The sequence below is a fragment of the Sphingomonas mangrovi genome, assembly GCF_047975845.1.
Taxonomy (GTDB): Bacteria; Pseudomonadota; Alphaproteobacteria; order Sphingomonadales; family Sphingomonadaceae; genus Sphingomonas.
Genome location: NZ_JBIUCZ010000020.1, coordinates 1 through 56730, shown reverse-complemented (window position 1 = coordinate 56730; position 56730 = coordinate 1). Strand labels below are relative to the sequence as shown.

Sequence of the window (56730 nt, the reverse complement as noted above, 5' to 3'; positions counted from 1 at the left end):
TGCTGGGGCTGCTCGGAGGGAGCGCGGCGATCGGCGTCGCCTATCTGTTCGTGACCGACGGCGGCTGGCCGGCGCTCGCCGTCTACGCCGCGTTCGGCTGGCTGGCGGTGCGCAACCGGAAGCAGGGATTGCCCTCCCGGAACTGACCGGGAGGGCAACGCTCTTTATTCCGCCGCGACCATCTCTTCCGCAGGCGCGTCCGCCGGCGTGTCGGACAGCGGGTGGGGGAGGCGGGTGAGCATCTCCTTGGGCACCACCTGCCACAGCCGCTCCCGGGTGCGGTCCCAGTCCTCGAGCAGTTCGCCCGACCAGCGGCTGTCGGTCGCCTTGTGGTGCTCGGCGACGAGGTCGCGGACCACCGACTCCCAGTGCGCCGAGTCGATCCGCTGCCAGACGATGCTCTCGGGATTGGCGTGGCGGGGGAAGCGGTCCTCGGCGTCGTAGACGAACGCCATGCCGCCGGTCATGCCCGCGCCGAAGTTGGTGCCGGTGTCGCCCAGCACCACCGCGATGCCGCCGGTCATATATTCGCAGCCGTTGGCGCCGCAGCCTTCGACAACCACGGTCGCGCCCGAGTTGCGCACCGCGAAGCGCTCGCCCGCCTGCCCCGCTGCGAACAGCTGGCCGGAGGTGGCGCCATAGAGGACGGTGTTGCCGACGATGGTGTTGCGGTGGCTGACCAGCGGCGAGCTGACCATCGGCCGCACGACGATGCGGCCGCCCGACAGCCCCTTGCCGACATAGTCGTTGGCGTCGCCGAACACCTCCAGCGTGATGCCCTTGCACAGGAACGCGCCCAGCGACTGGCCGGCGGTGCCGCGCAGCCGGATGTGGACGTGTCCGTCGGCGAGCTTGGACATGCCGAAGGTGCGGGTGATCTCGCTCGACAGCCGCGTGCCGACCGCGCGGTGCGTGTTGCGCACCGAATAGGTCAGCTGCATCTTCTCGCCGCGCGAGAAGACCGCCGCCGCGTCCTTGATCATCTGCGCGTCGAGGCTGTCAGGCACCTCGTTGCGGAAGGTGTTGAGCGAGAAGCGCCGCTGGCTCTCGTCCGCATCGACCTTGGCGAGGACGGGATTGAGGTCGAGGTCGTCGAGATGCTCGGCGCCGCGGCTGACCTGGCGGAGCAGCTCGGTGCGGCCGATCACCTCGTCCAGGCTGCGGAAGCCCAGCCGCGCCAGGATCTCGCGCACTTCCTCGGCGATGAAGGTCATCAGGTTGATGACCTTCTCGGGCGTGCCGACGAACTTCTGCCGCAGCGCCGCGTCCTGGGTGCACACGCCCACCGGGCAGGTGTTCGAATGGCACTGGCGCACCATGATGCAGCCCATCGCCACCAGGCTCAGCGTGCCGATGCCGAACTCCTCGGCGCCCAGGATCGCGGCGATGACGATGTCGCGCCCGGTCTTGAGCCCGCCGTCGGTGCGCAGCGTGACGCGCCCGCGCAGGCCGTTGAGGGTCAGCGTCTGGTTGACCTCGCTGAGCCCCATTTCCCAAGGCGTGCCGGCGTATTTGATGCTGGTCTGCGGCGAGGCGCCGGTGCCGCCGACATGGCCGGAGACCAGGATCACGTCGGCATGCGCCTTGGCGACGCCGGCCGCGACCGTGCCGATGCCGGCCGACGACACCAGCTTCACGCAGACACGCGCGCGCGGGTTGATCTGCTTGCAGTCGTAGATGAGCTGCGCGAGATCCTCGATCGAATAGATGTCGTGGTGCGGCGGCGGCGAGATCAGCGTCACGCCCGGTGTCGCGTGGCGCAGCTTGGCGATGAACTCGGTCACCTTGAAGCCGGGCAGCTGGCCGCCCTCGCCGGGCTTGGCGCCCTGGGCGACCTTGATCTCGATCTCGTCGCAGGCGTTGAGATATTCCGCCGTCACGCCGAAGCGGCCCGACGCGATCTGCTTGATCGTCGAGTTGGCGTTGTCGCCGTTCTCGTAGGGCGTGTAGCGCGCCTTGTCCTCGCCGCCTTCGCCCGACACCGCCTTAGCGCCGATGCGGTTCATCGCGATCGCCAGCGTCTCGTGCGCTTCCGGCGACAGCGCGCCCAGCGACATGCCCGGGGTGACGAAGCGCTTGCGGATCTCGGTGATCGCCTCGACCCGCTCGATCGCCACCCCTTCGTCGGGATAGTTGAATTCGAGCAGGTCGCGCAGATAGACCGGCGGCAGGTCGCGCACGCCGCGGGCGAACTGCAGATAGGTCGAATAGCTGTCGCGCGACACCGCCGACTGCAGCAGGTGCATCAGCTGCGCCGAATAGGCGTGGGTCTCGCCGCCGTCGCGCTGGCGGTAGAAGCCGCCGATCGGCAGCGTGGTGATGCCGCGGTCGAACGCCGCCTGGTGCTTGAGCACCGCGCTGTAGTGGAGCGAGTGATATCCCTCGCCCGAGATCTTGGCGGGCATGCCGGGGAACAGGTCGTTGACCAGCGCGCGGCTGAGCCCGACCGCCTCGAAATTATAGCCGCCGCGATAGGAGGAGATTACCGCGATCCCCATCTTCGACAGGATCTTGAGCAGCCCCTCGTTCACCGCATGGCGGTGCTGGGCGAGGCACTGGTCGAGGGTCATCTCGCCGAACAGCCCGCGGCCCTGCCGGTCGGCGATCGCGGCTTCGGCCAGATAGGCGTTCACCGTCGTCGCGCCGACACCGATCAGCACCGCATAATAATGGGTGTCGAGGCACTCGCCGGTGCGCACGTTGACCGAGGCGTAGGAGCGCAGGCCCCGGCGCACGAGGTGGGTGTGGACCGCGGCCGCGGCGAGCACGCCGGGGATGGCGATCCGATCGGGCCCGACATGCTCGTCGGTCAGGAACAGCTCGCTGCGCCCCTCGCGCACCGCCTGCTCGGCCTCCTGCCGGATGCGCTGGATCGCGGCGCGCAGCACCTCATGGTCGTCGCCGGTCTCGAAGGTGCAGTCGATCTCCGCCGCCTGCGCGCCGAAATGCGTCTTGAGCCGCAGCCATTCCTCGCTGGTCAGCACCGGGCTTTCGAGCACCAGCACCGCATTGGCGGAGCCGTTGGTGTCGAGGATATTGGCGAGATTGCCGAAGCGGGTGCGCAGCGACATCACCTGCCGCTCGCGCAAGGGATCGATCGGCGGGTTGGTCACCTGGCTGAAGTTCTGGCGGAAGAACTGGCTGACGAGGCGCGGCTTGTCCGAGATGACGGCAAGCGGCGTGTCGTCGCCCATCGAGCCGATCGCTTCCTTGCCCCCCTCGACCATCGGCGAGAGGATCAGCTCCATGTCCTCCAGCGTCTGGCCGGCGGCGACCTGGCGCCGCGCGAGTTCGGCGCGGGCGTAGCGCGGCAGCTGCTGGCCGGCGACGGGCGCGAGATCGTCGACGGTCAGAAATTCCTGGATCATCGCCGGATAGTCGGCCTCGGCCGCGAGCTGGTCCTTGATCGTGCGATCGTCGAACACCCGGCCTTCGTCCAGGTCGACGGCGATCATCTGGCCCGGCCCGAGCCGCCCCTTGGCGAGCACCGTCGCCTCCGGCACCACGACCATGCCGGCTTCCGATCCGACGATCAGCAGGCCGTCGCTGGTCTGGGTGTAGCGCAGCGGGCGCAGCGCGTTGCGGTCCATGCCCGCGACCGCCCAGCGGCCGTCGGTCATCGCCAGCGCCGCCGGCCCGTCCCACGGCTCCATCACCGAGGCGAGATATTCGTACATGGCGAGGTGGCTGTCGGGCAGGTCCTCGTTCTCCTGCCATGCCTCGGGCACCAGCATCAGCTTGGCGGTCGGCGCATCGCGGCCGGAGCGGCAGATCGCCTCGAACACGGCGTCCAGCGCGGCGGTGTCGGAGGCGCCGGCCGGGATCACCGGCTTGATGTCCTCCGACCGTTCGCCGAACGCCAGGCTCGCCATCTTGATCTCGTGGCTGAGCATCCAGTTCTTGTTGCCGCGGATCGTGTTCACCTCGCCATTGTGGGCAAGGCAGCGGAACGGCTGCGCCAGCCACCATTGCGGGAAGGTGTTGGTCGAATAGCGCTGGTGGAAGATCGCGACGCGGCTCTCGAAGCGGTCGTCCTTCAGGTCCGGGTAGAAGTCCGACAGCGATTCCGCGAGGAATAGCCCCTTGTAGATGATCGAGCGGCACGACAGCGAGCAGATGTAGAAGCCGCTGATCTGCGCGGCGATCACGCGCTTCTCGATCCGGCGGCGAACGAGATAGAGGTTCTTTTCGAACTCGGCGGCGTCGACGGTGTCGGGCATCGGCCCGGCGATCATGATCTGCTCGATCTCCGGCCGCGTCGCCTGCGCCTTCATGCCGATCACCGACACGTCCACCGGCACCTGGCGCCAGCCGTAGATGGTGTAGCCCGCGTCGATGATCTCGCTCTCGACGATGGTGCGGCAGGTCTCCTGTGCGCCCAGATCGGTGCGCGGCAGGAAGATCATGCCCACCGCCAGCCGGTTCGGCCGCATGCGGTGGCCGGCGGCCGCCACCGCATCCTCGAAGAAGCGGGCGGGGAGGTCGATGTGGAGCCCGGCGCCGTCGCCGGTCTTGCCGTCGGCGTCGACCGCACCGCGGTGCCACACCGCGCGCAGGGCATCGATTGCCGACTGGACGACGCGGCGCGAGCTCGCGCCGTCGGTGGCGGCGACCAGGCCGACGCCGCACGCGTCGCTTTCGAACTCGGGCCGGTACATGCCCTCGCGGGCGAGGCGGAGGCGTTCGGCGTCCAGGGTGGCGGCGTCCAGGGTGGCGGAGTCGAGCGTGGGCATCAGTCGTCGCTTTCGGGCTTGGGCGGCGGGGGCAGGTGGGCGGTCGCGGCTTCCACCTTCTGGACGATCTTCGGCATCGCCTGCATCAGCAGCGGCGTGGCCTTGGACATCTCGCGGATCATGTCGGGATCGGCGAACAGCGACAGGAAATTGTCCGCGAACGCCTTGCCCGAGGGCGTCGTGAAGAAGGCGTTCATGTCGGCGAGCTGCGCGACGGTGAAGCGTCGCGCGAACGCGGCGGCGAGGCCGGCGCGCACCTGCGGCTCGACCTGGGCCATCACCGGCGCGAACTCCTCGCCCATCACCCGCGTCATGATCCGCATGCGCTCGTCGAACGCGGGATCCTGGGCACGGGCGGCATCGAGGATGCTGCCGGGCTCGGTCCCGCCGGCGTCCGCCGCGGAGATGCCGCCCATGCTGGCCAGCATCGCCTCCATCACGCGCGGATATTGCTCGCGCATCATCTTGGCGTAGACGCCCTGCGGGACGAGCAGCGCAACCGTCCGCTCGGCGGCGGCGAGCTGCGCAGGGTCGACTGCAGCCGGTGCAGCGGCGGGCGGCGCCGCGGTCTGCGCGGTCGCCACCGGCGCGGCGATCAGCGCCCCCGCCAGGTAGAGTGCGCGGATCATGCCGCCACTCTCGTGGCCTGGCGCTCGGGCACCGGCGCGCTGCCCGCCTTCGCGGCCTTCGCCTTGTCGCGGAGGTAGCGGTGGATATGCTCGGACACGTCGCGGCCGTCGCGGATCGCCCAGACGACGAGGCTCGCGCCCCGCACGATGTCGCCGGCGGCGAACACGCCGTCCAGGCTGGTCATCATCGACTTGCCGTCGACGCGGACCGTGCCCCAGCGGGTGACGCCGAGCTCGGGCGCCTCGAACAGCGTCGGCAGGTCCTCGGCATCGAAGCCCAGCGCCTTGATGACCAGATCGGCCTCCAGCACGAAGTCGCTGCCGGGATCGGCCTCGGGCGCGCGGCGGCCGCTGGCGTCGGGCGCGCCCAGCCGCATGCCGGTGGCGCGCACCGCGGTGACTTGCCCCTCACCCTCGAACGCGGCGGGGGTGGAGAGCCAGACGAACTCGGCGCCTTCCTCCTCGGCGTTGGCGACCTCGCGCTGCGAGCCCGGCATGTTGGCGCGGTCGCGGCGGTAGAGGCACTTCACCGACGTCGCGCCCTGGCGGAGCGCGGTGCGCACGCAGTCCATCGCCGTGTCGCCACCGCCGATCACCACCACCTTCTTGCCCTCGGCATTGAGCGCGCCGCCGTCGAAGGCGGGCACCGCGTCGCCGAAGCTCTTGCGGTTGGAGGCGGTGAGATAGTCGAGCGCGTCGATCACGCCCTCGGCCGCGACGCCCGGCGCCTTGATCGCGCGCGGCTTGTAGACCCCGGTCGCGACGAGCAGCGCGTCGTGGCGGGTGCGTAGCGCCTCCAGCGTCGCCTCGCGGCCGACCTCGAAGCCTTCGTGGAAGACGATGCCGGCGTCCTTCAGCCGTTCGACGCGGCGGGTGACGACGTGCTTCTCCAGCTTGAAGCCGGGAATGCCGTAGGTCAGTAGCCCGCCGGCGCGATCGTAGCGGTCGTAGACGTGCACCTCGTAACCGGCGGTGCGCAGCCAGTCGGCCGCCGACAATCCCGCGGGACCTGCGCCGATGATGCCGATCGACTGGCCGCGTTCGGGGCCGACCTGGACCGGCTCGACCCAGCCTTCCTCCCAGGCGGTGTCGGTGATGTACTTCTCGACCGCGCCGATCGTCACCGCGCCGTGGCCGGAGAATTCGATCACGCAATTGCCCTCGCACAGCCGGTCCTGCGGGCAGATGCGGCCGCAGATCTCCGGCATGGCCGAGGTCGCGTTGGACAGCTCGTACGCCTCGCGCAGCCGACCTTCGGCGGTGAGGCGCAGCCAGTCCGGGATGTGGTTGTGGAGCGGGCAGTGCACCGAGCAATAGGGCACACCGCATTGCGAACAGCGCCCGGCCTGGTCCTGCGCCTCGGGCGTTGCGTAGCGATCCGCGATCTCGCGAAAGTCCTCGGCCCGCAGCTCGGCATCGCGTTTTGGCGGGTAGGCCTGGGGTCGCGCAACGAACTTCAGCATCTGGTCAGCAGCCATGACATCCTCCGCCGGTGCGAAAAGCACAGCGGCGGCGGCAAGTCACGCAATAAAACTGCTTTATGTCAGGATTGCTGTCCTTGTTGTAGCGCGGCCGTTGCCGGGCAATCGGCTTGAGCTTGATTGTCTCAGATCAAGGGGCCGGTTCGGTCCTAAAGCTGCGAAAGCCAGACGATGGCGATGCCGCCCGCGACGATGCGATACCAGGCGAAGGGGGTGAAGCCGTGGCGCGTCACGATGCCCAGGAACCAGCGGATCACCAGCAGCGCGACAACGAATGACACGACGAAGCCGATCGCGATCGCCAGCCAGCCGTCGCTGCCGATCCCCTCGGCGTTCTTGTAGAGATCGTAGGCCGAGGCAGCGAGCATCGTCGGCACCGCAAGGAAGAAGCTGAATTCCGCGGCGGTCTTGCGATCGACGCCCAGACCCAGTGCGCCCATGATCGTGGCGCCCGAACGGCTGACGCCGGGGATCATCGCCAGGCACTGGAGCACGCCGATGCCGAGCGCCGTCTTCCAGCTCATCTGCTCGACCGTGGTGACGGTGGGGGCGCGGACCAGCCGCTCGATCACCAGGATCGCGATGCCGCCGACCACCAGCGCGACCGCGACGATCATCGGGCTTTCGAGCATCGCCTTGACCGCCTTGTAGACGATCAGGCCGATCACCGCCGAGGGCAGGAAGGCGAGCGCCACGTTGCGGGTGAAGGCGATCGCGCGCGGATCGCGGCGGCCAAGGCCTGCGAACACGTCCCAGAAGCGCCGCCAGTAGAGCACGATCACCGACAGGATCGCGCCCAGCTGGATCACGATCTCGAACGTGCCCGACGCCTCGCTCTTGAAGCCGAGCAGCGCGCCGGCGAGGATCAGGTGGCCGGTCGAGGAGACGGGCAGGAACTCGGTCACCCCCTCGACGATGCCGAGGAGGAGGATGGTCAGAAGGTCGCTCATGAAATTCCCGTCCGGACGCCCTCAGGCGGTGTGCGCGTGGCGCGAGAAGCGGCCGTTGCGGCGATACTGCACCAGCCAGCGGGGCGCGACGCTCTCGAACGGCGTCGGCGCGATGCCGAGCGCGGCGAGCCCCTCCGCATCCGACGACACGACGTTGTCGCGGCCGAGCATGCGCAGCTGGTCGCGGGTGATCGGCGTACCCGGCAGCGCCGCGAGCAGCCCGGCGGTGCCGGCGCCGAGCTCGACGGTGCGGATCTTGCGGTCGAGCAGCGTCGCGACCTGCTGGATCAGCTCGGCCATCGACAGCACGTCGGGGCCGCCCAGTTCGAAGGTGCGGCCGCCGAAGCGTTCGGGATCGTCGAGGGCCGCCACCGCGGCGGCGGCGACATCGCCGACATAGACCGGCTGGAAGCGGGTCTTGGGTGCGATCACCGGCACCACCGGCAACTTCTCGACCATCCGGGCGAAGCGGTTGGCGAACTGGTCCTCGCGGCCGAAGATCAGTGACGGGCGCAGGATCGTCGCCTGAGGGAAGTGGCGGCGCACCGCGGCCTCGCCCTCACCCTTGGCGCGGGCATAGGCGGTCTCGCCGTTCGCGTCCGCGCCGATCGCCGACACGTGGACCAGCGCCTCGACCCCGGCGGCCGCGGCCGCCTCGGCCACCGCCCCGGCGCCCTTGGCCTGCACGCCCTCGACGTCGCCGGTCAGCACGCCGGCCAGGTTCACCACCGCGTCGGCGCCCATCATCGCCCGCGCGATCGTGTCGGGGCGGCGGACGTCGGCGGCGATGAACTGGGTCTGCCCCAGCCCGCCCTGCGGCCGCAGGAAATAGGCCTGGCGCGGATCGCGCTGCGCGATGCGCACCCGCGCGCCCTGCCGCAGCAGCGCCTGCGCGACATAGCGGCCGACGAAGCCGCCGCCGCCGACCAGCGTGATCACCTTGTTCTTCATCGTGCCTGCCTCAGGTCCGCCCGAATTTCGCATGTCGCCGACCCATGCCGTGCCGCGCCGCGAAGGGCAAGGGAGGGGGCGCCGCGCGAAAAGCGCGCCATTTCGAAAAATCGCGCGGCGGGCTGTTGACACCCCCGCCGCGGCCCCGTAGAGGCGCCGGCCTACCCCGTGCCCAGATGGCGGAATTGGTAGACGCACCAGCTTCAGGTGCTGGCGATCGCAAGGTCGTGGAGGTTCGAGTCCTCTTCTGGGCACCATTTTCCTGTTCGAAGACAGGCAATGCGTCAGCTTCGTCGGAACGGCCGATGCGGCGTCTGCTGGGACGAATCCGGCCACGCGCGCAGCATCTCGCCACACGCTGGCAGTGGCTCGCCTGAACCATTCATCAGCTCGCCGGCGATGCGGCTCCTTACGCGGCGGGCGTTCCATCGCAGGCTGTGCGGTAGTCCACGACAATCGGATCGGCGTCTTCACCCTGCGTCGTGATGCCCAGCTTCGTGACGCCATCCGGGCCGACGAGGCTGAAGGCGCAATAGGCGTAGCCGGTACCCGAGCAGGCATCGGTATCCGGGAAGCGCGTGCGATAGGCGAGCGTGCGAGCGTCTTCGCCTGCGTCCACGCTGGACGGCTTGGCGGTCCAGCCAGCTTCGGCGAGGATCGTGCGGGCCTGGGAATAGCGCTGCCCGAAGACGGCCGGCACCTCGAAACGACCGCCGCAGACCGGATCGCTGCCCGCCACCGCGTCGAACGAGAGGTGGGTGTCGGACAGCGTGAACTGGCCGACCGGCATGGTGTCGTCGGATACCCGCAGATGGCCGCCCACGAGCTCCAGCGTGTTCATGCCGATGCCGTTCTTTCCTCGCCCGTACAGAAGGCCGATCAGTCGGTCGCCGCGGAAAAAGGCGATGTTCGGGTCTTTGGCGAAGCAATGGCCCGATGTGCCCGGATCATAGCCTCGCACGACAAGCACGGCGTCGAGGCCCTTGAAACGGACCTCCTCCGCGATCCGCCATCCGCGCTGCTCGGCCAGGCGGCCGCCGACGCTCTTCGCCTGTACCGTGTCGCCGCAATAGCCGTCCCGGACATCGGCATCGCCGCGGTAGGGTGTCGTCCTCGGCAGATCGTCGAGGTGCACCAGACGAGACCCTGGCACCGAGGATGTGAGCTCGTACCGAAACGGGTCTCGGGTGGGCGGGTCGGTGTGCGCCGCCACGTCGCTCGCTGTCGCGCTGCCCGCCGTCTCCGCGGTCGACGAGCCACTGCCGCTCCTTGCGTTCGTCGTAGACCGTACGAAGGCGATCGCCAGGGCAGCCGCGATCGCAACGATGACGATCCATGTGACGGCGCTCCGACGGGCGGTGGGGTGCTCGACGCTGGGAAACGAGTCCGGCGGCTCGGCGTTCGACATCGTTACCCCTGCCAAAGCGGATTATCGGAACGCGCAGGGCGGGCCGTGCGCCTCAAGGCTGGGCCGAGGTGCTGTGCGTCCGCTCTGCCGAAAAGCATCAATGCCGAATGTCGGAGAGTGCCGACAGGAACATGCTTCTCAGCCGGCGTCGCGCGATCTTCGATGCGTCGTAATCGGCGGGCTCCGTCGCAATGTCGGCGCAGGTCGCAAACGTGTTGGTCCGGCGGGCTGCCTCCTCGCATCGCTTCAACCAGGGAGCGTTCCGGGCGGCTGCCGTCCGGTACCGCGTGCGCGCTTCGTCGCACACCGTAGCGGCGTCGTCGGTGCAGGCTTGCGACAGCACGATATAGGACAGGAATTCGGTATCCCGATATCTGCCCGGCGAAGCGACGCGCAGTTCATCGATCACCTTGGCGTAGAAGTGGCAGCCTTCGGGATCGATCAGCAGCGCGTCGTTGTGCAGGAAGCAGGCGCGCGACAGGGCGCCCCATGCCTTGTCCAGGTCGCGGCTGACGCCGGTCCCCGTCCAGTACATCCAACCCAGATATTTGCAGGCGTACGGTCCCTGACCCGGATCGTCGCTGGCGCACACGCGCGTGAACACCGTCCGGGCGCGCGCATAGTCGCGCAACTGGCGATTGTGCAGGTAGAGTTTGCCCGCGCTGTAGCAGCCGCCCATGTTGAAGCCGGCCTCGCACGACATGGCGTAATGCTCGGCCGCGCCCCGCAGATCGCCTCCGCGCGCGGCGCTTACGCCCCTGCTCCAGCAGGTGTCGACGTTGGCTGTCTGCTCGCACGGGGGCGACTGCCGCGCCGGGGCGGGATATTCAATGGGGTAGTTGGGGAAGGTGTGCCCGTCGGAATCGCGCTCCCGCCCGATGTCCCGCATGTGCGCCAGCAGGCGGTCGGGAACACGCGTGATGCTGTCCGGCTGGCAGCGGAACTGGGCAAGCCGCGTGCCGGCACGGCTGACGGTCAGCAGGCCGTACGGCTGGAGTGCGGTGGGATCGCCGCCCGCGCCCGTGCGGAAGCCAGCCTCGACCCGATAGGCAGTGTCGCCGTTTGCGAAGGTCACGATCTCGTCGATCGTGACGCTGGGCCCGTTCTTTCGGCGATAGTCGAGATCGGCCAGCGGGCTGCTGAGCGTCAGTTCCGCCTTTTGACCGGGTGGCCCGTAGCGATAGAGCGCGCGGGTATCGACGATGGAGATCGAGACTTCCCGGTCCTTCCCCTCGATCCGGCAGTTCAGCACAGGTTCGGGGTCCGTCTTGGCAGATGCGGTGGCGGTAGTGGCGCAGATCAGCGTGGCCGTGGCAGCGAAAACGGAAGCGAGGTAGCGGGTCAGCGGGCCCGCGACCTTCATTATGCGCCTTGGGCTGTTCATCATGTCCCCCTCTCTCGCGACACAGCGATCAGGCCGGTCGTGATCCCCATCCGGAACCCAATAGGTATCGGGTATGCGGTATGTGGCTATCCCCAAGCTGACTCCACACCAACCGGTGGATGCGAAGCTCTCTCATCAATTGATCGTGGCTAGCGCCCTCGCACAACATCGATGAGATTCGGAAGATGTCAAACGCATACGCCGTTAAACATGCTCCAAGGGCGTTAATCCGGTAGCGGATTTGGGGCCGAATGGCGGCACCGTTCCAATAATTCTTGTACACATCAAGCACGCTCGGCCATAATCCGTCTTGCCTGAAGGAGTGGGCACGCGACGTGAATCTGCCGGCACGCATCAAGATGCTCGTCCTGATGGTCGGGATCGGCATTGCGCCGATCGCTTCCGTGGCGATCGCCGGACTTGTCGCGGACCTGAACGGCTGCGACCTTCATGAAGGCTACCCGCAACCCTGCATTGTTTTGGGGGCCGACATCGGCGCTCTGCTCTACACCATGACGGTCATGGGGTGGCTGATGCTGATCTCGCTGTTCTTCCTCGCCGGCGGGCTGCTGGGGCTGGTTTGGGAGGGCGTCCTGCTGTTGATGCGGGCCGTCTCGTCGAGGCTGCGACATTGAACCGCTTGCCGCGCCGATGAATTTCGCCGTCTCGTCGTATGCAGTGGCGGCGTTCGTGCCGCTGGCCGTCCGCCACTGCGTTGATCGCCGTGCTGCTGATCGGCATGTCGGTGTCGGGAAAGCTCCGCGGTGCCCGCCCCCAGGTCGACCATTCGGCTCGTGGAGACTGAAGGCGTGAGCAAGGCGATGCCTGGCGGCCAAGGTTGCGGCGCTAGCGGCGCACTGCCGGTGCCTCCCGCACTTTCCCGCGCCGCCCGGTGGAACCGAGCGTGGCGACGGTGGCGCTGGTCCGTCGTGGTGTGGCTGATCGCGCTTCCGTGGCTGATCGGCGGGGAGGCGGTCGCATTCGTGCCGTTCATCGCGGCCCTTGTCTTCGGCATGTTCTCGCTCGGGCCGATGCAGGCGATGCTCGCCGCTGCCTGGACGCGGTCACCGCTGCTTGGGCTCGCGAGATCTCTGGCGGCCGCAGCCCTGATCGCATCGATCTGGTATCTGCTGCTCGTCCCCCCAGGGCCGGTGCATATCGCGCACTTGCCGCTATGGGTGGCGAACCACCTCTTCTTCCTGGCCATCGCGTCGCTCACATGGCTCAAGCTGGCGGGGATCGCTGTGATCGAAGGGTTGAATCGTCTGTCGCGGCGCTCTGCCTGAGAATCGGAGGGGCCGACGGCCCGAAGCGGGCCGAAGGCGCAATCTCCTCCGCGGTTCGGCGGTACGCCGGCGTCAGCGGTCGCTTGCCCGATCCTGCCGGAGCAGCGCGATGGTTTGCTGGTAGGTCGCTTCCACCCGCCGCGACACCTCGGGGCCGAACCGGGCGACGCCGATCGCGACGAGGCCGCTGGCGAGGAAGCCCGGTACCATCTCGTACAGCACGGACGACGGGGCTTCGCCGCCGATGGCGAAGGGCGCGTAGAGCCAGATCAGCACGGTCGCCGCACCGACGACGATGCCGGCCAGGGCCGCTTCCGCCGTCATCCGCCGCCAGTGCAGGCTCAGCAGGATCACCGGCCCGAACGCCGCGCCGAACCCCGCCCAGGCGTTGCTCACCAGCGAGAGGATGCTGCTCGAGCGATCCATCGCCAGTCCCATCGAGACGAGCGCCACCGCCAGCGTGGCGAGGCGCCCGACCAGCACCAGCTCGCGCTGGCTGGCGTCGCGACGGAAGAAGGTCTTGTAGAAATCCTCGGTCAGCGAGCTGGAGGAAACCAGCAGCTGCGAGGAAATGGTGCTCATGATCGCCGCCAGGATCGCGGCGAGCAGGAAGCCGGCGACATAGGGGTGGAACAGCGTCTGCGACAGCGCGATGAAGATCGTCTCCGGATCCTCGAGCGGCAGGCCGGTGCGGGTCACATAGGCGAGGCCCGCGACCCCGCAGAGCACCGATCCGATCACCGTGACCAGCATCCACGACATGCCGATCCGCCGGGTGGTCGGCATGTCGCGCACCGAGCGCACCGCCATGAAGCGCACGATGATGTGCGGCTGGCCGAAATAGCCCAGCCCCCAGGCGAGGCTCGACACCAGCCCGAGCGCGGTCACCCCAGAAAACCAGGAGAGGTAGTCGGGGCTGGTCGCGCCCACCGTCGCCTGCGTCTCGGACCAGCCGCCCAGCGTCGCGATCGTCACGATCGGCACCAGCACCAGCGCCGCGAACATGATGCACCCCTGGACGAAGTCCGTGAGGCTCACGGCCAGGAAGCCTCCGAACAGCGTGTAGGCGAGCACCACGGCGGCCGTCAGCACCAGCCCGGCGGTATAATCCAGCCCGAACGACGCCTCGAACAGCTTGCCGCCGGCGACCAGCCCGGCGGAAGTGTAGAGGGTGAAGAAGATCACGATCACCAGCGACGCGAGCACCCGCAGTCGCCGGCTGCCGTCGTCGAATCGTTTCTCCAGATAATCCGGGATCGTCACCGCATCGCCGACCGCCTCGGTGTAGACGCGCAGCCGCGGCGCGACGAGCAGGTAGTTGGCCCAGGCGCCGGCGAGCAGCCCCACCGCGATCCACGCGGCGCTGTACCCCGCGAGGTAGATCGCGCCGGGCAGTCCCATCAGCATCCAGCCGCTCATGTCGGATGCGCCGGCCGACAGCGCCGCGACCGCGGGGGACAATTGCCGGCCGCCGAGCATGAACTCGGACACGTTGCTGGTCGACTTGCGCCAGGCATAGAGCCCGATGGCGAGCATCAGGACGAAATAGCCGCCCAGGGAGACGGCGGTTTCGAAGGTCATCGCAGTGCTTTCGATTGGAGATCGGAACGCGGGGGCTGTGCCGCCGCCGTTCAGGGCCGCGGCTCAGGGCCGCCGTTCAGGGACGCGTCTGGCCGTTCCCGCGCACCAGATATTTGAAGCTCGTCAGCTGCTCGAGCCCGACCGGCCCGCGCGCGTGCATCTTGCCGGTGGCGATGCCGATCTCCGCGCCCATGCCGAACTCGCCGCCGTCGGAGAACTGGGTGGAGGCGTTGTGCATCACCACCGCGCTGTCGATCGCCAGCAGGAAGCGGTCCGCGGCGTCGCCGTCCTCGGTCAGGATCGCGTCGGTGTGGCCGGAGGAATGCGCGGCGACGAAGGCGATCCCCTCGTCCAGCCCGTCGACGACCTTCACCGACGCCACGGCATCGAGATACTCGCGGTCCCAGTCGCTGTCGTCGGCGGGCAGCACGCGCGAGTCGAGCGTGCGGGCTTCCTCGTCGCCGCGCAGTTCGCAATCGGGCATCGCGTCGGCAAGCGCGGGAACGAGCGTCGCCGCGATCGCCCGGTCGACCACGATGCTCTCGGTCGCGCCGCAGATGCCGGTGCGCCGCAGCTTGGCGTTGCGGATCACCGCCACCGACTTCGCGACATCGGCCGCCGCATGGACGTAGCTGTGGCAGTTGCCGTCGAGGTGCAGCAGCGTGGGGACGCGCGCCTCGTTGCGCACCAGCTCGACCAGCCCGCGGCCACCGCGCGGAATTGCCAGGTCGACGTGATCGATCGCCCGCAGCAGCTCGCCGACCGCGGCGCGGTCGGTCGTCCCGACCGTCTGCACGCCATCCTCGGGAAGGCCCGCCTCGGCCAGGCCGGCGCGCATGCAGCCGACGATCGCCGCGACCGAGCGGCGGCTTTCCGATCCCCCGCGCAGGATGATCGCATTGCCGGACTTGATGCACAGCGCGCTCGCATCCGCGCCCACGTTGGGCCGCGATTCGAAGATCATCGCGATCACGCCGATCGGCACCGCGACGCGGCGGATGTCGAGGCCGTTGGGACGCTGGAAGTGCGCCAGTTCGCGCCCGACCGGATCGGGCAGCTCGGCGATCTCCTCCAGCGCCTGCGCCATCGCCGCGACGCGCGTCTCGTCGAGGCGGAGGCGGTCGAGGAAGGATGTCGGCTTGCGATCGGCGACATCGGCCACGTCCGCCGCGTTCGCCTCCAGCAGCGCGGGCGTCTCGGCCCGCAGCCGGTCGGCCGCTGCGCGCAGGGCGTGGTTGCGGCGATCGGTGCCGCTGGCGGCAAGGATGCGCGCGGCGACCTTGGCCGCGCGGCCGAGCGACGCGACATGCTCGGCGGCATCGAGGCCGCTCTCGGGCAGGCGGGTGTCGGGGGTCCGGGTCTGGGTGAGGGTCATGACGTCAACTTTCCGGCTCGAAAGCCTGATTTCTTTTCGAATGAATTTGGTTCAGCGCAGCTCGACGGCGCGCGCATAGGCCGCGTCGAGCGTCGCCTGGAGTAGCTGGTCCAGCGTGCCGTCGCCGTTCAGCGCGGCGAGGCCGGCGGCGGTGGTGCCGTTCTTGCTGGTGACGCTGGTGCGCAGCGCGTCGAGTTCCAGCGGCGATTGCTTCGCCATCTCGATCGTTCCGGCGAGCGTGCCCAGCACCAGCTGCTTGGCGGTCGCCGCGTCGAAGCCGATCGCTTGCGCGGCGGCGACATAGCTCCGCGCGATCTCGAACCCATAGCCGGGGCCGGAGCCCGCGACGGCGGTGAGGCGGTCGAGCTGATCCTCGTCCGCCACCCAGACCGCGGTGCCCACCGCCTCGGCCAGCTGCTGGACCGCCGCGCGCTGCTCCGGCGTGGCGGTCGGGTCGGCGCACAGGCCGCTGACCCCCGCGCCGATCGCCGCGGGAAGGTTCGGCATGATGCGGACGACGGGCACGCCGCCGGCCAGCGCGCGCAACCGCGCGAGCGAGCAGCCGGCAGCGATCGAGGCGACGAAGCCGCCCTGCGCCAGACGATCGGCGTAGAGCGGCAGCACCGCGTCGACCAGCTGCGGCTTCACCGCGACGATCACCAGATCGAACGCGCACGCGTCGGGCGCCGGCGGCTGCTGGACGAAGGTGACGGCCGGGAAGGGGGAGGCTGCTGCCGGATCGACGGCGGGATCGATGACGGTGAACTGGTGATCGGCATCCGGCCGGCCTGCGGCCGCCTGCCACTGCGACAACAGTGCCGCGCCCATCTTTCCGTACCCGACCAATGCGATCCGCAAACCGTTCCTCCATGCTCGTTTCGTCCGACCGTTTCGGGATCATGGCCAATCAACCGCGCGTTTGCGCAGGATCGGCGGTGTCGCATCAAAGATGATGGCGCCTAAAACGACGCGCTCGAGCGGCAGATTTGCCATGACCCGCCGAAGACGGTATGTGGCGCGATAATCCAATCCGCTGAAAATGTCAAAGTCGTCGGAGCGCCTGACGGCCGCGACCGTTTATTTATGTGCCTCAACTAACGATCCGGAGTGAACTTTGCGCGATAAAAAGAGAATTGTTGTAAAAATCGGTTCTAGTCTTCTGACAGACCAGGTTCGCCTGACGCCGCGCTGGGGCTTCATGCAATATGTCCTCGAAGACATCGCCCGCCTGCGCGAGGCGGGGCATGAGGTGGTGCTCTGCTCTTCCGGCGCGGTGGCGCTGGGGATGCGGATGGTCGGCGTCACGCCCGACAGTGCCGGGCTGCGCGACAAGCAGGCGGCGGCGGCGTGCGGCATGCCGCTCCTCCTCGACGCCTACAAGCACATCGGCCACCAGCACGAACTGCAGATCGCGCAGATCCTGGTGACGCTGGGCGACTTCGAGCACCATGCGCGCTTCCTCAACACCAAGAATACGGTGGACCGGCTGCTCGCGTCCGGCGTGCTGCCGATCATCAACGAGAACGACACGATCACGACCGAGCAGATCCGCGTCGGCGACAACGATCGTCTCGCCGCCAAGGTCGCGCAGATGATTCAAGCGCAGCATCTGGTGATCCTGACCGGCGTCGACGGGCTGTACGACCGCAACCCGTCCGAGCCGGGCGCCAAGCTGGTCGAGACGGTGCACGACGTCAGCCAGTATCTGACGGTGACGGAGGGCGTCAGCACGCTGGGCAGCGGCGGGATGCTCACCAAGCTGCAGGCCGCGAACATGGCGCAGAACGCCGGCTGCCACACGCTGATCGCGAACGGCGAGGGCGAGGCGCCGATTTCCGCCGCGCTGACGGGCCGCCGCCGCTGCACCACCTGCGTGGCGCATGCCGAGCCGCTGACGAGCTGGGCGACCTGGCTCACCAACCGCCTCCAGATGGCGGGCAGCATCGTCATCACCCAGGCCGCTGCCGAAGCGGTGGAGCGCGGCGAGCGCGGCATCGATCGCCACGACGTCCACTCGATCGCCGGCAGCTATGCCAAGGGCGACGTCATCCACGTCTACGACGAGAAGGGCGTCGAGCGCGCGCGCGGCATGACCGACTTCGGTTCGGAGGAAACGGCCATCCTGGTCCGCAACCAGGAGGTGCCGGTGAAGGCGCTGCTCGGCTATCAGTCGCGCGGCGTGCTGATCGAGAGCACCAACCTGATCGTCCTCGACGACCGCCACCTCCAGTGGGAGCGGCAGCCGGAACCGGCCTAGCCGCCGCCCGAACCCCCCTAGGTCGCGCATTCGGAAACGGGGGTGGCTTTAACCCGCCCCCGCTCCCCCTATCTAAGCGCGGCAAAGGGGGGCCTCATGCCAGAACCTATTCTCGCCGTGTCCGGCGTATCCAAGACCTACAAGGGCGGGTTCACCGCGCTCGACAGCGTCGATCTCACCATCAACAAGGGGGAGATCTTCGCGCTTCTCGGTCCCAACGGGGCCGGCAAGACCACGTTGATCAGCATCATCTGCGGCATCGTGACGCCGTCCACCGGCACCATCCGGGTCGCCGGCCACGATGCGCTCGCGGACTACAAGGCCGCGCGCCGGCGGATCGGGCTCGTGCCGCAGGAACTGTCGGTCGATATGTTCGAGACCGTGCTGGCGACCGTCACCTTCTCGCGGCGGCTGTTCGGGCGTTCCGGTCACAGCGCCTATGTCGAGCAGGTCCTGCGCGACCTGTCGCTGTGGGACAAGCGCGACGCCAAGATCATGGCGCTGTCCGGCGGCATGAAGCGCCGCGTGCTGATCGCCAAGGCGCTCGCGCACGAGCCCGAGATCCTGTTCCTCGACGAACCCACCGCCGGCGTCGACGTGGCGCTGCGCCGCGACATGTGGAAGCTGGTGCATCGCCTGCGCGAACGCGGGACGACCATCATCCTGACCACCCATTATATCGAGGAAGCCGAGGAGATGGCCGACCGGGTCGGCGTCATAAACAAGGGCGAGCTGCTGCTCGTCGACGAGAAGACCGCGCTGATGCACAAGCTGGGCAAGCGCGAGCTCGACCTGACGCTCGTCGACCCGCTCGACGCGGTGCCCGGCGGCCTCGACCGCTGGCAGCTCAGCCTGGTGAACGAGGGCAAGACCCTCCGCTACGTCTTCGATGCGACCGAGGAGGATACGGGCATCCCATCGCTGCTGCGCGCGCTCGCCGAGCGCCACATCGCCTTCAAGGACCTGGAGACCTCCAAGTCGAGCCTTGAGGACATCTTCGTCGATCTGGTGGGGGAACGGGCATGAACCTGCACGGCATCTGGGCGATCTATCGGTTCGAAATGGCCCGCTCGCTCCGCACCCTGTGGCAGAGTCTCGTCGGGCCGGTGCTGACCACCAGCCTCTATTTCATCGTCTTCGGCGGCGCGATCGGCAGCCGCATGCAGAGCGTCGACGGCGTCGGCTATGGCAGCTTCATCGTCCCCGGCCTTATCATGCTCTCGCTGCTGACGCAGAGCGTGGGCAATGCGTCGATCGGCATCTATTTCCCGAAATTCACCGGCACGATCTTCGAGCTGCTGTCGGCGCCGATCTCGGCGATGGAGATGGTGCTGGGCTATGTCGGTGCCGCGGCGACCAAGTCGGTCATCATTGGCGGGATCATCCTCGCGACCTCCGCCTTCTTCGTCCCCATCCGCGTGATGCATCCGGCGGCGATGGTCGCGTTTCTGCTGCTCACCTCGATCGCGTTCAGCCTGTTCGGCTTCATCCTCGGCATCTGGGCCAAGAGCTTCGAGCAGCTGAACTTCGTGCCGCTGCTGCTGATCACCCCGCTGACGTTCCTGGGCGGCAGCTTCTACTCGATCGACATGCTGCCGCAGCCGTGGCGGACGGTGAGCCTGTTCAACCCGGTCGTGTATCTGGTGAGCGGCTTCCGCTGGAGCTTCTTCGGCAAGGGCGACGTCGACATCGCGATCAGCCTGGGTGTGACGCTGGGCTTCCTGCTGGCATGCCTCGCCGTCATCGCATGGATCTTCAAGAGCGGCTGGCGGCTGAAGAACTGACTCCGCTCGAAGGGCCCGGCTTGGGGGGCAGCGCCTCCCAAAGCCCGCCGTCCTGGGTCGCGCATACCCGCCTTTTTGCGTCGGAGTGCTCGACAGGCGGGCGCGGATTTGCAGAATTCGGCGTGAATCCCTCGTACGAGCGCGGCTGCGGTCAGGAGCACGATGTCTGAGCTTTCCCTCTCGCGGCGCACGTTCATCGGCTCGGTCGGTGCGGGCGCCCTGGTGGTGCCGCACGCGCATGCGGCCGGCACGCCGCTCGCGGTGATGGCGCTGCTGGCGGATGGCCTCGACTCTCCGTCGGCGGTGCACGGGCAGCGGGTGCGGCTTTCCTGGCAGCTCGTCTCGGACCGCCGGGGAACCGAGCAGAAGGCGTATCGCATCGGCGTCGCGAGCAGCCGCGACAAGGCGCAGGCCGGCAGCTTCGATCTTTGGGACAGCGGTCGCGTCGAAAGCGCGCGTAGCGTCGACATCGCCTTTGGCGGTCCGCCGCTCGCGTCGCGTACGCGCTGCCACTGGACGGTGACGGTGTGGGACGACCAGGGCGCGCAGGCGACCAGCGCGGTAGCACGCTGGGAAATGGGTCTGCTCTCGCCCTCGGACTGGCAGGGCGACTGGATCGCTGCCGAAAGCGCAATCGTCCGCGACGACCGGCTCGCCGGCCTGCCGTGGATGACCGGCGCGCAGCCGCAGCCAGGGGCAGGGCGCAGCTTCCGGCTGGTGCTGGACCTGCCCGAACCCGCCGAGCTGGTCGTCCATAGCGCCGTCAACCGCAAGCCCGAGGCGATGCTCGACGGCGTCGCGCTGACCTATCCGGTCCAGCATTTCGCCGCGATGGGACCGCGGCCGACCTATCGTAGCACGCACCGGGTCGCGGCCGGGCGGCACGTCCTGTCGCTGTTCGTCGCCGCGGACCGGCCCGACGACGTCGATCCGCGTGCCGCGGTGATGGTCCGCGCGACGCTGTCGTCGGGGCGGATCCTGCGGTTCGCGGGCGATCGCCTGCGCACCGCCGCCGGCAAGCCTGCGGACTGGGCCGCGGCACGCGTCGACGAGCGCGCCTGGTCGCCGGCGGTGCCGATCGCCGGCAGCGGCGAGGCGCCGATGCCCGGCAACGGCGCCTTCCTGTTGCGGCGCGGGTTCGCGCTTCGGGAGGCGCCGCGCGCGGCGCGGCTCTACGTCACCGCGCTCGGCGCCTATCTGCCGTTCGTCAACGGCGAGAAGGTCGGCGACGCGCTGCTGGCGCCCGAGTGGACCGACTATCGCCGACACCTGCTGTATCGCGCCTATGACGTCACCGCGCTGCTCAAGCCCGGCGCCAACCTGCTGGGCGCGATGGTCGGCGACGGCTGGTACGGCAGCTTCACGGCGCCGACCGGGCGCTGGAGCTACGGCAAGCCGCCGCTTCGGTTGCGGGCGCAGCTCGAGATCGAGCATGCCGACGGCCGCCGCGAGACGATCGCGACCGACGACCGCTGGTCGGTTGCGCCGTCGATGATCACCGCGAGCGAGATCTACAACGGCGAGGACGTCGATGCCCGCCTCGATCGCCCCGGCTGGTCCGCTGCCGGCGCTGCGCTGGGGCCGGATTGGGAGCCCGCCCGCGCCATCGAGACCCCGCTGATCGCGATGCTCGGGGCGTCGGTGCAGCCGATCGGCGCGGCGCAGACGCTACGGCCCGTCAAGCTCACCGCCATCGCGCCGGGCAGCGCCGTCGTCGATTTCGGCCAGAACTTCGCCGGCTGGGTGCGGCTCCGCGCACGCGGCAAAGCCGGACAGCGGATCACGCTGCGCTTCGCCGAACTGCTCCTGCCCGACGGCCGGGTCGATCAGTCGAACCTGCGCGCAGCGCGGGCCGCCGACACCTGGATCCTGCGCGGCGAGGGTGTCGAGCGGTTCGAGCCGCATTTCACCTATCACGGCTTTCGCTACGTCCAGATCGACGGTCTGGGGGAGCCGCTGGCGCCCGGGGACGTCGAAGGCGTCGTCCTCCACTCGACCCTGCCGGAGACCGGGCAGCTGACCCTCGGCCAGCACGTTCCGCAGCGGCTCTGGCAGAACGCATTGTGGAGCCAGCGCTCGAACTTCTTCGGCATCCCCACCGATTGTCCGCAGCGCGACGAGCGGCTGGGCTGGACCGGCGACGCCCACGTCTTCTGGGACGCGGCCTGCTTCAACATGGACGCGGCGGCCTTCACCCGAAAGTTCCTGCGCGACATGCGCGACGCGCAGCGCGCCGGTGGCGACTTCCCGGACATCGCGCCCAACAGCGACATCGCCCATTTCACCCCGCCGGGATCGTCGCCGGGCTGGGCCGACGCCGGCATCTTCCTGCCGTGGACGAGCTGGCGGCGCTATGGCGATACCGCGGTGATCGACGAGCACTGGCAGGCGATGGCGCGCTATCTCGACTCGATCCATGCCGGAAATCCGGGCCTGCTGTGGCGCACCGGGCGCGGAAACGATTTCGGCGATTGGCTCGCGCTCGACGCGAAGCAGCCCGGCGATCCGACCACGCCCAAGGATCTGGTCGCCACCGCGATGTGGAAGGGCACTGCGGATGCGATGGCCGACATGGCCGCCGCGACCGGCCGGCGCGACGATGCCGACCGCTATCGCGCGCTGGCGGACGGGATCGGCCGCGCCTTCAACGCTGCCTTTGTCCGTCCCGACGGCAGCATCGGCAACGGCTCGCAGACCGGCTACATCCTCGCGCTGCACTTCGGCATCGTTCCGCCGGCGCTCCGCCAGGCGGCTGCCGACCGCCTCGTGGCCGACATCGTCCGCCGCGGAACGCTGCTTTCCACCGGGTTTCTCGGCACGCCCTACAGTCTCGATGTGCTTGCCGACGCCGGGCGGGCCACGCTCGTCTACGACCTGTTGCTGCGCACCGCCTTCCCGTCCTGGGGGTATATGATCGCCAAGAACGCGACCACGATCTGGGAGCGCTGGAACGGCGACGTCGGCGACGTCGCGATGAACTCGTTCAACCATTATGCGCTCGGCGCCGTGGCGGGGTTCATGTTCCGTCGTCTCGCGGGAATCGACCCGGTCGAGCCGGGCTTCGCCCGCTTCCGCTTCGATCCGGTCTACGATCCGCGGATGCCGCAGGGCGGCGGGCGCTACGACAGCCGCGTCGGCCGGATCGAGACGGCATGGCGCCAGACGCCCGAGGGAGACTTCACGCTCCGCCTGCAGGTGCCGGCGAATGCGCGCTGCACGCTCCGCCTGCCCGCACGGTCGCCGACGCAGGTCCGCGAGGGAGGACGCGCCCTCGCGAGCGTTCGCGGCATTGAGCGGCGTTCCGGGGACAAGGTCACGCTCGACGTGGGCGGCGGGCGCTATGACTTCACCGTATCGCGCGCCGACTATGGCTGACGCGGCGGCATAGATCCGCCGCGGTCGAACCCATCGGATAATGCGGAATAGCGCCGGCTAGGCGTCTGCCGCGCTGGGCCGGCAACGTCGCAGCTCGGCCGCGCTCTCGCCTACCCTTCCGAATCCTCCAGCAGCGTGACCGGGGCGCCGGTGCTGCCGCTGCTCAGGCTGTCGGGGGTGACGACTACGGTGGTCCCCGCCACCAGCAGCGGCGCGAGGCGGTCGCGGAACGCGGAGTCGACGGCGATGCGGTCTTTGTTGTCGGCGGGGGCAGCGGCGTCGGTCTTGCGGTCCCAGGGAAGCGCGAGCTTGATCCAGTGCGCGCCGGCCGCGTCGACGCTGCCGACGACATAGGCGGCGGGGCGGGGGATCGCGCCGCGGATCGCGACGGGCGCGCTGCCGATCTCCACGCCGTTGCGCAGCACCACCACGCGCCGGTCGGCGGCGCTGACGATGATCGAGAGCGGACCGGTGGGCGCCTTCTCCGGCTGCCACGACGGCGGTTCGGCCGCGGCGGCCGGGCGCGGGCCCTTGCCGGCGGTGAGCAGCTGCGGGGTCGGCGCGACGCGCGGCACCGGCGCGCCGTCGGTGATCACCACCGTCATGCCGCGGCTGGTGGTGCCGTAGAGCAGCCGCGCGAACGCCAGCGGCAGCCGGATGCAGCCGTGCGAGGCGGGGTAGCCCGGCAGCTTGCCCGCGTGCATCGCGATCCCGTCCCAGGTCAGCCGCTGCATGAACGGCATCGGTGCGTCGTTGTAGAGGTTCGACTTGTGGTCGACCGCCTTCTGCAGGACGGTGAACACGCCGGTCGGCGTCTCGTGCCCCTTCGCGCCCGAGGACACCGTCGACACGCCGATTATCACGCCGTTGCGATAGACATAGGCGCGCTGGAGCTTCAGGCTCACCACCACCATCATCGGCCCGGCGGGCGCGATCTGCGGCGCCCACAGATAGCCGCCGGGCTTGAGCTGTTGCACCGCATCGACGACGCTGAGCGCGGTCGGGGCGGGCTGTTGCGGGGCGGCGGCAGCGGGGAGGGCGGCGGCAAGCAGCAGCAGCGCGGGGAGGAGGGACGGGCGGAGCATCGCCCGCCGGTATCGCGCGATCGCGGGCGCCGATCCAGTCGGCTTCGTTCCGGTCACGGCCGCCTCCTCAGTGCGCCAGCACGATCGGGACGGGGCAGCGCGCCAGCATCCGCCGGGTGACGCCGCCGAACAGCGCCTCGGTCATCCGCCGGTGGCCGAAGCCGCCCATGACCACATAGTCGACCTGGCCCGCGCGAATCTCGCGCAGCAGCAGCGCGGCGGGTCCGTCGCCGTCGTCGTGCTGGACGAGGATTTCCGCGCGGATGCCGTGGCGCGACAGATAGGTCGCCGCCGCCCCGGCATCGGTCGGGGCGGTGCCGCGGGCGACGGTCAGCACCGTCACGGATTCGGCGCGCGACAGCAGCGGCACGGCGGCGCGCACCGCGGCTGCGGCGGTCGCCGATCCGTCCCACGCCACCAGCGCGCGCCCGGCGACGGCGAACCCGCGCGCCGTCTCCGGCACCGCGACCAGCGGCTTGCCCGCGGTGACGATCAGCTCGCCCACCGCCGCCTCCATGTCGGTCGAGGGGGCGCTGTCGATGCGGCGGTTGACCACGATCAGGTCGGCGAGCCGCGCGGCATCCTTGACGCAGGCCGCCAGGGTGCCGCTCGCCTCGATCCAGTCCCAAGGAACGTCGGCACGCGCCAGCCGCGCCTCGATCCGCGCGCGCGTGGCTGCGGCCCGTTCGCGCGCCTCCGCCATCAGCACGCCCGACACCATGCCGTCGACGTCGCCGGGCATCGGCGACACGACCGCGACGCCCAGGCAGGTGAGATGCCCCCCGAGCGCGCGGGCGAGATCGAGCGCGGTCTGCAGGCGCGCTTCCTGCCCTTCGTCGTCGTGGGCGAGCATCAGGACGGTCTTCATGGTCGGGTCCCCCGTGGCTGCGCCCTCGCTAGGGAGCGCCACGGCGGCGGCCTATCGGGAACTCTACGGATGCCGCGCCGCGTCTGTCCGGCGCTAGGCTGCGCCGACGGGAGAGAGCAATGACGGCAACCGACACCGCCGCCGGCCTGCGTGCCGGGCCCGGCGACCTCCACCATTTGGTCGTGCTCGGTCACCCCGCGCCCGACAGCTTCAACCACGCGATCGCCGCCGCCTATCGCGACGCGGTCGAGGGCTGTGGGCAGCGGGCCGTGCTGCGCGACCTCTATGCGCTGGGCTTCGATCCGCTGCTCCGCGCCGAGGAGCGGCCGGGCACGCCCGGCTTTCGCCTGTCGCCCGATGTTGCGGCCGAGCTGGAGCTGGTGGCGCGGGCGAGCGCGATCACGCTCGTCTACCCGATCTGGTTCGGGCTGCCGCCGGCGATCGTCACCGGCTATGTCGATCGCGTGCTGGGGGCGGGGCGCGAGCCGGGCATCGCCGCCGCCCCCGCGCGCGACGACGTGCTCGCGGGCAAGCCGCTGCTGCTGCTCACCACTTCGGCCTCGACGCTGCCGTGGCTGGCGGAGCGGGGGCAGTGGCACGGGCTGCGCGCCGCCTTCGACCTCTATCTCCAGGCGATCTTCGCCCTGTCGCGCTGCGACCACGAGCATTTCGATGCGGTCACCACGCCGCTGGCGCCCGGCTATGCCGCGGAGTGCCTTGCGCGCGTCGCCGAACGGGCGCGGACCAGCTGCAGCGCGCTGCTGCAGGCGAGCCATGCGCAGGAGGCGCGCGACGCGGTCGCGCGGCGGCAGGGGGAACGCGCGCCCTGATCCGGCGACGCGCTTCGTCCTCAGCCGGCGGCTGCGGCGCTGCGCGCGATCAGCTGGACGAGCAGGTGGTTGCGCAACGGCTTTTCGAGCACCGCGGTGAAGCCCGCCTGCTGCGCCGTTTCCGCCAGCGCGTCGGTGGCGTGGCCGGTGATCAGGATGGCGGGCGCGTGCCAACCGCAGGCGCGCAGGCCGTGCAGCACGGCGATGCCGTCGATCCCCTCAAGCCGGTAGTCGGTGATCAGGCACGAACAATGGCGCGCGAGCGGGTCGGCAAGCATCTGGTCGCCGCGCGCATAGGCGCGCACGTCGTAGCCGTGGCCGCGCAGGACCAGCTGGAGCGAGCGGCGGACGCCCGCATCGTCCTCGACCAGCGCGAGGCTCCGGCGGGCGCTCCCACCCGGCTTGCGATGCTGTGGCATGGGTCCCTCGCCGCCGATGCTCCCGCGCATCGACCGGAACGGAATGGCGCAGGCGCGGCCCGCTGTCGCTACGTAGTGCTCCTAGGGGCGTCGCCAGTGGGCGGCGCGCCCGGCGGGCGGGGGTCGGGCAGCCCCGCGGCGAAGGCGATGCGCAGCGCTTCGGAAAGGCTGTGGACGCCCAGCTTGCTCATCAGATTGGCGCGATGCACCTCGACGGTGCGCGGGCTGATGTCGAGGTCGTAGGCGATCGTCTTGTTGGGCAGCCCGCGCGCGAGCCCGTCGAGCACGTCGCGCTCGCGGGCGGTGAGCGCGGCGACGCGCACCTCCGCCTCGCGCGCCTCGTCCAGCCGGTGGTCGCGCCGGTCGAGCTGCGCGAACCCGGCCTCGATCGCGCGGAGTAGCTCCGCCTTCTCGAACGGCTTTTCGAGGAAGTCGACCGCGCCGCTCTTCATCGCGCGCACCGCGATCGACACGTCGCCGTGGCCGGTGAGCACGATCACCGGCAGGGCGATGCCGCGCTCGCGCATGCGTTCCTGCACCGCCAGCCCGTCCATCTCCGGCATGCGCACGTCGAGCAGCACGCACCCCGGCTCGATGTGGGGTGCGGCGCGCAGGAACTCGACGCCCGAGGCATAGGTCTCGACGTGGAAGCCGGCGGCACGCAGCAGGAAGCCGGCGGAGCGCCGGATCGCGTCCTCGTCGTCGATCAGATGGACCCGCCGCCTATCGCGCACCCTCGTCCTCCCGTTCGGCGCGCATCAGCGTGAAGCCGAAGCGCGTGCCACCGCCGTCGCGCGGTTCCGCCCAGATCCGGCCGCCATGCGCCTCGACGATTGTACGGCAGATCGACAGGCCCAGCCCCATGCCCTCCTGCTTGGTGCTGCGGAACGCGCGGAACAGCTCGGCGGCGATCTCCGGCGCAAGGCCCGGCCCGTTGTCCGCCACCGTCACGCGCACCCGGTCGCTGCCGTCCAGCCGGGTCGTGACCTCCAGCCGCCGCTTGGGTTCTCGTGCGGTCGCCTCCACCGCGTTGCGGAACAGGTTGACCAGCACCTGCTGGATCTGGATGCGATCGATCAGCACCGCCCCGGCCTGCGGGTCGAGGTCGAGCGCCAGTTCGACGCCGTCGCCGCGTGCGCCGACCAGCCCCAGCGCCACCGCCTCGCGGATCACGCTCGGCAGGTCTTCGACCCGGCGGCCGACTTCGCCGCGGGCGACGAAGTCGCGCAGCCGCCGCACGATCTGACCGGCGCGCATCGCCTCCGCCGCGGCATCGCCCAGCGCCTCGCGCACCGTCGCCACCTGCGCCGCGTCCGGGTCGGCGAGCAGGTCGCGGCTCGCCTCGACATAGTTGGCCACCGCAGCGATCGGCTGGTTGAGCTCGTGCGCCAGCGTCGACGCCATCGCCCCCATCGCGCTGACGCGGGAGACGTGGATCAGCTCGGCCTGCAGCGCGTCGAGCCGCGACTGGGTCGCCTCGCGCTCGGTCAGGTCGCGCAGGAAGCCGGTGAACAGCCGCTGGCCGCCGCCGAACGCCTCGCCCACCGCCAGCTCGTGCGGAAAGGTGCTGCCGTCCTTGCGCAGGCCGATCACGCGCCGGGTGCTGCCGACGATGCGGCGCTCGCCCGTCGCCAGATAGCGCGCGACATAGCCGTCGTGGCGCTCGCGGTCGGGGGAGGGCATCAGCAGGCGGACGTTGCGCCCGATCAGCTCGGCCTCCGAATAGCCGAACATCCGCTCGGCGCCGCTGCTCGCCGACTGGATCAGCCCGCGGTCGTCGATGACGATCATCGCGTCGGGAACGGTGGCGAGGATCGCGCTGAGCTGCGCCTCGCGCGCTTCGGCCGCCTGTTCGGCGGCGCGCTCGTCGGTGATGTCGCGCAGCACCTTGCCGAAGCCGGCGAGCGTGCCGTCGGCGTCGCGGAAGGCGGTGATGGCGATGCTGGCGAGGAACTCCGAACCGTCCTTGCGGACCCGCCAGCCTTCCTCCTCGATCCGGCCGAGCGCGGCGGCGCGTTCGAGGTCCTCGGTGCACTTGCCGGCGGCGGCTTCCTCGGGCGGGTAGAAGATCGAGCAGTGGCGCCCCAGGATCTCGTCCTCGGTCCAGCCCTTGATGCGCTCGGCACCCTTGTTCCAGATCGCGACCGCGCCGTCGGCATCGAGCATGTAGATCGCGTAGTTGGTCGCGCTGTCGACCAGCAGGCTGAGCTCGGCGGCGAGCACGCGGGCCTGGAGCGCGGGGTCGCTCGCGAGCTCGCCGCGCGGCGTCGCGCCCCGTCGCCAGCGGGCGAGATGCTGGTCCCAGGCTCCGGAACGCTCGTCGATCATCGCTCTCTCGCACGCCTCCGTGCCGTGCCCGGCCACCTTCCACGCCCGGCGCGCGGACGCAACCCCGGGGGCGGGGTCGCTTCGTCCCGGCCGCACCACCGCTCGCCCGGCGGCTACGTAACAACCCGCATACCGCCCGCTTTTAACCCACGTCAGGAGGGCGGCACATGGCCCCACGCCATCAACCGCGCCCGCCCGAGCGGAACGCGCCGAAGAAGGATGCCTGCGATGCCGTTCGCCACCACCAACCCCTACACCGGCGAGGTCGTGAAGACCTTCCCGACCGCCACCGATGCGGAGATCACCGCCGCCATCGCCAAGGCCGACGCCACCTTCCGCTCGTGGCGCGAGACCAGCTTCGCCGAGCGCGCCCGGGTGATGCAGGCCGCTGCCGACATCCTGCGCCGCGACGTCGACCGCTATGCGCCGATCCTGACGCTGGAGATGGGCAAGCTGCTGGCCGAGGCGAAGGCGGAGGTCGAGCTGTCGGCGGCGATCTTCGAATATTACGCGAAGCATGCCGAGGCGCTGCTCAAGCCCGAGACGCTGACCGTCGCCGATCCGGCCGAGGGCGAGGCGGTGCTGGTATGCGATCCGCTGGGCGTGCTGCTCGCGATCGAGCCGTGGAACTTCCCCTATTACCAGATCGCCCGCATCCTCGCGCCGCAGCTGTCCGCGGGCAACACGATGCTGCTCAAGCACGCGGCCAACGTGCCGCAGAGCGCGCAGGCGTTCGAGACGCTGATGGCCGAGGCCGGGCTGCCCGACGGCGCCTTCCTCAACCTGTTCGCCAGCCACGACCAGATCGACCTGATCCTCAACGATCCGCGCGTCCACGGCGTCGCGCTCACCGGATCGGAAGCCGCCGGCGCGGCGGTCGCGGCGACTGCGGGCAAGGCGCTGAAGAAGTCGACGATGGAGCTGGGCGGCGCCGACGCGTTCGTCGTGCTCAAGGACGCCGACCTCGCCAAGACGGTGAAGTGGGCGGTGTTCGGCCGCCACTGGAACGGCGGCCAGGTCTGCGTCTCGTCCAAGCGGATGATCGTCGTCGACGAGGTCTACGACGCGTTCCTCGACAGCTATGCCAAGGGCGTCGCCGAGCTGCGCATGGGCGACCCGTTCGACGCCGACACCACGCTCGCGCCGCTGTCGTCGCAGAAGGCCGCAGACGACCTCAAGGACATGATCCGCAAGGCCGTCGAGCATGGCGCCACCGCGACCGAGGTGGGGCCGGAGGCGCCCAATCAGGGCGCGTTCGTCCGCCCGACCATCCTCACCGACATCGGCGAGGACAATCCCGCGCGCCACTGGGAGTTCTTCGGTCCCGTCTCGATGCTGTTCCGCGCGAAGGACGAGGAGGATGCGGTGCGCATCGCCAACGACTCCCCCTTCGGTCTCGGCGGATCGGTGTTCACCCAGGATACGAAGCGCGGTGCCGAGCTGGCGCGCAAGATCTCGACCGGCATGGTGTTCGTCAATCATCCGACGATGGTGAAGGCGGACCTGCCGTTCGGCGGCGTCCGCCGCTCGGGCTACGGCCGCGAGCTGCTCGGCCTCGGCATCAAGGAATTCGTCAACCACAAGCTGATCGATGTCGTCGACATCGACGCCGCCTTCTGACCAACCGAGGAGAGAGACCCGTCATGCCAAAGACCATGAAGGCCGCCGTCGTCCGCGAATTCGGCAAGCCGCTGGTGATCGAGGAGGTGGCCGTGCCCGAGGTCGGGCCCGGCCAGATCCTCGTCAAGATCGCCGCCACCGGCGTCTGCCACACCGACCTCCACGCCGCCGAGGGCGACTGGCCGGTGAAGCCGAACCCGCCGTTCATCCCGGGGCACGAGGGCGTCGGCCATGTCGTCGCGGTCGGCCGCGGCGTCACCCATGTGAAGGAGGGCGACCGCGTCGGCGTGCCGTGGCTCTACACCGCCTGCGGCCATTGCGTGCACTGCATGGGCGGGTGGGAGACGCTGTGCGAAAGCCAGCAGAACACCGGCTATTCGGTCAACGGCAGCTTCGCCGAATATGTCCTCGCCGATCCGAACTACGTCGGCCACCTGCCCGACAACGTCAGCTTCGTCGACATTTCGCCGGTGCTGTGCGCGGGGGTGACGGTGTACAAGGGCCTGAAGGTCACCGACACCAAGCCGGGCGACTGGGTCGCGATCTCGGGCATCGGCGGTCTCGGCCACATGGCAGTGCAGTACGCCAAGGCGATGGGACTCAACGTCATCGGCGTCGACATCGACGACACCAAGCTCGCGCTGGCGAAGAAGCTGGGCGCCGAGCTGACCGTCAACGCGCGCGAGACCGATCCGGCGGCGTTCATCCGCAAGGAGGTCGGCGGCGCCAACGGCGTGCTGGTGACCGCGGTCTCGCCGATCGCCTTCAGCCAGGCGATGGGCATGGTCCGGCGCGGCGGCACCGTGTCGCTCAACGGCCTGCCGCCGGGCGACTTCCCGATCTCGATCTTCGACACGGTGCTGAACGGCATCACCATCCGCGGCTCGATCGTCGGCACGCGGCTCGATCTGCAGGAGTCGCTCGACTTCGCCGGCCAGGGCAAGGTCCATGCGACGATCAAGACCGACCGGCTGGAGAACATCAACGACGTGTTCGCCAAGATGCACCACGGCGAGATCGAGGGGCGCATCGTCCTCGACTTCGAGAACGACGTCCCGGCGGTCGAGGCGCAGCGCGCGGCCGCGTGACGCAAGGGGGGGGCGGTGCGGCCGAGCGCCGCGCCGCCCCTGCCTGCGCGGTGCCGAACCGGGGAGGGGCTCGGGACCGGCAGCGGCCGCGTCCCGGAACGCGATGGGGGTCGTCGCGTTGGACAGGGAGAGCATCGCCGTCCGGCGGTGCGGCGCCTTCCTCCCACCCTGGATTTCCCCATGTCCCAGCTCCGCCTGCTCGTCGCCGAGAGCGCGCCCCCGTCCTCGCGCGAGGAGCGTCGCCGCAGCGCCGGGCAGAGCCAGGGCGAATCCTACCTCGACGCGCTGCGGGCGGTCGTGCCCGGCGCGACGCTCGACCAGATCTTTCCGGCCGACGACGGGGAGGTGCTCCCCGATCGCGACGCGCTTGCCGGCTACGACGGGATCTTCCTCACCGGATCGCCGCTCCACCTCTACGACGACAAGCCGGAGGTCCGCCGGCTGGTCGACTTCATGCGCGACGTGTTCGACAGCGGCACGCCCTCGTTCGGATCGTGCGCGGGGCTGCAGCTGGCGGTGGTCGCGGCCGGCGGCAGCGTGCGCTCGATGGGCGACGGGCGCGAGGCCGGGTTCGCGCGCCGGGTGACCGCCTGCGCCGGCGCCGCCGACCATCCGCTGCTCGACGGCCGCCCGCCGGCGTTCGACGTGCCGGCGATCTATTCCGACCAGGTCGAGCGGCTGCCCGAGGGTGCGACCGCCATCGCCGGCAATTCGGTGACGCCGGTGCTCGCCGCCGAGATCCGCTGCGGCGAGGGGATCTTCTGGGGCGTGCAATATCATCCGGAACTGTCGCTGCGCGAAGTCGCCGCCGCGCTGCGGCGCGAGGGCGACGAGCTGATCGAGCAGGGCTTCGCCGCCGACCGCGCCGCGCTCGACGCGCACGCCGACCGCATCGACGCGCTGCACCGCGCGCCCGATCGCCGCGACCTCGCCTGGCAGCTCGGCCTCGACGATCAGGTCACCGATCCCGACAAGCGCCGGCGCGAGCTCGCCAACTTCGTCGCGCATCGCGTGCGCCCGATCCGCGCCGCACGCGGGCGGGAATAGCCGCCGCAACCGGGAGCCGCCGCCCATGACCCGTTCGTCGCCCAGCATCGTCTGGTTTCGCCAGGACCTGCGCCTCGCCGATCAGGCCGCCTTCGCCGCGGCCGCCGCCGACGGTCCGGTGCTGGCGGTGTACGTCCTCGACGACGCGGCGCCGGGCGACTGGCGGATCGGCGCCGCGCAGCGCTGGTGGCTCCACCATTCGCTCGCGTCGCTGGGCGAGGCGCTCGCCGCGCTGGGCGTTCCGCTGGTGCTGCGCCGCGGTCCTGCGGCGGCGACGCTGGCGGCGATTGCGCGCGAGACGGGGGCGGCGCGCATCCACTGCCTCGCGCACTACGAGCCCTGGTGGCGCGCGGCCGAGGAGGCGCTGGCCGAAGAGGTCGAGCTGGTCCGCCACGACGGCTATCTGCTGATCGACCCGGCGTGCGTGCGCAGCGGCGCCGGCACCGGCTATCGCATGTTCGCGCCCTTCTGGCGGACGCTGCAGGACCGCATGCCGCCCCCCGCGCCGGCCGAGGCGCCCGACCGGGTGGAGGGCGCGAAGGCGCCGCCGGGCGACGCCCTCCAGTCGTGGAAGCTGCTGCCCGACAGCCCCGACTGGAGCGGCGGCTTCGACGACTGGACGCCGGGCGAGGCGGGGGCGCACGACACCCTGGAGGACTTCGTCGCGCGGATCGGCAGCTACGAACAGGACCGCAACCTGCCGTCGATCGACGGCAGCTCGCGGCTGTCGCCGCACCTCCACATGGGCGAGATTTCGCCGGCGGCGGTGTGGCATGCGGTGCAGCGCCGGGCGGGCGCGCAGCCGTTCCTGCGCGAACTCGCGTGGCGCGACTTCACCTCCAACCTCATCGTCCAGCTGCCCGACTATGCCGATCGCAACGGCCGCGCGAAGATGGATGCGCTCGCCTGGCGCAGCGGTGCCGCCGCCGATGCGGACTTCCGCGCGTGGACCAAGGGGCGCACCGGCTATCCAATCGTCGACGCGGGCATGCGGCAGCTGTGGCACAGCGGCTGGATGCACAACCGGGTGCGGATGCTGACCGCCAGTTTCCTCGTCAAACATCTGCTGATCGACTGGCGCCGCGGCGAGCGCTGGTTCTGGGACTGTCTGGTCGACGCCGACTACGGCAACAACAGCGTCAACTGGCAGTGGGTTGCCGGCACCGGCATCGATTCGTCGCCGTTCGGGCGGATCATGGCGCCGCTCGCCCAGTCGGAGAAGTTCGACGCGGCCGACTATATCCGCCGCTGGGTTCCCGAACTCGTCGGCCTGAGCGATGCCGACATCCACGATCCGCACGGCGCCGGCGTCGCCCCCGCCGAATATCCCGAGCCGCGGATCGGCCATCGCGCCGCGCGCGAACGGGCGCTCGGCCGGTTGGCAAGTGCGAGCGGGCGGTAGCCGGCCGCCTCAGCCCTCGCGGTCGTGCTTGTCCTTCTTGCGCCGGCCGAACAGCAGCTTGCGTTCCAGCTCCAGCCGCAGCGCCGCGTAATAGGCTTCCAGGAACTCGCGGTCGTAGCCCTCGTCGGGGTTGCGGCCGAGCTTGGTGCGGATCGCGCGCGCGACCATGAACTGGTCGTGGCGGTCGTCGCGGCGCAGCACCTCCTCCAGCTTGTGCAGCTCGAACGTGCCATAGGCGGCGAGCTCCTGCGGGGTGAAGCGATAGCGGTCGCCGTCGAGCGCATCGGGGTCGAGCAGCTCGATGCCGATCTGGCGCCGCTCGTTCTCGACCACCCAGGTTCCCGCCACCAGATCGCCGGCGCGCATCCGGTCGCGGTTGAACAGCAGGAAGAACAGGAACAGCAGCGCCCAGCCGAAGGCGAGGAAGCCGACCCAGCCGTCGATCGTCCCTTCCGCAAAGGCGAAGGGCAGGAAGGTCAGCGGCAGGAACAGCTCGATCTCGCGCATCAGGTTGCGCGCCAGCACCGCCGCAGGCGTCAGCCGCCCGCCGTCGCGCGCGACGACGCGCAGTTTCTGCAGCCGCTTGCCCGGCGTCGCCGCGCGCCCGCCCGCCTCGAAGGCGACGAAGTAGAAGTTGCGCAGGAGGAAGAAGCCGAGCAGCCACACCGCGAGCATCAGCGGCCCGGTTTCGGTGCCGGTCGCCTGCGCCACCAGCACCATCAGCAGCGTGAAGCCGATCAGGATCGCCAGCATGATGAGCAGGTCGAGCGTCAGCGCGCCGGCGCGCGCGCCCGCGCTGCCCAGCCGCAGGTTGAGGGTCACCCCCTCGGGCGTCACCAGCGCGCGGTCGAGCGACGGCGCGGGACGGGGGCTGCGCGGCGTGCGCGGGCGCCTAGCCACGGCGCGTTCGCCCGGCGAGGGTGAAATAGCCGAGCCACAGCGCGAACATCGTGCCGGCGATGGCGTAGCGCGCGCTGTCCCTGGTGACCAACTGGCGCGCGAAGCCTTCGAGCAGCCCCGCCACCAGCAGCATCAGCACCACGCCCAGCATCGCGGTGGCGGCGGTGCGTCCGGCGGCGCCCACCGCGGCGATGCGGCCGCGCTCGCCCGGAAAGGCGATCGCCCGGCCGACGCGCAGCCCGGCGGCGGCGGCGAGCACGATCGCGCTCAGCTCGGTCGAGCCGTGGATCATCAGCCAGCCGAATAGCCCGGGGGCCAGCCCGTGCGGCGCATAGACCGCGAACATCGCGCCCAGCATCGTCCCGTTCTGGACGAGGAGGATCAGCGTCGGAATGCCGAGCGCGAACCCCAGCGCGAAGCACAGGAACGACACCTGCGCATTGTGGGTGAACAGGAAGGTGGCGAACAGCTCCAGCCCCGCCTTGTCCGGTGCGTCGTACAGCGACGATCGCAGGAACTCGGTGGTCGCGTTCATGTCGCGGCCGCTCGCCAGCTCGATCGGGATCATCGCCCCGAACCAGGCGGGCTGGGCGCGCACCAGCGCATAGGCGGCGATCGCGCTCAGGATCGTCAGCACCGTCGCGAGCAGGATCTCGGGCCACAGCGCGCGCACCGCCTGCGGCAGGCCCTGTCGGAAGAAGCCGGCGATCTGCCGCCCCCACGGCGCGCGGCAGCCGTAGAGCACGAAATAGGCGCGGGTCGACAGGCTCTCCAGATAGGCGACCAGCGACGCGTCGAGCGAGGTGTCGCGCGCCACCGACAGCGCCGACAGCGTCGCGCGGTACAGCCGCGGCAGCTCAATCAGGTCGTCCTCGGACAGGCGCTTGGGGCTCTTGGTCTCGACCAGGTCGAGCAGCGTTTCGAGCCGCGCCCAGTCGGCCTCGCGCTCGGCGCGGAAGTGGCGGCTGGCGAACAGCGGTGCGCTCATGCCACGCGCTCGCGGTGGCGCAGGTAGCGCTCGACCAGGGTCAGCGCCATCGCCTCGGCCGGTGCCTCGATCACGTCCACCCCCATCCGGCGCAGCCGCTCGATCACGATGCGCCGCTCGCGCAGCAGCGCATGGGCGACGTTGGCGCGGACCAGATCGTCCGCCTCGGCAGGCCTGGCATCCTGGATCGCCTCCAGCTCGGCATCGCGGAACAGCACGAACAGCAGCCGATGGCGCTTGAGCATGCGCTGCGCGGCGGCGAGCATCAGCTCGGCGCTGGTCGGATCGGTGAATTCGGTGAACAGCACCACCAGCGAGCGCCGTTCGAGCCGCCCGTCGAGCGTGACGAGCGACAGCGTGTAGTTGCTCTCGTCGGTGCCATAGTCGATGTCGGCCGCGGCATGGTGCAGCCGCGCGAAGCCGCGCGTGCCCGACAGCGTGCCGGAATCGACCTGCGGCCGCGCCGCGAACGAGAACAGCCGCACCCGGTCGCCCGACTTCAGCGCGACGAAGGCGGCGAGCAGCGCGGCGGAGACCGCGCGGTCTACCCGCGGCACCGTGCCCAGCGGATCGCTCATCGCGCGGCCGGCGTCGACCGCGAACACCACCGCATTGTCGCGCTCGGTCTGGTACTCGCGTGCCAGCAGCTCGCCGTGCTTGGCCGAGGCCTTCCAGTCGATCGAGCGCCGCTCCATGCCCGGCTGGAACTCGGTGAGGACCTGGAACTCCTGGCCGTCGCCGCTGTCGCGCCGCATCCGCAGGCCGACGTGCTGGCTGTTGAGATACTGGCGCATCCCCTCGTCGCGGACGGGGCGGATGTCGGGCATCACCGCGATCGCCTGTCCGCCCGGCCGTCGCGTCTGGCGCCAGGCGAGCCCCATCGGCCCGGCCTGGCGCGCCCACAGCGTCTCCAGCACCGCCCGCCCGCGCCGCACCGCGCGGAAGCGCGTGCTGGTGCGCGGGCCGACGCGCTCCATCGGCCCGCCGAGTTCGGCGGCGAAGGTCGCGGGCAGCACTCGCTCGCCGCGTTGCAGCCGGGGTGCGAGGTCGATCGTCTCGCCGACATGCACCGCCGCCGGGGTCGCGACCGACAGCGCGGCGGTACCGAGCGGCGGCGCGAGCAGCGCGTCGGCGAGCACCAGCAGCAGCATCAGCGCCACCCAGGCGAGCGCGGCCGCCCAGGCGCCCGGCGCGACGATGCCGATGGCGAGCCCCACCGGCGCCGCCGCGGCGACAAGCCACACCGCCCGCTGGGTCGGATAGATCAACGCGGCGCCTCGGTCGTGTCGATCAGCCCGGCGACGACGTCGTCGATCCGCCGCCCGTCGATCTCGGCGGCGGGCGACAGGATCAGACGGTGGCGCAGCAGCGCGGGCGCGAGCAGCTTGACGTCGTCGGGGATGACATAGTCGCGTCCCTCCAGCGCCGCCGCCGCGCGTGCCGCCGACGCCATTGCCGAGGCGGCGCGCGGCGAAGCGCCGCTGGCGAGGTCTGGATGCTCGCGGGTCGCCCGCACCAGGCGGACAATATAGTCGATCACCGGGTCGACCAGCCGCACCTCGGACACCGCGGCGACGGCGGCGGCGATCTCGGCGGCGCCGGCGACCGGCTGCACGCCCGAATCCTCGGGCCGCGCGGTGCCGGTGCGGTTGCCGTACTGCGCGACGATCGCCCGCTCGGCTTCCTCCGACGGCCAGCCGATCGACAGCTTGAACAGGAACCGGTCGAGCTGCGCCTCGGGCAACGGATAGACGCCCTGCTGCTCGATCGGGTTCTGCGTCGCGATCACGGTGAAGCGATCGGACAGCCGCTCGGTGCGGCCGTCGCTGGTGATCGTGCGCTCTTGCATCGCTTCCAGCAGCGCCGCCTGGGTCTTGGGCGGGGTGCGGTTGATCTCGTCGGCCAGCAGCAGCTCGCAGAACACCGGCCCCTTCGTCAGCGCGAAGCTGGAGGTCTGGAAGTTGAACAGGTTCGCACCGATGATGTCGCCGGGCATCAGGTCGGGGGTGAACTGGATGCGGCCGAAGTCGAGGCTCAGCGAGCGCGCGAAGCTCTGCGCCAGCAGCGTCTTGGCGGTGCCCGGCGGCCCTTCGAGCAGTACGTGTCCGGCGGAGAACAGCGCGATCGCCAGGAAGCGCACCACCGGCGCCTGGTCCACGACGGCCTTCGCGATCTCGCGGTCGATCGCCTGTCCGAGCGACCGGACCTCGTCGAGCGTCATGCCAGTGCTTCCCTCATGCCAGTGCTTCCTTCCATGCGTGGAGTTGTCGGGCCGCCGCCACCAGCTCCGCCTCGGTTCGGGCGGTGCGCAGGCGGCGGTCGATCTCGGAATAGCGCGCGGGGCGATCGCCCAGCCTATCGAGCCGGTCGAGCAGGCTCGCCGAGTCGAGCCCGCGCGGCAGGTTCAGCGTGCGCGCGACGCCCTCGCGCGCGGCGTCGGCATAGCGGTCGCCGGCGGAAAGCGTGCGGCCGGACAGGCGGGTGAGCGCGGCGATGTTGTCGACCAGCGCCGACTTGCCGAGCGCCACCGCCCGCCGCTCGCGCAGCACCGGCCCGAACCGCACCGCGGTCGCGATCCCCGCGAGCAGCGCGGCGGCGATCATCGCGATGGTGGCCGCCAGGAACGGTGGCGTGAACAGCAGCTTCACCAGATTGCGGTCGCCCGGGCCGTAGTGGAGCGAGGCGTCGAACACCGCATAGCCGGGATAGACCGGGTCGAGCGCGGCGAGCAGCGTCGACGCGGCCTCGGCGTTCGCGCGGTGCTTCATCGCCGCGTTGTTGAGCAGGTCCGGGTCGGACAGCACATAGGTGTTCGTCTTGCCGATCCGCGCCAGCACCGCCGCGCCCCCGCCGTTGCCCAGGACGGGCACCAGCGCCTTGCCGGATATCAGCCGTACGTCCCTGGGCGCGAGGAAAGCGCGCAGCGACCAGCCGGACGCGCTGCGCAGCGTGCGCGGCCGGTCGTAGTCGATGCCGACGTCCTTCGCCGGGATCAGCGCGAGCGCCTTGTCGGCGGGAAGCAGGGCCACCCGCTCGACGCGGTGCGCTTGCAGCGGCAGCGCCGCCAGCTGCCACTTGGGCAGCACGATCAGCGTCGGATAGGCGCCGCCGTCGTTGTCCTCGGTGGCATAGCCGTTGGCCGCATTCGCCTCGCGCTCCTGCACCAGCTTCGCCACGTCCTCGGGACGGGTGTCGATGCCCGGCGTCAGGATCACGAGCTGGGGCGAGGCGACGACTTCGCTCCGGTCGGCGATCAGCGTGCCTTCGCCGCCGGTGCGCTCGACCAGCTGGCGCAGCGCATAGAAGCCGGCGCCGTTCTTCTCGTCGGCGGCGGGCATGCTGCCCAGCCGCCGCGACAGTTCGTCGGAAAAGCCGCCGAGCAGGATCGCCGCCATCGCCAGCAGCGTGCCGACCACCACCAGCACGATCGCGGTGCGTCGCGCGAAGGGTTCCTTCGCCGCGCTCATGCCGTCTTCAGCGCGAAGCGGGCATAGTCCGCGCGCGCCGCCTCCCAGTCGCCGATCCCCAGCGCGCGGCCGCCGAACCAGCTGCGCTCGACCGCGGCGACGATGCGCGCGAACACGCCGCGCGCCTCGCCCGGCAGCCCGTCGGCGCGGGCGATGTCGCGGCTGGTGGAGGATGGCCGGACCAGTTCGCCGCGCCACGCGGCGATGTCGTCGATGCTGCGGAACAGGATCAGGTGCACCGCCTCGTCGTAGCGGCCGGCGCTCGCCAGCGCGTCCGCCTCCTCGAGCAGCGCGCGCGCCTGGCCTTCGGTCGGCGCCCATTGCGGCGCTTCCTCGGCCGCGCCGCGGCCGCGCTGCAGCAGCGCCATCGCCCATTCGCGCAGGCCCGGCACCAGTGCGAACAGCAGCACGGCGACGACGAAGGCGGCGGCGATCCAGCCGAGCACCGTCCAGCCGTCGCCGACCCAGGAGACGAAGTTGCCGATGCCTCGGCTCAGCGACTTGAGCCACTCCGGCGCCTCGGCGGGCGGATCGACGTGGCGCATCGGCAGCTCGAACTGGATGGTCTTGTCGGCCAGGATCGCGCGATGCGCGTCGGCGACGCTCAGCGCTTCCGCCGACGTGTCCGCCGCCTCGCTTGCCAACACTGTACTCGCCGTCACGAGACCCCCATGCACGCGTTGGAGCAAATCGCCGATTTACACGCAATGCTTTTCGCTCCTAGGCTTGCAGTATCCGGGGGCGGACGGGGGGATTTCGGTTGTACTTCATGCTGATGCTGGTGGTGCTGCTCGCGCTGCCGTTCGCCGTCATCGCCGCACTGATCCTGGCGGCACGCTTCGAAGCGCGGCGACATGCTTGGCAATTCCGGATCAGCGACGTCTTTTCCCGGGCCTTCTCGACGATCACGCGCGCGCCGGTCGCGATCCTGGCGACCAGCCTGGTCTTCTCCGCGCTGCCGTCGCTGGTGCTGCAGCTGCTGTTCGGCCTGAGCCCCGGCAATGCGCTGTTCGCGATGACGGGGACGCAGACGGCGACCGCGATCGCGCTCGGTACGCTGGCGGGGTTGCTGATCGGGACGCTCGGCGAAGTGACGATGATCGGGATCGCGCTCGACGTGCTTGCCGGGCGCCCGGCGAAGCCCGGCGCGGCGCTGGCGCAGGGATTGCGGCTGCTGCTGCCGGCGATCGTCGCCCGGCTGCTGTGGTGGATCGGCGTGACGGTGGGGCTGATGCTGGTGGTGATCCCCGGACTGGTGCTGATGCTCACCTGGGCGGTGGTGCTGCCGGTGCTCGTCGCCGAGCGGCCGGGGATCTTCGCCAGCTTCCGGCGCAGCGGCGAGCTGGTGGTCGGCGCACGCTGGCGGCTGCTGCTGCTCGGCGCGATGGTCCTGGTGCTGTGGGCGATCTTCGGCGGCATGGCGCAGGGCTTTCTGCTCGGCAGCGTGACCGGTGCCGCGCATGCCGGCAGCCTCGTGTTCCAGACCGCGATCACCACGCTGTCGGGCGCGCTCACCGCGACCGGGCTTTCGGCCATCTACCACCAGCTCAAGTCGGAGCGCGAAGGGCTGATGGGCCAGGATCTCGAGGCGGTGTTCGCATGACCGCCCGCAATCGACACGAACGGAGAACGGATTTGCTACGATCGTTGCTGATGCTCGCCGCGGTGGGCGGGCTCGCCGCCTGCGCGGCCGACGGGACGCAGGCGCGTTCCGCCGGCGACCGCCCGGCCAGCGCCAAGAAGGACACGGGCGGCAAGACCGCCAAGGGCAACAAGGCGCCGGGCGCGGGCAAGGGATACGACCACGATCCCTATCCCTCGACCTATCACGCCTATCCCGGCCGGCCGACGCTGCTCACCAACGTCACCATCTACGACGGCGAGGGCGGGCGGATCGATCGCGGCGCGGTGCTGTTCCGCGACGGCAAGATCGTCGAGGTCGGCCAGTCGATCACCCCGGCCGAGGGCGTGACGGTGATCGACGGCGCCGGCAAATGGGTGACTCCGGGCATCATCGACGTCCACAGCCACCTGGGCGACTATCCCTCCCCCGGCGTCGAGGCGCTGTCCGACGGCAACGAGATGACCTCGCCCGTCACGCCGGAGGTCTGGGCCGAGCACAGCGTCTGGCCGCAGGACCCTGGCTTCGGCCGCGCGCTCGCCAACGGCGGCGTCACCACGCTCCAGATCCTCCCCGGCTCCGCCAACCTGTTCGGCGGCCGGTCGGTGACGGTGAAGAACGTCTACGCCCGCACCGCGCAGGCGATGAAGTTCCCCGGTGCGCCCTACGGCCTCAAGATGGCGTGCGGCGAGAACCCCAAACGCGTCTACGGCGGCAAGGGTCGCGCGCCCTCGACCCGGATGGGCAACATCGCGGTCGATCGCGCCACCTGGGCGGCGGCTCGCGAGTACGACCGCAAGTGGGACAAGTACGAGGAGGACGGCGGCGATCCGCCCACCCGCGACATGGCGATGGACACGCTGCGCGGCGTGCTCGACGGCGAGATCCTGGTCCACAACCACTGCTACCGCGCCGACGAGATGGCCACCGTCCTCGATATGGCCAAAGAGTTCGGCTACAAGGTCACCGCCTTCCACCACGCGGTGGAGGCCTACAAGATCGCCGACCTGCTCAAGGCGAACGACACCTGCGCGGCGGTGTGGGCCGACTGGTGGGGCTTCAAGATGGAGGCCTATGACGCGGTCGGCGAGAATCTCGCGATCCTCGACCATACCGGCGCCTGCGCGATGATCCATTCGGACGACGAGAACGGCATCCAGCGATTGAACCAGGAGGTCGCCAAGGTGATGGCTTCGGCCAGGCGCGCCGGCATCCCCGTCACGCCCGAGCACGCCTGGACCTGGCTCGCCATCGCGCCCGCCCGCGCGCTCGGCATCGATCAGGTCACCGGCAGCCTGAAGCCGGGCAAGATGGCCGACGTGGTGCTGTGGAACGGCGATCCGTTCAGCGTCTACACGCGGCCCGAAAAGGTCTGGGTCGACGGTGCCTTGCTGTTCGACGCGAACGACCGCCGCCTGCGGCCGGTTTCCGATTTCGAGCTCGGCCAGCCGGGCGAGGGGGATGTGAAGTGAAGCGCCTGATCCTTTCCACGGCCGCAGCCCTGCTCGGCACGGCGGCGGCGCTGCCCGCCGCGGCGCAGACGGTGGCGATCACCAACGCCCGGCTGGTGGTGGGCGACGGTGCCGGCCCGGTCGAGGGCGGCACGGTGGTGGTGCGCGACGGCCGCGTCGTCGCCGCCGGTCCCGGCGTCGCGGTGCCCGCCGGCATGCGCACGGTCGATGCCGGCGGCAAATGGGTGACGCCCGGCATCTTCGCCGGCTTCACCCGGCTGGGCATCGTCGAAGTCGACGCGGTGCAGGGCACCAACGACGCCGGGGCGGGCGAGTCGGTGTTCAACGCCGCGCTCGACGTCGCGCCGGCGGTGAACCCGCGCACCACCGCGATCGCGCTCAACCGTGCCGAGGGCGTGACGCGCGCCGTGGTTGCGCCCGACAACGGCGGCTCGATCTTCGCCGGACAGGGGGCGGTGATCGACCTCGCCGCCGACATGGATGCGGTCAGCCGCCCGCGCGCCTTCCAGTTCATGGAATGGGGCGAGGCCGGTGCACGCGCCGCCGGCGGCAGCCGTCCGGCCGCCTTCGCGATGCTGCGCAACGCCCTATTCGAGGCGCGCGACTATGCCCGCAATCCGGCGAGCTTCGCCGATCGCGGCAAGGACGCGCTGCTCACCCGGCTCGACGCGCAGGCGCTGGTGCCGGTGGTCGAGGGGCGGGTGCCGCTGCTCGCGCACGTCGAGCGGGCGTCGGACATCCGCGCGCTGCTCGACCTCAAGCGCGAGCTGGGGACGGTGAAGCTCGTGCTGGTCGGCGCGACCGAGGGCTGGACGGTGGCGGGCGACATCGCCGCCGCCGGCGTGCCGGTGATCGCCAGCGCGCTCGCCGACCTGCCCTCGTCGTTCGAGCAGCTTGCCGCCACCCAGTCGAACATCGGCCGGATGAAGGCGGCCGGGGTCACCGTCGGTATCGGCATGATCAACAACGACGAGGCGCGCCAGGCGCGGCTGGTCAAGCAGTACGCCGGCAACCTCGTGGCGCTCGCCCGCATTCCGGGGGCGTCCGGGCTCGACTGGGGCAGCGCCTTCGCCGCGATCAGTTCCAAGCCGGCCGAGGCGCTGGGGATGGGTGGCGAGTTCGGCTCGCTGCGGGCGGGCCGTCGCGGCGACGTGGTGATCTGGGACGGCGATCCGCTCGAGATCGGCTCGATGCCGACCCAGGTCTTCGTCGACGGCGTCGAACAGCCGCTGGTCCACCGCCAGCAACGGCTGCGCGACCGCTACCTCGATCCTACCGAGGGCGCGCTGCCGAAGGCGTATCAATACTGAGCGACGGGGCGCTGCGAGACCTCCCGCCGGGCGTCTCGCATCGCCGCCGCCCGCGCAGGGGAACCGCGCGGGCGGCCCGGGCTTTGTTCGGGCGTCCCGCCGCGCGCGCGGCATCACAGGAGACCACCATGCGCCTTTTGCCCCTGATCGTTCCCGCGCTCGCGCTCGGCCTCGCCGCCTGCGGGGGCAGCAAGGCGCCCGAGCCGACCGCCGCCGACAATGCCGCGACCGCGCAGGCGACGCAGGAACTCGACGCCAAGGTGGCCGCGCTTTCGGAAGGCCAGCGCAACGGCGTGTTCATCCGCGCGATCCGCGACGCGGGCGTCTCGTGCCAGGGTGTCACCGCCTCGGAACGGGCCGCCGACGCGAAGGCGACCTGGACCGCGACCTGCTCGGACGGCTCGCGCCACATCATCGCCTTCACCCCCGACGGCATGGCCAAGGTCACGAGCATGACGCGCCAGTAAGCGCGAGTGACTCGGGCGGGCGGCGCGGCTAGGGCGATTCCATGTCCCTGCCGCCCCGCCCCGAAGAGTCGCCCAGCCTCGTCGGACGGGCGCTTTCCGCGGTGCGGCTGGCCGGGCGTGGGCTTCCGAAAGACGGGTCGCGTGCTCCCGCGCAGGCGGGAGCCCAGGGTACCGGAACGCCGCGACTGCGGCTCTGGGCTCCCGTCTCCGCGCGAGCACGGCCGGACGAGGACGTACCCGCAAGCGCACGCCCGCTCGCGTACCGCTGGCCCGCCGCCTTCGCGCTGTTGCTCGCTGCCGGTCCCGCGCTGACCTGGGCCGCCGCCACGGTTGCCGAGCATCGTACCCGTGCCGAGATCGCCGCGCTCACGCCGCAGGCCGCGCCGCGGCTCGCCCGCGCGCGCGCGGATGCCGCGACGCGTGCCGGCTGGGCGCCGCTGCTGGCGCAGCCCGGCGTCGCCGCGACGCTCGAGCGCCTCGCAGCCGCGCTTCCCGCCGACGATCGGCTTGCGCGCGTCGCGTACGACGGCACGCTCGAAGTGGCGGTGCTCAGCGCCGATCCCGACGCGCTGCGCGGCGCGCTCCGTCGCGACCCGCTGCTCGCCCGGCTGCGCGAGGTGGGGCAGCAGCGCGGCGATGCGGCGATCCGCGTCACGCTGCGCGGCACGCTGCCATGATCGCGCGCTCTTGGCCGATCGCGGGCGCCGCCGGGCTCGCCCTGGCGGCGGCGCTGTGCGTGCCGATGGCCGCGGCGCTCGATCGACTCGCCGACGCGCGCGCGGCACGCAGCCAGCTCGCCGCCGCGCTGGCGGCACCGCCCCGCACGCCGGTAGTGGTGCCGGCACTCGCGATCCCTGCCGCGGATCGCGCTGCCGCCGCCCGCCGGCTCGCCGCGCAGCTCCGCGCCGCAGCCACCGGCGACGGCCTGCTGGTCGAGACGCTCGCGCCCGCCGATCCCGGCGCGCCCGGCCTGGTGGCGCTCGACCTGCGGCTGTCGGGCCCGGAGAAGGCGGTGCTCGCCTTCGTCGATCGCGCCGAGCGCGACCGGCCGCTCGCCCGCTTCGCGCGCTGGCGGGTCGAGGCTGGCGAGGGCGACAGCGTCCGCCTCGACGGAAGGCTGGTGGCACCGTGGCGCCGCTGAGCCCGCGCTGGCTGCTGCTCCCCGCCGCCTGCGTGGCGGCGGCGATGCCGGTGCTGCTGCTGCGTGGCGGCGCGCCACCGGGCGTCGCCGCGCCGGCCGAGCGGCCGCTGGGCGCGCCGCCGGAGGCGCCGCCGCTCGCCGCCGCCTTCGCCCGACCGCTGTTCGCGGCGACGACGGCCGAGGCGGGGCCGGTCGCACCGGACGCACCGGCGCTGGTCGGCGTGGTCGGGCGGCTGATGCACGACGCCGTCGCGCTGGTCCGCACCGCCGACGGCAGCACTCGCACCCTCGCACCGGGGGAGAGCGTCGACGGCTGGCGCCTCGAATCGCTCGCCGCCGACGCCGCCTATTTCACCCGCGGCAGCCAGCGCGCGCGGGTGCCGATGCCGGAGGAGTAAGGGGGCGTTCGATCGGTCTGCCCCGACCCACCCCGCCACCCCAGCGAAGGCTGGGGTCTCGTGCCGCAGGGACGGTCGTGCAGGGTCCCGCGTCGCGCGATGCGGCGGGAGATGCCAGCCTGCGCTGGCATGACGGCGTGGGGAGGGGGCGGCGGGGCGGGCGAAGCGGGGTTGCGGGGACGCTGGTCGCTACCGACTCCTGCTACTCCCCGTCACCCCAGCGGAAGCTGGGGTCTCGTGCCGCGGGGACGGTCTTGCTGGGTCCCGCGTCGCGCGATGTGGCGGGGAGATGCCAGCTTGCGCTGGCATGACGGCGATAGAGGGAGAGTGTAAAAGAGGGAGCCCCTCAATACACCCCGTCGATCTCCACCGACAGCCGCGGCCGCGGCGGGTCCAGCAGCAGGCTGCGCTTCTCGTTCAGCTGCGCCTCGTCGCCGCGCAGGCGGTCGTAGCGCGTCTGCGTCGCCGATGCCGCGGCGGTGCCGTCGCGCAGGATCGTCGGCTTGAGGAAGATGAACAGCGTGCGCTTGGTACGCTGCTCCTGACGGCTCTTGAACAACTCGCCCAGCACCGGGATGTCGCCGAGGATCGGCACCTGGCTCTTGAACCGGTTGTAGTCGTCGGCGGTCAGCCCGCCCAGCACGATCGTCTGGCCGTTTTCGGCAAGCACCGTCGTGTTGATCGAGCGCTTGTTGGTGATGATGTCGGCCGCTCGCTGCAGCTGCGCGGGCGAGATCGACGAGGCTTCCTGCGCCACCTCCAGCCGGATCGTGTCGCCCGCGTTGATCCGCGGCAGCACCCGCAGGGTGATGCCGACGTCCTTGCGCTCGATCGAGGTATAGGGATTGGCATTGGTCGCGTCGGTCAGGATCGATCCGGTGACGAACGGCACTTCCTGCGCCACCACGATCTCGCCCAGCTTGTTGTCGAGCGTGGTGAGCTGCGGCGTCGACAGCAGGTTCGCCTTGGACGAGGTGCCGAGCGCCTGCACCAGGATCGAGAAGTCGTTGCCGATGCCGATGTTGGCGGTCAGGCCCTCGCCCAGCAGCCGCCCCGCGGGGACGCCGAGCGTCTGGAGGATGTTCCCCAGCGACACCACTCCGGTGGGACTGCCGAACGAGGTGCCGGCACCGTCCAGGCCGGTCAGCGCCGCGCCGCTGGTGCCGAGCTGCACCGCGAGCCGCTCGGCATCGTCGCCGACGATTTCGGCGATGGCCGCCTCGATCACCACCTGCGGGCGGCGCACGTCCAGGTCGGGGATCAGCCGCTCGATCTGCGCCACCGCGGCCGGGGTGCCGCGCACCACCAGCGCGTTGATGTCGGGGGCGGGCTGCACCGTGATGTCGGGCGTGGCGAAGCCCTGCGGGGTTGCCGCCTGCTCGCCCATCGGCACGCCGCCGCCGATCGGGGTGCTGCCGGTCAGCCCCTGCGTGGTGCTCGCCGCGGCCGCCGCCTGCGCCGCGGTGTTGCCGCGGATCAGGTTCGACAGCGCGTTGGTCGGGCTGCTGCCGCCGCCGCCGGTGCGCGACCGGGTGGAGAGGCTGCGCGCCACCGGGTTGGAGGCGCTCGCCTCCTGTCCCAGCACGCCGCGCAGCACCTCCGTCACCGACTCGGCGTCGGCGTGGTTGAGGCGGAACACTCGGGTCAGCGGCGTGGCTCCGCCCGGCGCGTCGAGCGCCTGGGCGATCCGCCGCGCCTCCGCCACCGCCGCCGGGGTGCCGCGCACCACCACCGTGTTGCTGCGCGGGTCGGCCGCAACGCGCGCGCCGGTCCCTGCGGCGGCGTCGCCCAGCACGCCCTGCATCGCCTGGGCGACTTCGGCGGCATTGCCATTCTGCAGCGGGATGGTCGCGAAGCTCGATCCGCCGCCCCCGTCGAGCGAGCGCGCCAGCGCCTCGATCCTAGCGACGTTGTCGGCATAGTCGGTGACGACGATCGCATTGGGGCTCGACAGCGGCTCGACGCTGCCGAAGTTCGCCACCAGCGGGCGCACGATCCGCGCCGCGTCGGCCGCGGGGACGTTGGCGAGGCGCACCATCCGCGTCGTCAGTGCCTGGCCGCCGCCGCCGCGGATGCCGCCGTCGCGCACCGCGTTGGCGGCGGGCACGATCCGGTACGAACCGCCCGAGCGGACCGCGGCGAAGCCGTTGGCGCGCAGCACCGATTGGAACAGCTCCCACACGCCGGCGGGCGACAGCGGCTCGGCCGAGGTGACGGTGACCTGGCCCTTCACCGTCGGATCGAGGATCAGCGTCCGTCCGGTCAGCCGGCTGATCTGCTCGGCGACGTCGGCGATCTCCACCCCGCGCATGTTGACGACGATGTCGCCCGCGGGCGCGGTCTGCGCGGCGAGGGGCTGGAGTGCGGTCGCCGCGAGGCAGAGCGCGAGAAGCGGGGTGCGAATCGGATGCGGCACGATGGTCTGCCCTAGCGGATCGGAACGGTGACGGTAATCGGCTTGCCGTCGCGAAGGATGGTGATCTGTGCGGGGCCGTTGCCGGCGTTGGCGAGTGCGGCGCTGGCGGCGGCGGGATCGCTGAGCGCGGTGCCGTTGATCGACTGGATCACGTCGCCCTGCCGCATCCCCGGCGGGGCGCCGGCGCCGATCGCATAGCCGCCCGGCACCTGCGTGGCGCCGAGCCGCTCGATCAGCCCGGCCGCGGCGGCGGGGCTCTGGACGGCGGGGGGCGGCGGCGACGCCATCGGCGTGAAGCCGGGCATGGCGGGCGCCGCCGGTGGCGGTGCCGCCGTGTCGGTTGCGCCGGTCAGCACGTTGGAGTCGGGGAAGCCGAGATATTCGATGCGCCCGCCGTTGTTGAGCAGGATGCGGTCGCGCTGGATGCCCTCGATCCGCAGCCCCGCCAGCGTGTCGCCGACGTGGTAGGACTTCGCCGGCTCGGAGCCGGTCGCGACGAAGGCGATCGCCCGTTCGGCGGGGATCGCGAAGATCAGCCCCTTGAGCTCGGCCTGGATGCCGGTCTTGGCGGTGGGCTCGCCGACCGCCGCCTGGCCGAACGGCGCCCAGCCGAGCAGCGGCGCCAGATCGGCGGGCGTGGTCGCGCGGATGCGGCCCTCGCTCGGCACCGTGACCGCGCCGGTGCCGGCATGCCCCGCCATCCGCCACACCAGCCCGGCGAGCGCGAACGCCACCGACACGATCGCCAGCGCGATCGCGGCGTCGAGCGTGCGCCGCTTCTGGCGCGGGGTGAGCGCGGACATCCTCATGCTCCGCGTCCTTCGAGGAAGCCGTCGAGCTGCGCAAGCGGCGTTTCCTCGCCCGCCGCCGACACCGCGATCCGCACCCGATCGAGCGCGGGATCGTCGGTGCCGCGCCGCGCCACCGCCACCTGCCAGCGGCGCCCGAGCATCTCGACCTCGCGCGACTCGCCTTCGGGTGCGCCCACCTCGAGCTCGGCGAGCCGGTTCTCCGCGACCAGCATTGCGATCGTGCGGCGTTCGATGCCGCGGGTCGAATCGATGTGCTGCTCGACCGCGCCGATCAGCCCGACGGTGGCGATCGCCAGCACCGCCAGCGCGACCAGCGCCTCGATCAGCGAAAAGCCCTGTTCGGAAGGCGGCGGCGTCATGCGGCGGGCGCCGGCGGGGAGGTCGGGCGGGGCGCGGCGGGGGCGTGCACCGCCTGCGCGGTCATGCCGTCGTAGGTGACGACCCAGCGGTCGTCGCCCGCGGTGATGTCGGCGGTGAGCGGCTGGCCCGTCCCGTCGACGCCCAGCAGCACCGGCGGCCGCGCCGACAGCGTCATCGTCATGCCGCCGGGCAGCGTGTGGAAGCCCATGCCGGCGCCTTCGCGCGGCTGCCAGCCGCCCTTGGCGTCCATCGTCGCGAAGCCATAGCCGTGCTCGGCAGCGGTGAAGGCGATCGCGCGGTCGCCGAGCATCGCGTCGTCCGCGGCGGACTGGAGCTGCGTCGCCAGCCGCCGCGCCTCGGTCTCGACCGTCGGCGCGCGTGTCGCCGCGCCGATCCCCAGCGTCACCGCCCCGGCGGCGACGCCGATGATCGCGAGCACCACCAGCATCTCGACCAGGGTCATGCCGATCTGGTTTGAGGACCACCTCGCGTGGCCGTCCGCACCCCAGCCACGCTCCGTCACCCCAGCGAAGGCTGGGGTCTCGTGCCTCGGGGACGATCCTGCGAGGATACCGCCGTCCCGCACCACCGCGGGGAGATGCCAGCCTGCGCTGGCATGACGGTTGGGGGGTGTGGGGGAGCGGGGTTCCGCCCGCCGCTCGAAGGCCGCAGCACCCGATCCCGCCGCCGCGCTCCGCGTACTCCCCCGGTCCGTCACCCCAGCGAAAGCTGGGGTCTCGTGCCGCGAGGACGGAACCACGACGATGCCGCCGTCTCGCACCATCGCGGGAGATGCCAGCCTTCGCTGGCATGACGGAGCGGGGAGACGGGGGTGCGAACCGGGACCCGCACGACGCTGGAGCATGCCCGCGCGGCGGGCGGGCGGCGCCATGTCAGCGGCGCTTGCCGTCGATGTCCGCGTCCAGCCCCTCGCCGCCGGGCCGGCCGTCCTTGCCGAGCGACTTCAGCTCGAAGCTGCCGCTGCCGCCGGTATAGGCATAGGGATTGCCCCACGGATCGACCGGCATCTGCGACAGATAGCCGCCCTCGGCCCAGCCGCCCGGCACCGGCGGGGTGGTCGGGCGCTCGACCAGCGCCTTCAGGCCCTGCTGCGTCGTCGGATAGTCGCCGTTGTCCAGCCGGTACATCTTGAGCGCGGCGCCGATGCTCTGGATGTCGGTGTTGGCGGTGGTGACCCGCGCCTGGTCGGGGCGGCTGATGACGTTGGGGACGATCAGCGCCGCGACGATCGCGATGATCGCCAGCACCACGATCATCTCGACCAGCGTCAGCCCCGCCTCGGACGCCGGCACGGGCGACGCGCCACGCACGCGCGGCTTGCGGCTTGCCGTCCAGGCTGCCACGGTGCCGGCGACGCTGTCATGAAACTGTTGTGAAAAGATGCGCATCCCGGCTCCATGCGTTCGCCTGATGACTCAAATATGACCGTCCCAGAGGCGGATAGCACTGCCGCCGGCGTGTGGACGCTCGAGGGCGAACGCCCGATCATAGCCGATGCCGAGGGTCCCGCAACCGTGCTGGTGCCGTCCGAGCGGCTGCTGCTGCTCGCGGTGGACCTGCCGCTCGCCAGCCGGGCGCAGCGGCTGGAGGCGCTGCCCTTCGCGATCGAGGACCGCATCGCCGATCCGCTCGACCTGGTGCACCTGGCGATCGGCGAGGCGCTGGCGCCGCAGCGCTATCTGGTCGCGGTGGTGCGCCACAGCGTCATGGCCGAGTGGCTCGCGCTCGCCGAGGCGCACGGGTTGGGCGAGGCCGCGCTGATCCCCGACGCGCTCGCGCTGCCGCGTCCGGCGGAGGGCGCGTGGAACGTGGCGCAGCGCGGCGGACGCGCGGCGGTGCGCGCCGGCGACGGCACCGGCTTCGCCGTTCCCGCGGCGATGCTCCCCGCCGCGTGGCAGGCCGCGGCCAAGCCGGACATCGCGTCGTTCGGCGAGCCGCTGGCCGAGGCGTTCGGGGCGCAGGCCGCTGAGTCCCAGCCGCTCGGGATGACGCTGGCGGTGCCGGCGCTCGATCTGCGCCAGGGTCGCTACGCGCGCCGCGGCGCCGGCTCCACCTTCGTGCGCAAGCTGGCGATGGTCGCGGTCGCCGCGCTGGTCGCGCACGGCGTCATCGCCGCCGCCGACACGCTGATGCTGCGCGCGATCGCCGACCGGCGCGAGGCGGAGACGCGCACGCTGCTCGCCACCGCGGCGCCCGATCTCGCACAGGCGCCCGACCTGCCCGGCAGCGTCGCCGACCGGCTGCCGCGCGCCACCGGCGACAATCGCTTCGTCCCTGCACTTACCCGCGTCGCCGCCGCGCTGGCGCCGCTCGCGCCGCAGATCGCGGTCCGGTCGATGCAGTGGAGCGGCAGCCGGCTGGTGCTCGATCTCGACGCCGGCGATGCGGGGGCCGCCGACCGGCTGCGCGCCGCACTGTCGGCGGCGCGGATCGACGCCACCGTCGCCGCCGATCCGGCGGGCGGCATCCGCGTGACGGCGGCGGGCGCATGATCGTGCGGCTTCTCCAACGCTCGCGGCTGGAGGCGGCCATCGCCCGCGCCGATCGCTGGTGGAGCGGGCTGAGTGCGCGCGAGCGGGTGCTGGTCGGCACGCTGGGCGCGTTGCTGGTGCTGCTGGTGGCGGTCTATGGCGTGGTGAAGCCGATCCAGGCCGCGCGCGCCGATGCGCGCGCCGACATCCGCCAGTTCGAGACGCTCAACGCCCGCATCCGCGCCGCCGGTACGCTGCCGCCGGCGCAGCCGCTCGCCGCCGGGCCCCCCGATGCGGCGATCGCCGCCGCCGCGGGGCGGGCGGGGCTGGCGGTCCAGACGGTGCCGCTGGTCGCCGGCGGCTATCGCGTCACGGTGGCCGACGGCGGCTACGACGGCGTGATCCGCTGGATCGACGAGGTCGCGCGCACCACCACGCTCGGCGTCAAGCAGGTGTCGATCGTGCGCGGCGGCGCCCCCGGCCGGGTCTCGGCCACCGTGGAGTTCGGCGGATGACCGATACGCTGCTGGTGGTCGAGGACGCACCCGCCGAGCGCCTGCCCTATGGCTATGCCCGCCGCGCCGGCGTGCTGCTGCGCCCCGCCGGCACGGGCGTCGAATGCCTCCACCGCGCGGGCGCACCGCTAGATGCGCTGCTGGAGGTCCAGCGCATCGCTCCCGGCGCGGCCTTTCTGCCGGTCGCCGACGATGCCTTCGAGACCGCGCTCGCCCAGGCCTATGGCGGCAGCGCCACCACCGCCGCCGATATCGAACTTGCCGAACAGGACCTCGCCGCGCTCGCCGACAGCGCCGCCTCGGTCGACGACCTGCTCGACAGCCGCGACGATTCGCCCGTCATCCGCCTCATCAACGCGCTGCTGCTCGAGGCGGTGAAGGAACGCGCGTCGGACGTGCATGTCGAGACGCAGGAGAAGCGCCTCGTCGTTCGCTTCCGCATCGACGGCGTCTTGCGCGACATCGTCGAGCCGCAGCGTGCGCTTGCGCCGTTGCTGGTCAGCCGCATCAAGGTGATGGCGAAGCTCGACATCGCCGAGAAGCGCGTGCCCCAGGACGGCCGCGTGACGCTGCGCATCGGCGGTCACGACGTCGACGCGCGCGTCTCCACCATTCCCACCCAGCATGGCGAACGCGTGGTGCTGCGCCTGCTCGAACGCGGCGGGCTGCGCCTCGACCTGCCGAGCCTGGGCATGTCGGACCGCGACGTCACCGTCTTCACCCGCCTGCTCGAGCGCCCGCACGGCATGCTGCTCGTCACCGGCCCGACCGGCTCGGGCAAGACCACGACGCTCTACACCGCGCTCACCCGCCTCAACGACCGTCGCCGCAACATCATGACGGTCGAGGACCCGATCGAGTACGAGCTGCCCGGCATCGGCCAGACCCAGGTCAACCCGCGCACCGACCTCACCTTCGCCCGGGGCCTGCGCGCCATCCTGCGCCAGGACCCGGACGTCATCATGGTCGGCGAGATCCGCGACCAGGAAACCGCGCAGGTCGCCGTGCGCTCGTCGATGACCGGCCATTTCGTGCTGTCGACGCTGCACACCAACTCCGCGGTCGGCTCCGTCACCCGCCTGATCGACATGGGCGTCGAGCGCTATCTGCTGGCGCCGATGGTCGTGGGGCTGGTCGCGCAGCGGCTGGTGCGGCGGCTGTGCCCCGACTGCCGGCGCGAGGAGGTGGCGGGCGAGGGCGACGTGCTGCTGATGGGCGGCGCGATCGCGCTCGGCGAGCCGCTGTGGCGCGCCACCGGCTGCGACGCCTGCCACGGCGACGGCTATGCCGGCCGCGCCGGGCTGTACGAGGTGGTCGCGGTGGACGACGCGTTCCAGGCGCTGATCCACGACGGCGCCTCGGAAGCCGAGCTCGAACGCGCCGCCCGCCGCGACAACCCCTCGATGCTCGACGACGGCGCCGCCAAGGTCCGCGCCGGCGTCACGACGGTGGAGGAAGTCGCGCGCGTGGTGCGCGACGAGGGGTGACCGGGTCCCGTGCTCCTGCGAAGGCAGGAGCCCAGGATGACAAGCGATGCGCTGTTTGGCTCTGGGCTCCTGCCTGCGCAGGAGCACGAACATGCCCAACACCCCGTCATGCTGACGAAAGTCAGCATCCATTCGCGCAACGCCGGCGGCTCAAGCGGAGCGGCAATGGATCCTGACTTCCGTCAGGATGACGAAAGGGGCAACCTCACGGCACCACCGCCTCCCGGTCGAGCTTCGGCAGCGTCGGCGCGCCGCTGGTGTCGAACGTCACGCGCTGGATGTGCGGCGCGCGCTTGCCGGTGCAGCCCATCTCGGCGGCGGTGTTGGCGTGGTAGACCATCCAGGTCGACCCGTCCCTGCCGGTGAAGAAGCCGTTGTGCCCCGGCGCGAACACGCCCGCGGACGGCGTGGTCTTGAGGATCGGCTCGGGCGCCTTGGTCCACGACGCGGCCTTGAGCGGATCGGCGTCGGCGGGCGCGCGCAGCAGCCCGACGGCATAGCCGTCCGACCAGCAGGCGCTGCCCGAATAGGCCAGGAACAGCTCGCCCTTGGGGCCCTGGAGGAACGCCGGCCCCTCCAGGATCTGGCGCCCGCCCTGGCGCTCCCATTCGCGGTCGGGCCGCGCCAGGATCGTCTCGGGCCCGGTCACCGTCCAGGGATTGCGCATCGCGACGATGGCGAGGTCGCTTTCGTCGCCGACATAGGGCGAATAGACGAAATAGCGCTTGCCGCGGTGCGCGAAGGTGGTGCCGTCGATCCCCGGCCGCGCGGTCGCCACCCGGCCGCGGTCGACCCACGTTCCCTTGAGCGGATCGGCGCCGGCATTCTCCAGCACGAACACGCCGCGATGCGCGTCGTCGTCGTGCCCGGCGGCTGCGGCGGTGTAGTAGATGTACCATTTGCCGTCGATGCGATGCAGCTCGGGCGCCCAGATCGACTGCGCGTTCGGCCCCGTCACCGGCGGGCGCCACACCACCGTCTCCTTCGCCTCGGCTAGCCGCGCGAGGTCGCGCGTCGCCCGGATTGCCAGCCGGTCGCCTCGCGTCGCCATATAGTAATAGGTGTCGCCGTCGCGCACGATCCACGGATCGGGGCCGCCGGGAAGCAGCGGGTTGGTCGCCACCGCCGCGGGCGCCTCGACGGCCGCTGTGGCGGGAACGGCAGTCGTCGCCAGCGCGACGGCCGGCAGCATCATCCAGCGCAGGCTGCGCATCGTCGCTCTCCTCATATTTATCAGCTTTGCTAATGCCTGTGCGATGGCGTGATCTCAAGGGCCCGCGTGAAACGACGAAATTCCCCACTTCGTCATCCTGACGGAAGTCAGGATCCATTGCCGCTTCGCTCGCGCCTCCAGCGTGGCGCATCTGGATGCCGACTTGCGTCAGCATGACGGGGGGGGGCTGCGGTTTGGCTATGAGGGACAGACGGTCGGACTCGCTGCTTCCCTCTGTCCTACCGCGCCGGCTTGTGCTTTCGTCGCGCGCGATGCTCTGCCGCCCCTTCTGTCACACGCCCGACGTGCTTCCGATCGAAGCGTGCGCAGGCCTCAACTTCCTCAACTTCCGCGCGAGCTTCGCATGACCGCCTATGCCTATCGCGCCGCCGATCGCGCCGGCGCCACCCGCAAGGGGATCGTCGAAGCGTCGAGCCCGGCTGCCGCACGCGCGCTGCTGCGCGACCAGGCGCTGCTGCCGCTGTCCGTCGAAGTGGCAGGGGAGAAGCGCGCGAGCGTGGGCACGCTGCGGCTGCCGTCGCTCCGGCGGCGCGGCATCACCCCGCGCCAGCTCGCCACCATCACCCGCCAGATCGCGACTCTGGTCGGCTCCGACGTTGCCATCGAGGAAGCGCTCCGGCTGGTCGCCGGCCAAGCGGAGCAGGCGACGGTGAGCGCGCTGCTGCTCGACGTGCGCGCCGCCATCCTCGACGGGCGCAGCTTCGCCGCCGCGCTGTCGCGCCACCCGCGTGCCTTTCCCGGCTTCTACACCGCCTCGGTCTCGGCCGGCGAGCAGTCCGGGCGGCTGACCGACGTGCTCAACCACCTCGCCGCCTTCGTCGAGACTCGCCACGCCAATGGGCAGAAGCTCCAGCTGGCGCTGCTCTATCCGGCGCTGCTCGCCACCGTCTCGTTCGGGATGATGGTGCTGCTGATGGTCTATGTCGTGCCCGACATCGTCCGCGTGTTCGTGTCGCGCGGCGCCGAGCTGCCGTTCCTCACCCGCGCGCTGATCGCGCTGTCGGCGTTCATCCAGAACTACGGGCTCATCGTCGCCGGCATCGCGCTGGTGGTGGTGCTGGTCGCCGGGCGCTGGATGCGGGTGCCCGCCAACCGGCTGCGGGTCGACCGCTTCCTCTCCGAACGCCGCCCGTTCCGCCGCTTCAGCCGCCAGCACAACGCCGCGCGCTTCGCCGGGAGCCTCGCGACATTGGTCGGCAGCGCGGTTCCGCTGGTCGAGGCGCTCCACGCCGCCGCCGCGGTCACCCCCAACCGCTGGGTGCGCGACAAGGCGCTGGGCGTCGCCCACCGCGTCCGCGAGGGGCTGAGTCTGCGCGCCGCGATGGCGGAGGCGGAGGCGTTCCCGTCGATGCTGGTCGCGATCGTCGCCTCGGGCGAATCGAGCGGCCGCCTCGCCCCCGCGCTCGACCGCGCCGCCACCGAGCTGGAGCGCGAACTCGACGCGCTCACCGCGACGCTGGTCGCGCTGGTCGAGCCGCTGGTGCTGCTGCTGATGGGTGGGCTGGTGCTGCTGATGGTGCTCGCGATCCTGCTGCCGATCATCAACCTCAACAACCTCGTGACGATCTGAGGGGCGCGCCGGCCGCCCCACGCGACCCGTCATGCTGACGGAAGTCAGCATCCATTCGCGCCACGCTCGCGCTTCCGGCGGTAGCGGCAATGGATCCCCCGAGTTCACAAACGAAGTGCAACACCAGGTTGAGGTGTTGCGATGGGAACCAGGTACCGACAGCTCTCGTATGCGGAACGGTGTGCGATTGCCCGGCTTC

The 56730-nt window shown here is 70.9% G+C and carries 50 protein-coding genes and 1 tRNA gene (1 of these 51 only partly in view); 24 read left to right on the top strand and 27 right to left on the bottom strand.

The features are described 5' to 3' along the window. Positions 1–146: the 3' portion of a hypothetical protein gene (locus ACBY01_RS10985; RefSeq protein WP_416460882.1), read on the top strand. The gene continues 415 nt to the left of window position 1, outside the view; the window shows 146 of its 561 coding nt (coding positions 416–561); the start codon falls outside the window, past its left edge; the stop codon is at positions 144–146. Between the two features lie 18 nt (positions 147–164). On the opposite strand, the gene gltB is transcribed toward ACBY01_RS10985, so the two are convergent. The 5 genes from gltB to ACBY01_RS10960 form a co-directional block, all read right to left on the bottom strand. Next, positions 165–4733, bottom strand: coding sequence for a glutamate synthase large subunit (gene gltB / locus ACBY01_RS10980; protein ID WP_416460880.1), 4569 nt, complete (start codon positions 4731–4733; stop codon positions 165–167). Continuing rightward, positions 4733–5362: a DUF2059 domain-containing protein gene (locus ACBY01_RS10975; protein WP_416460878.1), complete on the bottom strand. Its 630-nt coding sequence runs from the start codon at positions 5360–5362 to the stop codon at positions 4733–4735. The genes gltB and ACBY01_RS10975 overlap by 1 nt, the downstream gene beginning before the upstream one ends. Next, positions 5359–6840: an NAD(P)-dependent oxidoreductase gene (locus ACBY01_RS10970; RefSeq protein WP_416460877.1), complete on the bottom strand. Its 1482-nt coding sequence runs from the start codon at positions 6838–6840 to the stop codon at positions 5359–5361. Before ACBY01_RS10970 ends, ACBY01_RS10975 begins: the two co-directional genes overlap by 4 nt. Positions 6841–6992: 152 nt before the next feature. Further along, the gene (locus tag ACBY01_RS10965) at positions 6993–7793 is read right to left on the bottom strand and encodes an undecaprenyl-diphosphate phosphatase (protein WP_416460876.1); all 801 of its coding nucleotides are present in this window, start codon (positions 7791–7793) and stop codon (positions 6993–6995) included. Positions 7794–7814: 21 nt separating this feature from the next. Further along, complete coding sequence (locus ACBY01_RS10960; protein WP_416460875.1) at positions 7815–8744, bottom strand: complex I NDUFA9 subunit family protein; 930 nt, start codon at positions 8742–8744, stop codon at positions 7815–7817. Between the two features lie 170 nt (positions 8745–8914). On the opposite strand from ACBY01_RS10960, the gene ACBY01_RS10955 reads away from it, so the two are divergent. Continuing rightward, a tRNA-Leu gene (locus tag ACBY01_RS10955) sits at positions 8915–9001 on the top strand. Positions 9002–9153: 152 nt separating this feature from the next. Here ACBY01_RS10955 and ACBY01_RS10950 read toward each other — a convergent pair. Continuing rightward, the gene (locus ACBY01_RS10950) at positions 9154–10152 is read right to left on the bottom strand and encodes a hypothetical protein (protein ID WP_416460874.1); all 999 of its coding nucleotides are present in this window, start codon (positions 10150–10152) and stop codon (positions 9154–9156) included. Between the two features lie 97 nt (positions 10153–10249). Then, a complete protein-coding gene (locus tag ACBY01_RS10945; protein WP_416460873.1) occupies positions 10250–11515 on the bottom strand; it encodes a tetratricopeptide repeat protein in 1266 nt (421 codons plus the stop codon). Between the two features lie 356 nt (positions 11516–11871). On the opposite strand from ACBY01_RS10945, the gene ACBY01_RS10940 reads away from it, so the two are divergent. Together ACBY01_RS10940 and ACBY01_RS10935 are read left to right on the top strand one after the other, a co-directional pair. Continuing rightward, positions 11872–12171, top strand: a complete 300-nt coding sequence (locus ACBY01_RS10940; protein ID WP_416460872.1) for a hypothetical protein — start codon at positions 11872–11874, stop codon at positions 12169–12171. A 294-nt stretch (positions 12172–12465) separates the two neighbouring features. Next, a complete protein-coding gene (locus ACBY01_RS10935) occupies positions 12466–12822 on the top strand; it encodes a hypothetical protein (protein ID WP_416460871.1) in 357 nt (118 codons plus the stop codon). Positions 12823–12894: 72 nt separating this feature from the next. On the opposite strand, the gene putP is transcribed toward ACBY01_RS10935, so the two are convergent. The 3 genes from putP to ACBY01_RS10920 form a co-directional block, all read right to left on the bottom strand. Next, positions 12895–14403: a sodium/proline symporter PutP gene (gene putP / locus ACBY01_RS10930; RefSeq protein ID WP_416460870.1), complete on the bottom strand. Its 1509-nt coding sequence runs from the start codon at positions 14401–14403 to the stop codon at positions 12895–12897. 76 nt (positions 14404–14479) lie between these two features. After that, positions 14480–15778 carry a glutamate-5-semialdehyde dehydrogenase gene (locus ACBY01_RS10925; protein ID WP_416460869.1) on the bottom strand — a complete coding sequence of 433 codons (1299 nt, stop codon included), beginning with the start codon at positions 15776–15778 and terminating at the stop codon, positions 14480–14482. 51 nt (positions 15779–15829) lie between these two features. Next, on the bottom strand, positions 15830–16624 hold the full coding sequence (locus tag ACBY01_RS10920; protein WP_416460896.1) for a pyrroline-5-carboxylate reductase family protein: 795 nt from the start codon (positions 16622–16624) through the stop codon (positions 15830–15832). A 268-nt stretch (positions 16625–16892) separates the two neighbouring features. On the opposite strand from ACBY01_RS10920, the gene proB reads away from it, so the two are divergent. The 4 genes from proB (at position 16893) to ACBY01_RS10900 (ending at position 23194) form a co-directional block, all read left to right on the top strand. Further along, the gene (gene proB / locus ACBY01_RS10915; RefSeq protein WP_416460867.1) at positions 16893–18035 is read left to right on the top strand and encodes a glutamate 5-kinase; all 1143 of its coding nucleotides are present in this window, start codon (positions 16893–16895) and stop codon (positions 18033–18035) included. 96 nt (positions 18036–18131) lie between these two features. Further along, positions 18132–19061: an ABC transporter ATP-binding protein gene (locus tag ACBY01_RS10910; protein WP_416460865.1), complete on the top strand. Its 930-nt coding sequence runs from the start codon at positions 18132–18134 to the stop codon at positions 19059–19061. Further along, positions 19058–19819 (top strand): ABC transporter permease, encoded by a 762-nt coding sequence (locus tag ACBY01_RS10905; protein WP_416460864.1) that lies wholly within the window; start codon positions 19058–19060, stop codon positions 19817–19819. Before ACBY01_RS10910 ends, ACBY01_RS10905 begins: the two co-directional genes overlap by 4 nt. 162 nt (positions 19820–19981) lie before the next feature. Next, complete coding sequence (locus tag ACBY01_RS10900; RefSeq protein ID WP_416460863.1) at positions 19982–23194, top strand: alpha-L-rhamnosidase; 3213 nt, start codon at positions 19982–19984, stop codon at positions 23192–23194. A gap of 110 nt (positions 23195–23304) precedes the next feature. Here ACBY01_RS10900 and ACBY01_RS10895 read toward each other — a convergent pair whose 3' ends face one another. Together ACBY01_RS10895 and ACBY01_RS10890 are read right to left on the bottom strand one after the other, a co-directional pair. After that, the gene (locus ACBY01_RS10895; RefSeq protein WP_416460862.1) at positions 23305–24336 is read right to left on the bottom strand and encodes a L,D-transpeptidase; all 1032 of its coding nucleotides are present in this window, start codon (positions 24334–24336) and stop codon (positions 23305–23307) included. A gap of 10 nt (positions 24337–24346) precedes the next feature. Further along, entirely contained in the window at positions 24347–25147 is an 801-nt protein-coding gene (locus ACBY01_RS10890; RefSeq protein ID WP_416460861.1) for a universal stress protein, read from the bottom strand. Between the two features lie 119 nt (positions 25148–25266). Between ACBY01_RS10890 and ACBY01_RS10885 the strand changes: the two genes are divergently transcribed. Then, a complete protein-coding gene (locus ACBY01_RS10885) occupies positions 25267–25977 on the top strand; it encodes an NAD(P)H-dependent oxidoreductase (RefSeq protein WP_416460860.1) in 711 nt (236 codons plus the stop codon). Positions 25978–25997: 20 nt separating this feature from the next. Here ACBY01_RS10885 and ACBY01_RS10880 read toward each other — a convergent pair whose 3' ends face one another. The 3 genes from ACBY01_RS10880 to ACBY01_RS10870 form a co-directional block, all read right to left on the bottom strand. After that, the gene (locus tag ACBY01_RS10880; RefSeq protein WP_416460858.1) at positions 25998–26396 is read right to left on the bottom strand and encodes a response regulator; all 399 of its coding nucleotides are present in this window, start codon (positions 26394–26396) and stop codon (positions 25998–26000) included. A gap of 68 nt (positions 26397–26464) precedes the next feature. Next, positions 26465–27130, bottom strand: a complete 666-nt coding sequence (locus ACBY01_RS10875; RefSeq protein ID WP_416460857.1) for a response regulator transcription factor — start codon at positions 27128–27130, stop codon at positions 26465–26467. Continuing rightward, positions 27120–28724, bottom strand: coding sequence for a PAS domain-containing sensor histidine kinase (locus ACBY01_RS10870; RefSeq protein ID WP_416460856.1), 1605 nt, complete (start codon positions 28722–28724; stop codon positions 27120–27122). The genes ACBY01_RS10875 and ACBY01_RS10870 overlap by 11 nt, the downstream gene beginning before the upstream one ends. A 228-nt stretch (positions 28725–28952) precedes the next feature. Between ACBY01_RS10870 and ACBY01_RS10865 the strand changes: the two genes are divergently transcribed. The 4 genes from ACBY01_RS10865 (at position 28953) to ACBY01_RS10850 (ending at position 33881) form a co-directional block, all read left to right on the top strand. After that, entirely contained in the window at positions 28953–30344 is a 1392-nt protein-coding gene (locus ACBY01_RS10865; protein ID WP_416460855.1) for an NAD-dependent succinate-semialdehyde dehydrogenase, read from the top strand. A 23-nt stretch (positions 30345–30367) separates the two neighbouring features. Continuing rightward, positions 30368–31432 (top strand): alcohol dehydrogenase AdhP, encoded by a 1065-nt coding sequence (adhP, locus tag ACBY01_RS10860; protein WP_416460854.1) that lies wholly within the window; start codon positions 30368–30370, stop codon positions 31430–31432. A 180-nt stretch (positions 31433–31612) separates the two neighbouring features. Continuing rightward, the gene (locus ACBY01_RS10855; protein WP_416460853.1) at positions 31613–32479 is read left to right on the top strand and encodes a type 1 glutamine amidotransferase; all 867 of its coding nucleotides are present in this window, start codon (positions 31613–31615) and stop codon (positions 32477–32479) included. 25 nt (positions 32480–32504) lie between these two features. Next, complete coding sequence (locus ACBY01_RS10850) at positions 32505–33881, top strand: cryptochrome/photolyase family protein (protein ID WP_416460852.1); 1377 nt, start codon at positions 32505–32507, stop codon at positions 33879–33881. Positions 33882–33890: 9 nt separating this feature from the next. Here ACBY01_RS10850 and ACBY01_RS10845 read toward each other — a convergent pair whose 3' ends face one another. From ACBY01_RS10845 to ACBY01_RS10820, 6 genes are read right to left on the bottom strand one after another with little or no spacing between them, the layout of a single operon-like run. Beyond that, the gene (locus tag ACBY01_RS10845; protein ID WP_416460851.1) at positions 33891–34781 is read right to left on the bottom strand and encodes an RDD family protein; all 891 of its coding nucleotides are present in this window, start codon (positions 34779–34781) and stop codon (positions 33891–33893) included. Next, positions 34774–35769, bottom strand: coding sequence for a stage II sporulation protein M (locus tag ACBY01_RS10840; protein ID WP_416460850.1), 996 nt, complete (start codon positions 35767–35769; stop codon positions 34774–34776). The genes ACBY01_RS10845 and ACBY01_RS10840 overlap by 8 nt, the downstream gene beginning before the upstream one ends. Further along, the gene (locus ACBY01_RS10835; RefSeq protein ID WP_416460849.1) at positions 35766–37037 is read right to left on the bottom strand and encodes a DUF58 domain-containing protein; all 1272 of its coding nucleotides are present in this window, start codon (positions 37035–37037) and stop codon (positions 35766–35768) included. The genes ACBY01_RS10840 and ACBY01_RS10835 overlap by 4 nt, the downstream gene beginning before the upstream one ends. Continuing rightward, positions 37034–37990: an AAA family ATPase gene (locus ACBY01_RS10830; protein WP_416460848.1), complete on the bottom strand. Its 957-nt coding sequence runs from the start codon at positions 37988–37990 to the stop codon at positions 37034–37036. Before ACBY01_RS10830 ends, ACBY01_RS10835 begins: the two co-directional genes overlap by 4 nt. Before the next feature lie 13 nt (positions 37991–38003). Beyond that, positions 38004–39236 carry a hypothetical protein gene (locus ACBY01_RS10825; protein WP_416460847.1) on the bottom strand — a complete coding sequence of 411 codons (1233 nt, stop codon included), beginning with the start codon at positions 39234–39236 and terminating at the stop codon, positions 38004–38006. Then, positions 39233–39898: a DUF4129 domain-containing protein gene (locus tag ACBY01_RS10820; RefSeq protein WP_416460846.1), complete on the bottom strand. Its 666-nt coding sequence runs from the start codon at positions 39896–39898 to the stop codon at positions 39233–39235. Before ACBY01_RS10820 ends, ACBY01_RS10825 begins: the two co-directional genes overlap by 4 nt. A gap of 98 nt (positions 39899–39996) precedes the next feature. On the opposite strand from ACBY01_RS10820, the gene ACBY01_RS10815 reads away from it, so the two are divergent. From ACBY01_RS10815 to ACBY01_RS10785, 7 genes are all read left to right on the top strand, one after another. Next, positions 39997–40839, top strand: a complete 843-nt coding sequence (locus tag ACBY01_RS10815; protein WP_416460845.1) for a hypothetical protein — start codon at positions 39997–39999, stop codon at positions 40837–40839. Between the two features lie 50 nt (positions 40840–40889). Next, positions 40890–42329 carry an amidohydrolase gene (locus ACBY01_RS10810; protein ID WP_416460895.1) on the top strand — a complete coding sequence of 480 codons (1440 nt, stop codon included), beginning with the start codon at positions 40890–40892 and terminating at the stop codon, positions 42327–42329. After that, complete coding sequence (locus ACBY01_RS10805; protein ID WP_416460844.1) at positions 42326–43639, top strand: amidohydrolase family protein; 1314 nt, start codon at positions 42326–42328, stop codon at positions 43637–43639. Before ACBY01_RS10810 ends, ACBY01_RS10805 begins: the two co-directional genes overlap by 4 nt. Before the next feature lie 128 nt (positions 43640–43767). Further along, entirely contained in the window at positions 43768–44106 is a 339-nt protein-coding gene (locus tag ACBY01_RS10800) for a hypothetical protein (RefSeq protein WP_416460843.1), read from the top strand. Positions 44107–44147: 41 nt separating this feature from the next. Next, positions 44148–44783, top strand: coding sequence for a hypothetical protein (locus ACBY01_RS10795; RefSeq protein WP_416460842.1), 636 nt, complete (start codon positions 44148–44150; stop codon positions 44781–44783). Next, positions 44780–45247: a hypothetical protein gene (locus ACBY01_RS10790; RefSeq protein WP_416460841.1), complete on the top strand. Its 468-nt coding sequence runs from the start codon at positions 44780–44782 to the stop codon at positions 45245–45247. Before ACBY01_RS10795 ends, ACBY01_RS10790 begins: the two co-directional genes overlap by 4 nt. Continuing rightward, positions 45235–45645 (top strand): hypothetical protein, encoded by a 411-nt coding sequence (locus ACBY01_RS10785; protein ID WP_416460840.1) that lies wholly within the window; start codon positions 45235–45237, stop codon positions 45643–45645. The genes ACBY01_RS10790 and ACBY01_RS10785 overlap by 13 nt, the downstream gene beginning before the upstream one ends. 346 nt (positions 45646–45991) lie before the next feature. On the opposite strand, the gene gspD is transcribed toward ACBY01_RS10785, so the two are convergent. The 5 genes from gspD to gspG all read right to left on the bottom strand — a co-directional run bounded on the left by gspD (position 45992) and on the right by gspG (position 50642). Further along, positions 45992–48061, bottom strand: coding sequence for a type II secretion system secretin GspD (gene gspD, locus ACBY01_RS10780; protein WP_416460839.1), 2070 nt, complete (start codon positions 48059–48061; stop codon positions 45992–45994). A gap of 11 nt (positions 48062–48072) precedes the next feature. Next, positions 48073–48870 (bottom strand): type II secretion system protein N, encoded by a 798-nt coding sequence (locus ACBY01_RS10775; protein WP_416460838.1) that lies wholly within the window; start codon positions 48868–48870, stop codon positions 48073–48075. After that, entirely contained in the window at positions 48867–49232 is a 366-nt protein-coding gene (gene gspI, locus ACBY01_RS10770) for a type II secretion system minor pseudopilin GspI (RefSeq protein ID WP_416460837.1), read from the bottom strand. Before gspI ends, ACBY01_RS10775 begins: the two co-directional genes overlap by 4 nt. Continuing rightward, the gene (locus ACBY01_RS10765) at positions 49229–49756 is read right to left on the bottom strand and encodes a prepilin-type N-terminal cleavage/methylation domain-containing protein (protein WP_416460836.1); all 528 of its coding nucleotides are present in this window, start codon (positions 49754–49756) and stop codon (positions 49229–49231) included. The genes gspI and ACBY01_RS10765 overlap by 4 nt, the downstream gene beginning before the upstream one ends. 370 nt (positions 49757–50126) lie before the next feature. Next, a complete protein-coding gene (gspG, locus tag ACBY01_RS10760) occupies positions 50127–50642 on the bottom strand; it encodes a type II secretion system major pseudopilin GspG (protein WP_416460835.1) in 516 nt (171 codons plus the stop codon). 33 nt (positions 50643–50675) lie between these two features. On the opposite strand from gspG, the gene gspL reads away from it, so the two are divergent. The 3 genes from gspL to gspE are packed head-to-tail and all read left to right on the top strand — an operon-like array spanning position 50676 to position 53727. Beyond that, positions 50676–51746, top strand: a complete 1071-nt coding sequence (gspL, locus tag ACBY01_RS10755; protein WP_416460834.1) for a type II secretion system protein GspL — start codon at positions 50676–50678, stop codon at positions 51744–51746. Further along, the gene (gene gspM, locus ACBY01_RS10750; RefSeq protein WP_416460833.1) at positions 51743–52240 is read left to right on the top strand and encodes a type II secretion system protein M; all 498 of its coding nucleotides are present in this window, start codon (positions 51743–51745) and stop codon (positions 52238–52240) included. The genes gspL and gspM overlap by 4 nt, the downstream gene beginning before the upstream one ends. After that, positions 52237–53727 carry a type II secretion system ATPase GspE gene (gene gspE, locus ACBY01_RS10745; RefSeq protein WP_416460832.1) on the top strand — a complete coding sequence of 497 codons (1491 nt, stop codon included), beginning with the start codon at positions 52237–52239 and terminating at the stop codon, positions 53725–53727. The genes gspM and gspE overlap by 4 nt, the downstream gene beginning before the upstream one ends. Positions 53728–53932: 205 nt before the next feature. On the opposite strand, the gene ACBY01_RS10740 is transcribed toward gspE, so the two are convergent. Then, positions 53933–54940 (bottom strand): glycoside hydrolase family 43 protein, encoded by a 1008-nt coding sequence (locus ACBY01_RS10740; protein ID WP_416460831.1) that lies wholly within the window; start codon positions 54938–54940, stop codon positions 53933–53935. A 364-nt stretch (positions 54941–55304) separates the two neighbouring features. Between ACBY01_RS10740 and ACBY01_RS10735 the strand changes: the two genes are divergently transcribed. Then, the gene (locus ACBY01_RS10735) at positions 55305–56531 is read left to right on the top strand and encodes a type II secretion system F family protein (protein WP_416460830.1); all 1227 of its coding nucleotides are present in this window, start codon (positions 55305–55307) and stop codon (positions 56529–56531) included. Positions 56532–56730: the final 199 nt, after the last annotated feature.

Coding starts and splice junctions, on each gene's coding strand:
- gltB (WP_416460880.1), bottom strand. CDS start 4,733: ATGCCCACGCTCGACTCCGCCACCCTGGACGCCGCCACCCTGGACGCC.
- ACBY01_RS10975 (WP_416460878.1), bottom strand. CDS start 5,362: ATGATCCGCGCACTCTACCTGGCGGGGGCGCTGATCGCCGCGCCGGTG.
- ACBY01_RS10970 (WP_416460877.1), bottom strand. CDS start 6,840: ATGGCTGCTGACCAGATGCTGAAGTTCGTTGCGCGACCCCAGGCCTAC.
- ACBY01_RS10965 (WP_416460876.1), bottom strand. CDS start 7,793: ATGAGCGACCTTCTGACCATCCTCCTCCTCGGCATCGTCGAGGGGGTG.
- ACBY01_RS10960 (WP_416460875.1), bottom strand. CDS start 8,744: ATGAAGAACAAGGTGATCACGCTGGTCGGCGGCGGCGGCTTCGTCGGC.
- ACBY01_RS10950 (WP_416460874.1), bottom strand. CDS start 10,152: ATGTCGAACGCCGAGCCGCCGGACTCGTTTCCCAGCGTCGAGCACCCC.
- ACBY01_RS10945 (WP_416460873.1), bottom strand. CDS start 11,515: ATGAAGGTCGCGGGCCCGCTGACCCGCTACCTCGCTTCCGTTTTCGCT.
- putP (WP_416460870.1), bottom strand. CDS start 14,403: ATGACCTTCGAAACCGCCGTCTCCCTGGGCGGCTATTTCGTCCTGATG.
- ACBY01_RS10925 (WP_416460869.1), bottom strand. CDS start 15,778: ATGACCCTCACCCAGACCCGGACCCCCGACACCCGCCTGCCCGAGAGC.
- ACBY01_RS10910 (WP_416460865.1), top strand. CDS start 18,132: ATGCCAGAACCTATTCTCGCCGTGTCCGGCGTATCCAAGACCTACAAG.
- ACBY01_RS10905 (WP_416460864.1), top strand. CDS start 19,058: ATGAACCTGCACGGCATCTGGGCGATCTATCGGTTCGAAATGGCCCGC.
- ACBY01_RS10900 (WP_416460863.1), top strand. CDS start 19,982: ATGTCTGAGCTTTCCCTCTCGCGGCGCACGTTCATCGGCTCGGTCGGT.
- ACBY01_RS10890 (WP_416460861.1), bottom strand. CDS start 25,147: ATGAAGACCGTCCTGATGCTCGCCCACGACGACGAAGGGCAGGAAGCG.
- ACBY01_RS10885 (WP_416460860.1), top strand. CDS start 25,267: ATGACGGCAACCGACACCGCCGCCGGCCTGCGTGCCGGGCCCGGCGAC.
- ACBY01_RS10880 (WP_416460858.1), bottom strand. CDS start 26,396: ATGCCACAGCATCGCAAGCCGGGTGGGAGCGCCCGCCGGAGCCTCGCG.
- ACBY01_RS10870 (WP_416460856.1), bottom strand. CDS start 28,724: ATGATCGACGAGCGTTCCGGAGCCTGGGACCAGCATCTCGCCCGCTGG.
- ACBY01_RS10865 (WP_416460855.1), top strand. CDS start 28,953: ATGCCGTTCGCCACCACCAACCCCTACACCGGCGAGGTCGTGAAGACC.
- adhP (WP_416460854.1), top strand. CDS start 30,368: ATGCCAAAGACCATGAAGGCCGCCGTCGTCCGCGAATTCGGCAAGCCG.
- ACBY01_RS10855 (WP_416460853.1), top strand. CDS start 31,613: ATGTCCCAGCTCCGCCTGCTCGTCGCCGAGAGCGCGCCCCCGTCCTCG.
- ACBY01_RS10850 (WP_416460852.1), top strand. CDS start 32,505: ATGACCCGTTCGTCGCCCAGCATCGTCTGGTTTCGCCAGGACCTGCGC.
- ACBY01_RS10840 (WP_416460850.1), bottom strand. CDS start 35,769: ATGAGCGCACCGCTGTTCGCCAGCCGCCACTTCCGCGCCGAGCGCGAG.
- ACBY01_RS10830 (WP_416460848.1), bottom strand. CDS start 37,990: ATGACGCTCGACGAGGTCCGGTCGCTCGGACAGGCGATCGACCGCGAG.
- ACBY01_RS10825 (WP_416460847.1), bottom strand. CDS start 39,236: ATGAGCGCGGCGAAGGAACCCTTCGCGCGACGCACCGCGATCGTGCTG.
- ACBY01_RS10810 (WP_416460895.1), top strand. CDS start 40,890: ATGCTCGCCGCGGTGGGCGGGCTCGCCGCCTGCGCGGCCGACGGGACG.
- ACBY01_RS10800 (WP_416460843.1), top strand. CDS start 43,768: ATGCGCCTTTTGCCCCTGATCGTTCCCGCGCTCGCGCTCGGCCTCGCC.
- ACBY01_RS10795 (WP_416460842.1), top strand. CDS start 44,148: ATGTCCCTGCCGCCCCGCCCCGAAGAGTCGCCCAGCCTCGTCGGACGG.
- ACBY01_RS10790 (WP_416460841.1), top strand. CDS start 44,780: ATGATCGCGCGCTCTTGGCCGATCGCGGGCGCCGCCGGGCTCGCCCTG.
- ACBY01_RS10775 (WP_416460838.1), bottom strand. CDS start 48,870: ATGAGGATGTCCGCGCTCACCCCGCGCCAGAAGCGGCGCACGCTCGAC.
- gspI (WP_416460837.1), bottom strand. CDS start 49,232: ATGACGCCGCCGCCTTCCGAACAGGGCTTTTCGCTGATCGAGGCGCTG.
- gspG (WP_416460835.1), bottom strand. CDS start 50,642: ATGCGCATCTTTTCACAACAGTTTCATGACAGCGTCGCCGGCACCGTG.
- gspL (WP_416460834.1), top strand. CDS start 50,676: ATGACCGTCCCAGAGGCGGATAGCACTGCCGCCGGCGTGTGGACGCTC.
- gspM (WP_416460833.1), top strand. CDS start 51,743: ATGATCGTGCGGCTTCTCCAACGCTCGCGGCTGGAGGCGGCCATCGCC.
- gspE (WP_416460832.1), top strand. CDS start 52,237: ATGACCGATACGCTGCTGGTGGTCGAGGACGCACCCGCCGAGCGCCTG.
- ACBY01_RS10740 (WP_416460831.1), bottom strand. CDS start 54,940: ATGCGCAGCCTGCGCTGGATGATGCTGCCGGCCGTCGCGCTGGCGACG.
- ACBY01_RS10735 (WP_416460830.1), top strand. CDS start 55,305: ATGACCGCCTATGCCTATCGCGCCGCCGATCGCGCCGGCGCCACCCGC.